Raw genomic sequence first — 57671 nt, 5'->3', positions numbered from 1 at the left:
CGTGGGCAGCGCGCGCCTGATGACCGACATGGACACCTGGGGCTACACCTACCGGCTGGGATCCACGCGCGCCTGGTTTGAGCAGGACGCGGAAAACGCCCGTAGCTGGCTGCTGGCGCGCAACCTGTTGCCGCAGTGACGCCGGACCGCCTGCCCGTGGCGTGCCTGCGGGCCAGCTGCCAGCATGCAGCCCGGGAATCGCGCCCGTAGCCAGTGCACCGCAGTGGCACTGCATTGCGTGGCACAAGCAGGGCGCAGACGACGGGGTCGTCAGCGTCCGCACGGACCATGCCGAGTGCTCGCGCGCGAAACATGCCGGCTGCCGTCTCCGTGCAGGTCGCCCATCGCCAGGCGCGGCGTTTCGTCGCACTGCAGGTCACGCCGCGCAGCATCACTGCGACGCAGACATCTCCTCAACGCCACGCCGCGTAGGCTGCAGCGCATGCACAGCCTGTTTCTCAACACGGTGCTGCTGGGCGGCACCGCAGCCCATAAGTTGTCGGCCGCGCAGGCGGCCGGCTTCGATGCGGTCGAATTGTGGGAACAGGACCTGCAGCAGTTGGCGCGATCGCCCGCGCAGGTGCGCGGCACCCTGCGCGAGCTCGGGCTTGGACTGACCGACTACCAGGTGCTGCGCGATGTGGACGGTGCCGCTGACGCGCAACGCGACCGTTGCCGCGCGCACGCGCTGCAGATGCTGGAAACCGCCGCCGCACTGGGTGCGGGCGTGGTGCAGGCACCGGCCAACACGCGTGCCGACGTCGTGCCCGCACGGATCGTCGAGGATCTGCGCTGGCTGGGCCGTGCCGCGGCCGAGCACGGCCTGCGCATCGCCTACGAACCGATGGCGTGGAGCACGGTCAATCACACCCTGCCTGCCGCGTGGGCAAGCGTGCGTGCCAGCGGCGCGGACAACATCGATCTGGTGGTGGATGCCTACCACCTGTTCGCACCAGGCCGCGGGCTGGACGACCTGGACGCCATCCCGGCCACGCGCATCGCCAATGTGCAGTTATGCGATGTGGCGCAGCCGGTGGCGCCAGGTGCGCTGGCCGCGGTGGCGCGGCATGCGCGCCTGCTGCCGGGCGAAGGCTGCTTTCCGCTGTCGGCCCTGTTGCGGCGCCTGGCCGGCATGGGCTACACAGGGCCGATCGGCATCGAGGTCTTCAACGATGTCCGCAAGGCGGCCGCTGCTCCGGCTACCGCGGCGGCGGCGATGGCCGCACTGCGCAGCTGCCTTGAGCGTGCCGGCGATTAGCTGCGCTGCGCGCCGCTGAGATCCAGCGTCACCACCGTGCCCTGCCCCGCGCTGGAATCCAGGTGCAGATACCAGCCCAGGTGCTCGCAGAGCCGTCCGATCAGCTCCAGCCCGATGCCGTTGCCCTGGCGTGCGTTGTCACGCGCCAGGCGCGCGTAAATCGCGCTGATTTCCTCCGGCGTCATGCCGTGACCCGGGTCGGCGATGCGCACCACGCCGGGGGCGCTGAGCGAGACGCGGATGATGCCGCGATCGCTGTTCTCGATCGCGTTGCGCAGCAGATTGCCGATGGCGGTCTGCACGATCGCCACCGGCGCGGTGAGGCTGCATGGCGGGAGCGGATCGGTGAGCACCTGCAGATCCTTGTCGGCGAGCAGATGCGCATGATCGGCGACGATCTCCGGCAGCAACTGATCCAGGCGCAGCGTATCGCTGCTGCGCGTCAGCCGGCCCGGGTCCTTGGCCAGCACCAGCAACAAGGTGATCAACTGCTCCACCGCAGCGCTGGTCTGCGCGATGCGCTGCAGCTGGTGGCGCACGGCCGGCGCTGTGCCGGGTTGTTCCAGCGCCAGTTCGGCGGCGTTGCCGATCACCGCCAGCGGGGTACGCAACTCGTGGCTGGCACTGTCGATGAAGGCGCGTTCGCGTTCGACGAACTGGCCGTTGCGATCGAGATAGTCGTTGAGCGCGTCGGCAATCACGTACAGCTCGGCGCTGCCCTGCGGGCCCACGGCAATGCGTTGTGCACGCCGCTCGGGACGCAACGCGCCGATATCGCGCGCCAGCTCCACCAGCGGGCGCACCAGCCGCGCCATCGCATAGGTTCCCATCAACAGGGTGATGCCGATCAGCGCGACACCTGCGGCCAGCATCCAGCGGGTAATGAACTGCTCCAGCGCTTCGAAGTCGGTGATATCCAGCACCAGCGCCAGGCGCCCGGCATGCGGCGTGTCACGCACCATCACCGCACTCTGGCGGCCGCCGATTTCCAGCTCGTCGTGCAGGCCGGGATGCAGGGTGCGCAAGACCGGCGGCACTGCCGCACTGCCGTCGAGGCGATACAGCCGCAAGGTGTCCGAGTCCTGCCAGCGGTAATCCGGATTCTGCGCACTGCGATCCAGGATGCTGTCCAGTTCCGAATTCAACAACGAGCGCCATACGCCGTGTTCTGCGCGCTCGTGCAGATACTGCGCGGTGCCGAACACTGCCAGCACCATCAGCAGCGTGTAACCGAACAGCCACACCAGCACGCGGCGGCCCAACGAGCGCTGCCTAACCATCGCTGCACTCGCCGGCGGCCGGATCGCCGGCGCCTTCCAGCGGCGCCAGGCGATAGCCCAGCCGCGGCAGGGTGTGGATCAGTTTGTGCACGAAGGGACCATCCACGCTGCGACGCAACTCGTAGATATGCGAGCGCAGCATGTCGCCGTCGGGCGGATCGTCGCCCCACAGCGATTGCTCCAGCCGCTGTCGGGTGACGGCCGCGGGGCTGGCCTGCATCAGCACTTCCAGCAACTTGCGGCAGGCCGGATACAGGTGCAGCACCTGGCCGGCGCGGGTGGCTTCCAGCGTGGACAGGTCCAGACGCAGATCGGCCACCTGCAGCAACTTGCCGCGTCGACGCCCGTGCGCACGCGCGAGCAGGGCCTCGATGCGGACTTCCAGTTCCGGGAGTGCGAACGGCTTGGTCAGATAGTCGTCGGCGCCGGCACGAAAACCGGCGATCTTGTCGGGCAACTCGTCGCGGGCGGTGAGCATGATCACCGGCAGCTCGGACTGGTGCTGCTCGCGCAGGCGGCGCAGTACTTCCGGGCCGTCCATGCGCGGCATCATCCAGTCCAGCACCAGCACGTCGTACTGCTGGGTGGTGGCCAGATGCAGGCCGGTGATGCCATCGGGCGCTGCGTCCAGGGTGTGTCCGCGTGCCTCGAAATAGTCGAACAGGTTGGCAACCATATTGCGGTTGTCTTCGATGACCAGCAGCCGCATGAGCGCGTTTCCAGGGCGGCCCGGCAGGGACGATGTGCGCATCCTAACCGAGCCTGGCCGAACACAGCCGCTCTCGGTGGTTCCGACAAAATTCCGACCTGCGTGCCGGATAGTGTGCCGCCATCGATCCGGGCGTGCGCATGTCGCCTTCCATCTCCGCCGCCACTTCCCGCCAGCGTGCGCTGCTTGTCGCCGTGCTGCTGATCGTCGTCAGCCTGCTGGCCGGCATCGGCCTGCGTCAGCCCAACCCGCCGGACGAGCCGCGCTTTGTGCTGGCCGCACGCGCCATGATCGGGACCGGTCAGTGGCTATTGCCGCACCGGGGTAGCGAGCTGTACGCCGAAAAGCCGCCGGTGTTCATGTGGTTGCAGGCCGCCAGCTACGAGCTGGTGCCGCACTGGCCGGTCGCCTTCCTGCTGCCGTCGCTGCTGGCTGCGCTGGCCACGTTGTGGCTGACCTGGGACATCGCGCGGCGGTTATGGAACCGACGCGTGGCGCGTTATGCGTTACTGGCGTTGTTTGCGGTGCTGCAGTTCGGCCTGATGGCCAAGCGTGCGCAGATCGACATGGTGCTGGTGGCGCTGACCACGCTGTCGTTGTGGGGGATGCTACGGCATCTGCTGCGCGGGCCGGACTGGCGCGCATGGACGCTGGGATTGTTCGCAGCCGGCGTCGGCACGGTGACCAAGGGCGTGGGCTTCTTGCCATTGCTGCTGTTGCTGCCGTGGATGGCGCTGCCGCGCAGGCACCGGAGCGTGCTGCCGGCGCGCGCCCAGGCCGGGCGCAGCTGGTTGCTGGTACTGCCGGCATTTCTGGCCGGGACTGCAGTGTGGCTTGGTCCGCTCGGCATCGCGTTATGGCAGGGCAACGACCCGGCGCTGCATGCCTACGCGCACGAGTTGTTGTTCAAGCAGACCGGCACCCGCTACGCGCACGCCTGGCATCACCTCAAGCCGGCCTGGTACTACCTGCAGGTGATCGCCACGCTGTGGTTGCCCGGCTGCCTGGTGTTGCCCTGGTTGCTGCCGGCCTGGTGGCGGCGGCTGCGACGCGGCGATCCGCGCTATCTGTTGCTGCTTGCCTGGAGCATGCTGGTGCTGGTGTTCTTCAGCGCCAGCCCGGGCAAGCGCGAGGTCTACATCTTTCCCATGCTGCCGGCCCTGTGCGTGGCCGCCGCACCGCTTCTGGCCGGACTGCTGCGCAAGCGTGGTGTCCGGGTGTTGCTGACCGGCTACCTGCTGCTGCTTGCGCTGGCCGCTCTTGCGTTGGGCAGCGGTATCGCACTGCATCTGCATTGGGCGCAAAACACCGCTTTGAAGCGCGGAATGGAGCTGGCCTCGCTGCAGTCGGTGGGTATCTGGTTGATCGGCCTGGGCGTGGCCGGCCTGGCGGCAGCTGCATGGTCGCGTGGCAAGCGCACCGGCACCGCGGTGGTGGTGGTGACCGCCGCACTATGGAGCGTGTACGGCCTGGGCTTGATGCCGGCATTGGACCCTTACAGTTCTGCCGCTCGCCTGATGCAGCGCGTAAGACAGCGCATCGGCCCGGAGGCCGAGCTCGGCATGCTGGCCTGGCGCGAGCAGAACATGCTGCAGGCGGACAGGGCGGTGACCGACTTCGGTTTCAAGGCGAGTTGGCAGCAGCAATGGACCAAGGCAGGTCCATGGCTTGCGCACGCACCCGAGCGCCGTTGGCTGTTCGTGCTCAAGCAGGCGGTACCGGCGTGCATCGATCCGGCGCAACGGATCGATATCGGCGAGTCCAACCGCAATCAATGGCAGTTGCTGCCGGGCACGGCATGGCATGCCGGCTGCGTCGCCACCGCGTCCGACACCGACACAGGCGTTGACGAGACAGACTGAACGCCGGATAGCGCGTTAACGGACGAGCAACTCCGGTCCGACCGCTTTCCGACATGCCACTTTCGAAGATGCCGGGCATAGACCACCGGCCGATGCTTCGATGACCACACTTCCCGTATACGCACCTGCCCTGGCGCGCACAGGTACCATTGCGCAAACCCGCTTTCTGGTTCGGCATCTTTGGCTGCCGCTGGCCGGTGTGCTGGTGCTCAGCGCGCTGTTGATGGGCGCCGGCGGCGACCAGTGGGTTGCCGATGCGTTGTATCGGCTGGAAGGTGGACACTGGCAGCTCAAGGACCAATGGTTCACCAGCGACGTGGTTCACCGCGTCGGCAAATGGTTGAGTACCGCTGCTGCTGTCAGCGTGCTGACGCTGGCGCTTGTGACCTGGTGCCGGCCGCGCTTGCGTGTGCTGCGCTGGCCTTTGACGTATCTGGCTGCATCGGTCGCGCTGTCGACCTCGCTGGTGTCCTTGCTCAAGTCCTGGACGGCGATGGATTGCCCGTGGGATCTGAGTCGTTACGGTGGCAGCCGGCCGATGATCGGGCTCTTTGAATCGCGCCATGGCATTGCCGCGTCCGGTTGTTTTCCTGCAGGCCACGCCAGCGCCGGTTATGCGTGGGTGGCACTGTATTTCTGTGCGTTGGCACTGCGTCCTGCGTGGCGTGGCCCGGCTTTGTGGGGGGGCATCGCGGCAGGGCTGTTATTCGGCATCGCGCAGCAACTACGCGGCGCGCATTTTCTGTCGCACGACCTGTGGTCGCTGGCGGTGTGTTGGGGAACCGCACTTGCACTGTACTGCGTGATGCTGGCTCGACCGCATCGCGCCAATGATGTGGTGTTGCAATCGGGGGATGCAGCATGAGCACCTATCTACCGCAATCGCGTGGGCTCAAGCGCCTGCGCGCACTGAGCTGGACGGCGCGACCGACAGTCTCGACCGAGACCTTGGTGCTGTTGGCGAGTCTGTTCTTCGCACTGGTCTGCAATCAGCTGTTCTGGCACACGGCCATGGCCACGCACCCGGGCAGTCTCGGGTTTGCCATCTCATTGATGGCGTTGCTGGTAGCCGTGCATGCCTTGCTGCTGGGCCTGCTGGTATGGCGCTGGAACGCCAAGCCGCTGCTGACGCTGCTGCTGTTCACCACAGCGCTGGCTGCGCACTACATGGACAGCTACAACGTCTATCTGGACGCAGACATGCTGCGCAACGTGCTGCATACCGACCACAAGGAATCGCGCGAACTGCTCACACCCGGCTTGATCCTGCCGCTGCTGTGCTACTTCCTGATTCCGGCCGCCTTGTTGTGGCGCACGCACCTGCACGCACGCAGCATCGGCAGATCACTGGCAATCCGCTCAGGCTTTCTGCTGATGGTGGCAGTGGCCGGCGCGGCCGGCGCGATGCTGTCCTCGCAGGACGTCTCCGCGCTGATGCGCAATCACCGCGAAATGCGTTACCTGGCCACGCCGATCAACTACATCGTGGCGCTGCGGCAGAACCTCAAATCCGACTCGCCGATCAAGCATGCGCCCAAACAACCGGTCGAACACGACGCCATGGCCACACCACGCACACCGGGGAGCCGCCCGCGCCTGCTGCTGGTGGTGCTGGGCGAAACCGCACGTGCGCAGAACTGGGGCCTCAACGGCTATGCGCGCCAGACCACGCCCGAGCTGGCGCAGGCCGGGGTGATCAATTTTCCCGACATGCATTCGTGCGGCACCAGCACCGAGGTCTCGGTACCGTGCATGTTCTCGCCGTTCGGCCGTCGCGATTACAACGAAGACATGATCCGCGGCCACCAGTCGCTGCTGCATGTGCTCGAACACGCCGGCATTTCCACGCTGTGGCGCGACAACCAATCCGGCTGCAAGGGCGTCTGCGATGGATTGGAAATCGATAAGCTGGACGATGCGACCACGCCAGGGCTGTGCGCCGATGGCCGTTGCATGGACGAGATCCTGCTCAGCGACCTGGCTGCGCAAGTGCGCGCAAAGCCCGGCGACCGCGTGGTGGTGCTGCATCAACTTGGCAGCCACGGGCCGAGTTACTTTGAGCGCTACCCGGCACAATTCGAACGTTTCAAGCCCGTGTGCAAGACCGCCGATCTGGGCAGTTGCAGCCGCCAGAGCATCGTCAACGCCTACGACAATTCCATCACCTATACCGATCACTTCCTCAACCAGGCGATCCACACACTGCGCGGGCTGCAGGACTACGACACCGCGATGATCTACCTCTCCGATCACGGCGAATCGCTCGGCGAAAAAGGGCTCTACCTGCATGGCGTACCGTATGCGATCGCGCCCAAGGAGCAGACCCACGTACCGATGGTGATGTGGTTCTCGCCGGAATTCGCCCGCGACCGCGGCCTGGACGAAACCTGCCTGCGCCACCGTGCCGGCCAGTACACCGATCAGGACGCGCTGTTTCCGTCGGTGCTCGGGCTGATGCAGGTCAAGACCAGCGCCTATGCACGCGAGCGCGATCTGTTTGCGCAATGCACGGGATAAATGCGGCTGAATTTTCAAGCATGGCTTATCAGAGGCGCGTGCCCTAGCCGCTCGCGCCACACGCCGTGAATCCGTCCGTGGAGGCTCCTTGGCGGCATCCATGCCGCCAAGAGTCCCGCAATCGGCAAGGGCACCGCACTGGCAAGTTGGTCGGTGGCCACGTGAAAAGCTACTTGTCGCTCGCCATGCATCGGAAGTCTGGCCTGTGCATCAGCATCCAGCAACGCGCATCAAACACTGCGCTTAGATGTGTACACCAACCATCCCGACTGGTCCTTGCCCGCCCACCGTCGCGGGACCTTACGCGGCATGGATGCCGCGTAAGAGCCTACAAGGATGTACTTGCGGCGTGTCCTGCGATGGTGGGCGGACAAGGACCCCGCAGCCAAGCGGCAGATCAGCCGCTCTGTAGCCGATCTATCCGCGCTGTCCAGACCTTTGGAGCACGACGCCCAAAGCAATCGGGACTTCAAACCGTGGCCGCCTTTAATCGCAATCAGATGCTTAAATCAAAAGCTCGGCTCGTCGAGTGCGCGGTGCCCTCACCGCTTGCGGGACACGCCGTGAATCCGTCCATGGAGGCTCCTTGGCGGCATCCATGCCGCCAAGGGTCCCGCAACCGGCAAGGACACCGCACCAGAAAGTTGGTCGGCTGCTTTGTTGAAGACTTGCTGTGCGGCTTGCGATGGACAGATTTTCGGACGCACGACGCTCCGAACAACGCGCATCAGGCACTGCTCTTACCGTGCACACCGACTATCTCGACGGGTCCTTGCCTGCCCACCGTCGCGGGACCTTACGCGGCATGGATGCCGCGTAAGAGCCTACAGGGACGTACTTGCGGCGTGTCCTGCGATGGTGGGCGGGCAAGGGCCCCGCTGCCAAGCCGCAGATCAACAATCAAAGCCAGGTGAGTCGAGCGCGCGGTGCCCTCACCGCTCGCGGGACACGCCGTGAACCCGTCCCTGGGGGCTCGGTGGCGGCATCCATGCCGCCACACGGTCCCGCAATCGGTGAGGGCACCGCACCAGAAAGTTTGCTGGCTGTTTTGTTAAAAGCCATGCGCACCGAGCATCTCGATTGGTCCTTGCCCGCTCACCGTCGCGGGACCTTACGCGGCATGGATGCCGCGTAAGAGCCTACATGGACGTACTTGCGGCGTGTCCCGCGATGGTGGGCGGGCAAGGGCCCTGCAGCCAGGCCGCAGATCCGTCGATCTGCAGCTGATCTATCAGCGCTATCCAGGCCCTCGGGGCACGACACCCAAAACACAGAGACTTGGCCGTGCTGGGCGGGCAAGGGGCCTGCAGCCAGGCCGTAGATCTACCGACGTCGGCTGCACCCACCTGGCGGTGGGCTGCGTCGTTTGCCAGCCGCTCAAAGAAGTAGCGCCAGCATCGAATGCATCAATCGCCCGGTCTCACCACCTGACACATCGCAGCGCTATCCTGTGCCCATGTTCAAGCCCGTCCGCCGCCTTGTCGCGCCCGCCCCGCAGGTTGTCGAACGCGATTGCCTGCGCCTGCAATTGGACGGGCGCGAGATCGCGGTGCTGCGCGTGCGCGACCCGCGTGCGCGGCGCGTCAAGCTCAGCGTGGACGAACGCGGCGCGCGGCTGACCTTGCCGCTGCGCGCAAGCCTGGTGGCCGGCGAACGCTTTCTGCAGGCGCATCTGGACTGGCTGAGCATCCAGTTGTCGCGTTATCAGCAGGTCGATGCGTTTCCGGCGCTGGAGCGTGGCGTGCCGGGGTTGTTGCCGTTACGCGGGGCCTTGTTGCCGCTCAGCTGGCACGACGGGCGCTATGCACGCATCGAGGTTACCGATGACGGCGCGCAGTTCCATGTGCCGCCCCGCCTGGGGGATGCAGGCCTGCGCCGCACGCTGAAGGAATTCTACGAAGCGCAGGCGCGCGCCGATGTTGGCCGCTGGTTGCCGAGCTATCTGCCTGGCCTGCCGCGCGCCCCGGCGCGGGTGCGGCTGAAGGTGATGTCCTCGCAGTGGGGCTCGCTGGCACCGGATGGCTCGATGGCGCTGGATCTGGCGCTGGTGCTCGGCCGCCCGTCGGCGTTCGAATACGTGCTGGTGCACGAGCTCTGCCACCTGCTGCAGGCCAACCACTCGCCCGCGTTCTGGGCCGAGGTGGAACAACGCTTCCCCGCCTGGCGCGACGAGCGCAGCTATTTCCACGAGCACGGCCGCCAGCTCAAGGCACAGTTGCGGCGGTTGTTGCAGGTGGAGTGAGGCAGGTCGTCGCGATGCAGTTGCCGTCGCTGTGGTGGCGCTCCTGCAACGATTAAGGCGCGAAGTCGGGGCGCCAATGCTCTTCGGGCTTTCGGAGAGATGCTGCGCGATGACGCGGCTAGCGAAGCGCCATAGCGTCACGCGGCTGCGCTAGCGCCATTGGTAAGACGCGGCGCGCGCAAGGTGCCGGCAGGCCAGCGGCGACAGCCACGCAAAGCGCCTGGTCAGGGCACACTCGATGGCCGCGATGCCGGCCTGCAGCTCGCGTGCCGATCCCCAATGGTCGGCGTCGCAGGCCACCGACCAGACCTCATCCAGGCGCCGGCGATTGTCCGGATCCAGTTGCGGCGACGCGTGCACCGTCTCCAGGAACGTCCCTGGCAAACTCCACTGCTCGAAGGATTCGATCGCGGCGACAAGCCGGTCTGGATGGCCCATTGCGCTAGCTCAACCGTGCCAGGATGCCGTGTGCCGCTGACGATGCCTGCTGGCACTGAGGTCTGCTGTCGCATGCAAGGCAACAAGCACGAACGTCAGCGGCGTGGCATCGCGCAGGACGCATGCACGCATTCCACGCATCACGTGTGCGGCGGCGGCAACGACGCCAGAAAACCATAGATCACCGCCGCCACCGCTTCCGGTGCTTCCATGTGCACATGATGCGTGCCCGGCAATAGATGCAGGCGTGCATCGCGCATCAGCGCCACGCGGTGATCGCGCAAGGCATCTGGGAAGTACACCTGCGCCGGCGTGGCGAAGATGGCCTGGGTCGGGCAGGCGATGGAGGCCAGCAGCACGTCGATCTGCGCTTCGGTCATGCGGATCGCAGTGGGCAAGGTCAGGCGCGGGTCGCTGCACCAGCTATAGCCGCCTTCGACCGCGCACACGCCGCGCTCCACCAGCAGCCGCGCGGCCGGTTCGCTGAGCTGGTTGGCCATCATGCGTGCGCGCACCGGCATCTCCATCGACGGAAACACCCGCAACGGCCGCTGCGCCAGCGTGCGCGCCGAGGCTACCGCGTCGCGCAGACGGGTGGCGGTGCTCTCGACCGGCTCGGCCAGCGCGCCCAGCGCCTCGATCGCGATCAGTGCCTCGATGCGTTCCGGCGCCGCAGCGGCCAGCAGGCTGGCAACGCCGCCGCCCAGCGAATGCCCGAGCACGCTGAAGCGCTCCCAGCCCAGACCATCGGCCACCTGCAGCAGGATCGCGATTGCGCTGCTGAGCGTGTACTCGGCGCCGATGGGCAGCCACGCGCTATGGCCGTGACCGGGCAGATCCAGCAACACCAGATCCAGGTCCTGCGCGTGCAGATGCGCGCTCAGCGGCAGGAAGCTGGCGGCATTGTCGAGCCAGCCATGCAGCGCCAGCACCCGGCGCGGGCCACGTTCGGGATTGCGCAGCCCGGTGACCCGGCCAATCGCCAGGTCGCACGCAAACGGCTCCAACTTCACGCGCGTCGCGCCAACGCGGCCAGTGCCTGCGCATGCGCCGGGCTGGCGTTGAGGCAGGGGATATAGCTGAGCGTGGCGCCGCGTTCGGCCAGCGTTTCGGCAAAGCCCAGCGCCACTTCTTCCAGGGTTTCCAGGCAGTCGGTGGCAAAACCCGGGCAGACCAGGTCGAAGCTGCGCACGCCGCCTTCGGCCAGTTTCCACAAGGTCGGTTCGGCGTACGGCTGCAGCCAGCGTTCCGAACCGAAGCGCGACTGGTAGCCCATCTGCCATTCGTCCGCGCCCAGGCCAAGCGCGGTGACGATGGCCTGCGCGCTGCGCTCGCATTGCTGCGGATACGGGTCGCCGGCATTGGCCACGCGCTGCGGCAGGCCGTGGAAGGAGAACATCAGCTTCTCGCTGCGCCCATGCGCCTGCCAATGCGCGCGGATCGAATCGGCGATCGCCGCGACCCAGCCGGCGTCTTCGCAATAGTCCTGGATCACCTCCACCGCGATCTCCGGCGCGCTCGGGCGCCAGGCATCAATCACGTCCTGGATCGAGGCGGTGGTGGTGGTGGAATACTGCGGATACAGCGGCAGCACCACGATGCGTCTGATACCGCGCGCGCGCAGACCATCCAGCGTCTTGCGCAGCGCCGGGGCGCCATAGCGCATGGCCCACTCCACGTGCCAGCCCGGCATGACCTCTTTCAGGCCCTCGGCCAGACGGCGCGTGTACACCGCCAGCGGCGAGCCGTCCGGCAGCCAGACCTTGGCGTACTTCTCGGCCGACTTGGGCCCGCGGATCGGCAGGATCACCCCATACAGCAGCGGCTTCCAGAACAGCGGCGGGATCGCCACCACGCGGCGGTCGCTGAGGAACTCGGCCAGGTAACGGCGCACGGCCGGGGCAGTGGGCGACTCGGGGGTGCCGAGATTGACAACCAGCAGGGCGGTATCGGGGGGGGTGTTCATGCGTCCCATTCTGGCAGAGCGCAGCGGTGCTGCCGAGGACAGCGCATCGATCGCTCCCATTGACCGCCTCTGACACCCCCGGCTGCGCTCACCACCGATTCATTGCGCCACCACTAACGTCGCGCCATTGCTATCTTTGACGATTGTCCTTTGGAGCTTGTCATGCCTCGTCTGTCGCGCCTGGCCTTGTTGTTGTCGCTGACCTTCGCCGCCGGCCATGCCGTCGCCGGCCCGGAAGAGGACCAGCGCGCGCGTAACGCGGTGCGCGTGCTCAACGAGATCATGAAGATTCCCGAGCAGGCGATCCCGGACAAGCTGCTCGACGAAGCGCGCGCCATCGTGGTCATCCCGGACACGCTCAAGGCCGGGCTGGTGATCGGCGGCCGGCGCGGGCACGGCCTGATGTCGATGAAAAACGCCGACGGCAGCTGGTCGCAGCCGGTGTTCGTCAAGCTCACCGGCGGCAGCATCGGCTTCCAGGCCGGCGTGCAGTCCTCCGACGTGGTGCTGGTGTTCCGCAACGACCGTAGCCTGGACAACATCGTCAACGGCAAGTTCACCCTCGGGGCCGATGCCGGCGTGGCCGCCGGCCCGGTCGGCCGCAATGCCGCCGCCGCCACCGACGGCCAGCTCAAGGCCGAAATCTGGTCGTGGTCGCGCGCCCGGGGCCTGTTCGCCGGCGTGGCGCTGGACGGCGCCGTGCTGCAGATCGACGATGCCGCCGACCTCAACGCCTACGGTGGCGGCGCCACCCCGCACATGATCTTCGAAGGGCGCACCAACGAGCGTGCCTCCACCGACGTGACCGCCTTCCGCGACCGCCTGGAAGAGGCGACCTACACCGCACGCGCCAATCGCGGTACCGATGGCAGTGCCGACGACGCGGCCGGCGCGCCGCGTCCGGCAACGCCGCCCCCGGCACAGGCGGCCGCCACGCCGCCGCCGGCGGTCAACGAGGCCAGCACCGTGCCGATGCAGCCCAGCACGACGCCACCGCCGCAGCAGGGCTTCGAGCCGGTGTCCGATGGCGAAATCCGCACCGAATCGCTGGACGGCAACCGCTGACGGGCTGTCATCCCCCTGCGCGGTGCGCTGGGGTATCCTGCGTGCTCCTTCTTCTTCAGCAAGCGAGCAGATCATGGGCGGTTTCAGCATTTGGCACTGGCTGATCGTGCTGGTGATCGTGTTGCTGGTGTTCGGTACCAAGCGGCTCACCAGCGGTGCCAAGGATCTCGGCAGCGCGGTCAAGGAATTCAAGAAAGGCATGCACGACGACGACAAGCCGGCCGGCAAGCTCGGTGACGACACCCGCACGGCCGAACAGGCACGGCAGGCGCAGGCCGAGCGCGATCGCGACGCGCGTTGATCCGGAGCGGCGTCGGTGTTTGACATAGGTGTTGGCGAACTGACGCTGATTGCGATCGTCGCCCTGGTGGTGCTCGGTCCCGAGCGCCTGCCCAAGGCGGCCCGGTTTGCCGGACTGTGGGTGCGCCGCGCGCGCATGCAGTGGGATTCGGTCAAGCAGGAACTGGAGCGCGAGCTGGAAGCCGAAGAGCTCAAGCGTAGCCTGCAGGATGTGCAGGCCTCGCTGCGCGAAGCCGAAGACCAGCTGCGCAACAAGCAGCAGCATCTGGAGCAGGGCGCCCGCGCGCTGCACGACGAGGTCGGGCGCGATATCGATATCCGCAGCCCGGCCACACCGGTGGCGACGCCGCTGGAGCTGGCGCATGCGGATCTGTCTGCCGGGGCGACCGCCGCGTCGGCAGGAGGTGGCGCGGACGCGCCGGAATCTGCGGCGCCGGTCATTGCCCAGGCCCAGCCGATTGCGCCGGCACCGCATCAAACGGTGGTACCGGCCCCGCACGACACCGTGGTGCCGGCCCCGCATGCCGCGCATACCACCAGCGCACAGACACCGGTGAGCGCGACGCCGATCGAGCCGGGCACCGCGACGCCGCTGGCCGCGCCGGGCAAGATCCAGGAGAAACCGCCGTGAGCCTGTTCGACGACGCACAGGCCGAAAGCAGTCTGATCGAGCATCTGGTCGAATTGCGTGCGCGCCTGGTGCGCGCCCTGATCGGCCTGGGCGTGGTGCTGCTGGCGTTGCTGCCATTTTCGCGGGCGATCTATTCGTGGCTGGCCGCGCCGCTGATTTCGCAGCTGCCGCTGGGGCAGACGATGATCGCGATGAATCCGGCCGGCGCGTTCTTCGCACCGCTCAAGCTGACCTTCTTCGTGGCGGTGTTCGTCAGTGTGCCGTGGCTGCTGTACCAGGCCTGGGCCTTCGTGGCGCCGGGCCTGTACCAGCGCGAAAAGAAACTCGCATTCCCCTTGCTGGCCTCGGCGGTGGCGCTGTTCTACATCGGCTGCGCATTCGCGTATTTCCTGGTGTTGCCGGCGGTGTTCCACTTTTTGACCACGTTCAAGCCGGACGTGATCGCCATTACCCCGGACGCCAATTCGTACCTGGATTTCGTGCTGGCGATCTTCTTCGCCTTCGGTGCGAGTTTCGAACTGCCGGTGGCGCTGGTGATCCTGGTGCTGCTGGGCTGGGTCAGCCCCAAGCAGCTGAGCGAAGGCCGCGGCTATGCCATCGTCGGCATCTTCATCCTGGCCGCGGTGCTCACCCCGCCGGACGTGGTCTCGCAGCTGATGCTGGCCATCCCGATGTGCCTGCTCTACGAGCTGGGCATCATCGCCTCGCGTGCGGTGGGGCCCAAGCCCGCCTAGCGCCTTGGCTGCAGGCGCGCGCCGACATGCATGCAGGTGCGCAACCCGGCATCGCCCCGGACGCAATCACCCACGTAGGAGCGCACCCGGGCGCGACTGGGCTTTCCCGAGGAAGGCTTCGTCGCGCCCAGGTGCGCTCCTACGGAGCGAGGGCCTGCGGCGGCAACCACATCCCCGGTCAATACGATCAGGCCGCGAACACGTCCGGGCGCGAGGGCGGGGCCGGCCGGGCGACGGCGCCGTCGTGGCTGAACATCTGCTTCCAGGCGGCGTAGACCGAGCCGGCGAACACCGGCATCAGCACCGCCATCAGCAGCAGCTGGGCCAGCCACATCGCCACGGTCTGGCCGGCCACCAGGCCGACGATCAGCGCCACGATCATCACCGCGAAATAGATCGCGAAGATGGCGATGAAGGCCAGCACGAAGAACACCAGCATCGCCGGCAGGTTGTGCAGGCTGGCGCGCAGGCTCTCGCGCAGCGCATGACCGCCGGTACTGCGGTCGAACATCACCTGCGGCGGCATCACGAACAGTGCCAGCGTCATCGCCGCGAAGGTGGCGATGGTCAGCAGCAGCCACAGCAGGATGCGGCCGGCCGGCAGGCTGGCGGCCAATTGCTCGATCTGCACCGGGTCCGGCTGCGCGCCGGACTGGCTGATCTGGTTGATCTTGATCATCACCTCGGACAACTGCTGCAGCCCGCTGGCGCCGATCATCACCAGCAACAGCACGCCCAGCAGCAGGCCGGCGATCAGCTGCGGCAGCAGCGACACCAGCAGATGCGGCGCGCGGCCGTCCTGCAGGCCGTGCAGCAGATGCGACGGCTTGGCGATGCGGCCTTCGTCGACCTCGCGGATCGCCCACAGCAGGCCGCCCATGAACAGCGGGCCGGCCAGCACCAGCAGGAACTGCAGGGCTGGGCCCAGCAGCGGCACCAGCACCGACAGCGACACCACCAGGGTGGCCGCCACGCTCCAGATCACCCCCAGCGAGCCAAGCGCCAGCGGCGCCCGCTTCAACAGCGAGAAACCGGTCAACAGCCATTCTGCGCCGGCAGACGCCGGCACCTTGCGGATTTCGCTCATTCCCATTCCGGATCGATACGCACCGGACCATCCGGCGTAGCGCGATTATCGCTGCTTTTGCGTGTGTGCGGCGGGATGAGCGTTCACTGTTTGCAGGCCGCGTGCGTGATGCACGAACCGGCGAAGCAGCTTGCGGGCGATCGGCGCGGCGGTGACCTCGCGGGCCACCGTGCGGGCGCAGTGCCCGTGGCGGGCGATGCACTCGGCGCGCGCCTGCACATAGCCGCGCATGTGGTGGGTGGCGAACTCGGGGTGGAACTGCACGCCCCAGGTGGCCTGCCCCCAGCGGAAGGCATGGCAGCGGTCCTGCCGCGAATGCGCCAGCACGATGGCCCCGTCCGGGGCGCGCACCACCGTCTGCAGATGCGTGGCATGCGCCGGGAAGTGCGCCGGCAAGCCGGCAAACAACGGGTCCTGCTCGGCTGGCGGGTGCAATTCCAGCGCGATGGTGCCGGACTCGCGCCCGGCCGGGTTGTAGTCGACTTCGCCACCCAGCGCGTGCGCCAGCAGCTGGTGCCCGTAGCAGATGCCCAGCAGTGGCATGCCCTGGTGGGCGGCATCGCGCAGCCATGCGGCACTGCGCTCGCTCCAGTCGGCACGGTCGGTGACGTAGGCGGCCGAGCCGCTGACGATGGTGCCGGCAAAGCCGCCGCGGTCGGGCAGGCGGCCGCCGTTGGCGACGTCGATGGCGACGGTCTCATGCTCGGCCAGCCCGGCCGCGACGCGGATCCAGTGCCGAAAACGGCCGTATCGCTTCATCTCCGGCACGGGATGCCCGGTTTCGATGATCAGGAACGGCAGGGCGGACATGCGGACGAAGATCCAGCAGCGACGGATGCGCCCGATTGTAGGCAGCACCGGCCGGTTTTTTTCAATTGGCGTGCCAACGCATGCAGCTAAGGTTATGCCGAATGGCTATGTGCTGATGGCTGGGGCTGGCTAGCTGCGCTGTGTAGATGTAAGAGCAGTGATGGCTGAGATGGTTTGTGCCATGTCGGTTCCCGACTCGGTTGCCGCGGTGATCGTGCGCCGCTGATCTGTACTCGGCCGTGCCGTGTAGTTGGTCAATGGTGATGCCTGGTCCCTGCCAATGGCGGCATGTGCGTGCCGACGTACCCTCATCCGCCCGTCGGGCACCTTCTCCCGGTGGGAGAAGGGAGCAAACGGTGGGAGAGCTGGGCGCCTTTCCCGCGGGGCGAGCGGGCACGGCTTGCGCGCCACTGGCGCGCGTGCCTTGGAGCGCCCGCGTCGCAGACGCGCGCCGGGGCGCGGAGCGGGGGTTGGGATGAGGGTCGCCTGTGCCGACAACCGTGCAAGCCCCAGGCGATCGGCCTAGTCCCGCGGCGGCAACACCGACAACACCTCTTCCACCGTGGTCAGCCCGGCGGCGACCTTCTCCAGGCCGGTGCGCCGCAGCGTACGCAAGCCCTCGCCACGCGCGGCGTGGCTGAAGCTGGCCAGGTCGGTGTCGGCGCGGATCAGGCTGCGCAGGCGCGGGTTCACCGGCAGCAACTCGTACAGGCCGACACGGCCCAGATAGCCGGTGCGGCGGCATTCCAGGCAGCCGACCGGCGCGTGCACATTCAGCACCTCCGGCAGCGCTTCGCCCGGCTCGCGGATCGCCGCCCACTCATCGTCGCTGAGCGTGTGCGGGCGCTTGCAGTGCACGCACAGGGTGCGTACCAGCCGCTGCGCCAGCACCCCGTTGAGCGTGGACGCCACCAGGTAATGCGGCACGCCCAGGTCCAGCAGACGGGTGATCGCCGAGGCGGCGTCGTTGGTGTGCAGCGTGGACAGCACCAGATGCCCGGTCAGCGAGGCCTGCACCGCCATCTGCGCGGTCTCCAGGTCGCGGATTTCGCCGATCATGATGATGTCCGGGTCCTGGCGCAGCAACGTGCGCACGCCGCTGGCAAAATCCAGGTCGATGTTCTGCTGCACCTGCATCTGGTTGAACTCGGGCGCGATCATTTCGATCGGGTCTTCCACGCTGCACACGTTCACATCCGGCGTGGCCAGACGCTTGAGCGTGGAATACAGCGTGGTGGTCTTGCCCGAACCGGTCGGGCCGGTGACCAGCACGATGCCGTGCGGGCGCTCGACCAGCGCGCTCCAGCCGGCGGCCTCTTCCGGGCTGAAGCCGAGCTGCTCGATGCTCTTGAACGCCGAATCCGGGTCAAAGATGCGCATCACGCACTTCTCGCCGAACGCGGTGGGCATCGTGGACAGGCGCATTTCCACCTCGCGCCCGCCCGGCGAACGGGTCTTGATGCGGCCGTCCTGCGGGCGGCGGCGTTCGGCCAGGTCCATGCGGCCGAGCACCTTGATGCGGCTGACCACCGCGGTCATCACCGATGGCGGCACTTCCAGCACCCTGTGCAGCACCCCGTCGATGCGGAAGCGCATGCGCCCGGCCTCGCGACGCGGCTCCAGATGGATGTCGCTGGCGCGCTGTTCGTAGGCGTACTGCAGCAGCCAGTCGACGATATGCACGATGTGGTGGTCGTCGGCATTGACGTCGCCGGCGCGGCCCAGTTCCACCAGCTGCTCGAAACTGGGCAGGCCGGTGCCCGGTTCGGCGCTGCGCACATCGCCGCGCGCGCCGCGCACCGACTGGGTCACCCCAAAGAACTCCATCGTGTAGCGATGCAGGTCCAGCGGGTTGATCAGTGCCAGCTCGATGCGACGCCGGCTCAGATGCTGCACGTCGGCCAGCCATTCCAGCGCCAGCGGCTCGCTGGTGGCGATCAGCACGCGCTCGGCATCCAGCGCCAGGGGCAGAATGCGGTGGCGGCGCGCATACGCATGCGAGACCACACCGGTGACCGCGGCCACATCGATGCGGGTGGGATCGATGCGCAGATAGCGCAGGCCGGTGCGGGTGGCCAGCCATTCGGTCAGCCGTTCCAGCCCGAGTTCGCCGGCCGGCGGCTGAGCGGCATGCAATTTGAGGTTGGCCAGCAGCACCAGCGGATGCACCTCGCTGGCATTGCGCACGCCGGCGGCGGAGAACTGCACGCGCTCGTGTTCGTGCGGCACCACCATGCCATCGGCGAGCAACGCGGCAGCCACCGGGTCGAACATCAACCGGCCGCGCGGCAGGATCGCTACCGTACCCTCTGGATCGGCCGTACGCCGCTGTTCCATGTTCGATGTTCCCCTGCAGCGGTGCTCCGCGGCAAAGCGCTGCGGGCCGGCCGGTATACTAGCGCACCCCTTCCGCACGGCCTTTGCTGCATGTCCGATTCCCGGCGCGTTCCAATCACTTTCCAGGGCCTGATCCAGACCCTCAACCAGTACTGGGCCGAGCAAGGCTGTGTGCTGATCCAGCCGCTGGACCTGGAAGTGGGCGCAGGCACGTTCCATCCGGCCACCTTCCTGCGCGCGCTGGGACCGGAGCCGTGGAATGCGGCCTACGTGCAGCCCTCGCGCCGCCCCACCGACGGCCGCTACGGCGAAAACCCCAACCGCCTGCAGCGCTATTACCAGTACCAGGTGGCGATGAAGCCCAACCCGGACAACATCCAGGACCTGTACCTGGGGTCGCTCAAGGCCCTGGGCATCGATCCGCTGGTGCATGACCTGCGCTTTGTCGAGGACAACTGGGAATCGCCGACGCTCGGTGCCTGGGGCCTGGGCTGGGAAGTCTGGCTCAACGGCATGGAAGTCACCCAGTTCACCTACTTCCAGCAGGCTGGCGGACTGGAATGCAAGCCGGTGCTTGGCGAGATCACCTACGGGCTGGAACGGCTGTGCATGTACCTGCAGAGCTGCGACAACGTCTACGACCTGGTGTGGACCTACGGCCCGGACGGCACGCCGGTGAGCTACGGCGATGTCTACCACCAGAACGAGGTGGAGCACAGCGCCTACAACTTCGAGCATGCCAATGTGGCCGAGCTGTTCCATCGCTTCGATGCCTGCGAAGCCGAAGCCAGGCACCTGGTCGAGGTCGGCCTGCCGCTGCCGGCCTACGAGCAGGTCACCAAGGCCAGCCATGCGTTCAACCTGCTGGATGCGCGCCGCGCGATCAGCGTGACCGAACGCCAGCGTTACATCCTGCGCGTGCGTGCGCTGGCGCAGGGCGTGGCGCAAGCGTATTACGCACAACGCGAGAAGCTGGGCTTTCCCGGAGTAAAGAAGTAACTCAAAGCCCCTCTCCCCCCTGGAGAGGAGCTGGGGTGAGGGTACGGAGGCGCAGCCCTCCTGCACCCAAACTCCACAGGCGTCGCCGGTACCCTCATCCGCCCCTTCGGGGCACCTTCCTCCCGGTGGGAGAAGGGACCCGCAAGCCCCTCTCCCCTCGGGAAAGGGATTGGGGTGAGGGGACGAGGCGCAGCCCTCCTGCACCCAGACTCCCCAGAGCTTCGCCCGTACCCTCATCCGCCCCCTCGGGGCACCTTTTCCCGACCGGAGAAGGGAACACGTAAAGGTCCACGTCTTATGAGCGAACAACTTCCCCTGCTGATCGAACTGGGTACCGAAGAGCTGCCGGTCAAGGCGCTGCCGGGTCTGGCGCAGGCTTTCTTCGATGGCGTGCTGCACGGTCTGGAAAAGCGCGGCGTCGCGGTCACCCGTGGCGATGCCAAGCCGCTGTCCACGCCGCGCCGCCTGGCGGTGCTGCTGCCGGGCGTGGCCACCGAGCAACCCGAGCAGCGCTCGGAAGTGCTGGGGCCGTATCTCAACATCGCGCTGGATGCCGAGGGCAAGCCGACCAAGGCGCTGGCCGGTTTCGCGGCCAAGGCCGGGATCGACTGGACCGCGCTGGAGCGCACCAGCGACGCCAAGGGCGAGCGCTTCGTGCACCGCGCGGTGACGCCGGGCGCGCGCACCACCGACCTGCTGCCCGACATTCTGCGCGAGGCGATCGCCGCGATGCCGATCCCCAAGCCGATGCGCTGGGGCGCGCACGAATACGCCTTTGCGCGGCCGGTGCAGTGGCTGGTGCTGCTGTTCGGCGACAGCGTGGTTCCGGCCGAGCTGCTGGGCGTGCGCGGCGATCGCCTCAGCCGCGGGCACCGTTTCATGCATCAGGGCGAGGTATCGCTGGCGGCACCGGGCGATTACGTCGAGACCTTGCGCGCGGCGCATGTGCTGGTGGATGCGGACGCACGCCGTGCGCGCATCGTTGAAGAGGTCGAAGCCGCCGCCAGGCAGGCCGGCGGCAGTGCGCGCATCAGCGACGACAACCTGGAGCAGGTGGTCAACCTGGTCGAATGGCCGTCGGCGGTGCTGTGCAGTTTCGAGCGCGACTTCCTGGCGGTGCCGCAGGAAGCGCTGATCGAAACCATGGAGATCAACCAGAAGTTCTTCCCGGTGCTGGACGACGGCGGCAAGCTGACCGAGCAGTTCATCGGCATTGCCAATATCGCCTCCAAGGACGTGGCCGAAGTCGCCAAGGGCTACGAGCGGGTGATCCGTCCGCGTTTTGCCGATGCCAAGTTCTTCTTCGACGAAGACCTCAAGCAGGGCCTGGAGGCGATGGGCGCCGGTCTGGCCAGCGTCACCTATCAGGCCAAGCTGGGCACGGTGGCCGACAAGGTCGCGCGCGTGGCGGCGCTGGCCGAGGCGATTGCGCCGCAGGTCGGTGCCGATCCGGCGCAGGCGCGTCGCGCCGCGGACTTGGCGAAGAACGACCTGCAGTCGCGCATGGTCAACGAATTCCCGGAGCTGCAGGGCATTGCCGGGCGCCATTACGCCAAGGCTGCCGACGAGCCCAGCGAGATTGCGCTGGCGATCGACGAGGCCTACCAGCCGCGCTTTGCCGGCGACGACATCGCACTGTCGCCATTGGGCAAAGTGCTGGCGATTGCCGAGCGGCTGGATACCCTGGCCGGTGGTTTTGCGGCCGGGCTGAAGCCGACCGGCAACAAGGATCCGTTTGCGTTGCGGCGTAATGCGTTGGGGTTGGCGCGGACGGTGATTGAGTCGGGGTTTGACTTATCACTACTTGATTTGATCAAGAAAGCAGTGGGTTTGGTTAATTCCGCTTTGGCCTCGTCGCAAGCTAGTAAACAGCAAACTGCGGCTGAAGCCGCCAAGACCCACGGCGTCAATGTCGCAGAGCGTCAAGGCGGCGGACTATGGGTGCCAAATGTAGAGGCGACTACAGCAGAAATTTTTGACTTCATCCTCGACCGCCTACGCGGCTACTACGCAGACAAGGGCGTGCCTGCCACGCACTTCAATGCGGTTGCCGCCTTGTTCTCGGTCGCGCCCGAAGGCGCTCCTGCAGCGCTCGGCGTAGGAGCGCACCTGGGCGCGACCCACGGCTCCCTCTACGACTTCGACCGCCGCATCGACGCGATCGGCATCTTCGCCACGCTGCCCGAAGCCGAAGCCCTGGCCGCAGCCAACAAGCGCATCCGCAACATCCTGCGCAAGGTTGAAGGCGAGATCCCCGGCGATATCGACACCAGCCTGCTGCGCGAACCGGCCGAGGAGGCCCTGGCCGAAGCGGTGGAAGCGGCCATCGGCGATACCGGCGATGCGCTGCACCGGCACGACTACGTCGCCGTGCTCGCACGCCTGGCGCGGTTGCGCCCGCAGGTGGACGCGTTCTTCGACGGGGTAATGGTCAACGCCGAGGACGCGCAACTGCGCGCCAATCGCCTGGCCCTACTGAAAAAGCTCGGCGACCGCCTCGGCAGCGTCGCCGCCATCGAGCATCTGTCCAGCTGATGGCCGCGTCCGCCGGCGCGGTGCACTGGCAGACCGCGCAGGCCGCGTTGGCACGCCGCGACCTGGGTGTGGCGGCGTCTGCGTTGCAGGCGCTGCTGGACGTGGAGCCGGCGCACGTGTCGGCCCGCGTGCTGCTGGCCGGCACCGTGCTGGCCAATGGCAGGATGCGCGAGGCGGTTGTGCAGCTGCGGCTGGCGGCAGGTGATCTGGGCGACGACGTGGCGATGCGTTGCCGCGTGGCGCAGGCCTTGTTGCGTGTCGGCGAGCATCGCGCACTGCATGCCTTGCTGCGGCATTCATCGGTGACGCAGTGCCAGGACGGCGCGACCTTGGCCTTGCTCGCGCACGTGCATCAATCGCTGGGCGAACATGTCGACGCACTGGCGATGATGCAGCGTGCGCAGGCGTGCGGATTCGATGGGCCGGATTTCCGTTTCTTTCTTGCGGTGCAGTTGCAGTTCAATGGTCGCCTCGACGAAGCGGCGCAGGCGCTGGAACATGCGCTGGCGCACACGCCCAGCTATGGCCGCGCGGCGTTGACGCGTGCGCGCCTGCGCCGGCAGAGCGCCAGCAGCAACCATGTCGCGCAACTGCGTCGGCAGTTGCAGCTCGCCAAGCCCGACAGCGAAGATCGCGCCGGGCTGGCGTTCGCGCTGTACAAGGAGCTGGAAGACCTTGGCCAGACCGAGGCCGCCTGGGACGCGCTACAGCATGGCAACGCGGTGATGCATGCACGCCTGCGTCACGATGCCGACGCCGAGGCTGCGTTGTACGCGCAGCTGGGTGCGTTGGCCGACCAGGGCCTGTTCGCCGCGCAGCAAGCCGCTGCCGCGCACGGCCCGCAACCGATCTTCGTGCTCGGTTTGCCGCGCTCGGGCACCACGGTGCTGGAGCGGATGCTGGGCAATCATTCTCAGGTGGTGTCGGCTGGCGAGTTGAGCGACTTCGGCCATCAACTGCGTTGGGGCGCCGATCAGGCCGGTCGTAGCCTGCTGGATGCGCATCTGCTGCAGGCGCTGCCGACGCTGGACTACGCGCAGATCGGCGCGCGTTACCTGGAACAGACGCAATGGCGGGCCGGATCGGCACGCTGGTACATCGACAAGTTACCGGCCAACGCAGTGGCGATCGGCGCGATCGCGCGCGCCCTGCCGGGGGCATCGATCGTGCATCTGGTACGCGAGCCGATGGCGGTGTGCTTCTCCAATTACCGCGCGCTGTTCGGCGACTCCTACGCCTACAGCTACGACCTGCACACGTTGGCGCGCCACTATCAGGCCTATCATGGCTTGATGGCGCAGTGGCGCGCGGCATTACCGGGCCGGGTGATCGATGTGGACTATGCGCAGATGGTGCGCGATCCATCCACGGTGTTGCAGCAGTTGATGGAGCGCTGTGGGCTGCAGATCGAGCCCGGGCAGAGCGATATCACCCGCAATGCGGCCGCATCGGCCACGCTGAGCAGCGTGCAGGTGCGCGAAGGCGTGCATGGGCGCAACGTGGAAGAGTGGCGGCGCTATGCCACGCAGCTGGAACCGCTGCGGCAGGCCTTGTTGCATGCCGGCCTGATCCAGACCGACGCACGCTGACAACGGCCAGCGGAACGACGCGGGCACGCCGCCGCGACGCATGCAGTGTGCCCGCAAGCGAAGTGCCTGCGTATCGCCCGCTTCGTCTGCGCATCTTTTCGGCCACTCCAAGCTCGCCTACTCGCGGCAGCGCGGACCCCGAGCGCTCGATCCAAAATCCTTGTCCTGGAAATGCCGGCGGCAGCCCCATGGCTGCCGCCGGCAGATACCGCCTGTGCTGACTCAGTGTGCGCCGAAACGCCAGTTGAGCTCCAGCATGTAGGACCGCCCGTAACCGGTGTAGTTGAAGATGTTGTAGTACGGATAGCTGGTGTAGGTGCGGTCGCGCGGTGGCCGGGTGTCGGCCAGGTTGTTGACCGTGGCGGTCAGCGAGATATCGTCGTTGACCGCATAGTCCAGCGTGGCATTGAGCGTGGTCCACGCACCGACCTTGCGTGCACCTTCCACCGCATAGCCATCGGTGCTCTGCTGTGCGGTGAAGTTGGGCGTACGTCCGTAACGCTGGCCGAACAAGGTGGTGGTCCACGCATCCTTCTGCCAGGTGATCGAGGCATTGGTGATGCTGCGGAACTCGGAAGAGAAGAATGGCTCGCTCAGCAGGTCGCGCACCGGGTCTTGCGGGAACTGCTGACTTTCATGCTTGAGCGTCAGGTTGTATTGCGCGTCGAACACAAACAGGCCCCAGGCGTCGGTAGCGAGGTTGTAGGTCGCCTTGGTCAGCACGCCGGAGATTTCCTCGTTGGAAATATTGACCGGATTGATCCGGATGTTGCTCAGGCGATTGGGTACCGGCGCATCGGCGGCCGTGCGATCGATGCGCGACAGCACGTCGACGCAGGTCGGCGAGTTGATATCCAGCGCGCCGAGCCGGCAGGCCGATTCGTTCTGCAGCAAGGCATCGGTGCTCAGGTCGCTGACCTTGTCATCGATCTTGATGTTGTAGTAATCGGCATTGACGCTGAAGCTTGCGCTCGGCGACCACACCACGCCGGCGCCCCAGGACTTTGCGGTGATCGACTTCAGATCCGCATTGCCGGACCGACGGCCCTGGATGCTGGTGCCGGCATAGGTGCAGTCGGCGATCGGCACGTTGGGTTCTTCGAGTACGCAACGGTAGTAATCGTTGACGCCCTGGAAGAAACCGCTGTCGCCGGCGAACGAGAACGCCATGTCCGGTGCCTTGAACGCGGTGGCGTAGTTGCCGCGGAACAGCAGCGAAGCGATCGGACGGAATTCCAGCGCGGCCTTGTAGGTGAACTTGGAATCGCCGCCGCCGCCCTGGTTCTTGTAGTCGTCGTAACGGCCCGACAGATTGGCGGTCAAGGTGCTCAAGATCGGCACCCGCATCTCGAAGGCCGCCGCCCAGTTCTCGCGCTTGCCGCTGCCCTGGGTGCCGGTCAGCTGGTAGAAGTCGCCGGCGATCACGCGTGGGTCGGTCGGGTTGGTCCAGTACTGATTACCGGCCTGTACCACAGCGGCGACGCCGACCGCACCGGCCGGCAGGTTGAACAACTCGGTGTTGGTCAGCTGCAGGTTGACGTTCTGGGTCCAGGTCCGGGACTTGGTGCGGATTTCGTCGTTGAAGCTGCGATACTGCGCCGGCGTCAAGGCGCGATAGAAGTTGGCATCGTTGGGCGAATAGATCGGGTAGCCGTAGTACTCGCCCTGCGGAGCGCCAAGGAACTGTTCGCGGAAGAAATCTTCGATGCGGTCGGCCAGCGGCCACTGCTGACGGCTTTCGATGCGATATTCCGAGCGTGCGTAGTAGGCATCGTAGGTCCAGTTGCTGGCACCCAGGCCGCCTTTCAGGCCAAGCGCGATGTTGTAGGAATCGGCAGTCTGGCGGTCGTTGTTGAAGTTTTGATTGCCGGTTTCTTCCGGCGCAAAGATGCGTTGATAGCTTTCGAGCTGCTGGCTGTCCTGATTGTAGAAATAACCGCCGGTATCGGACGAGGTCTGCCAGAAGCGGGGTCCACTATTGACCTCGACCTTGGTGCGATTGAGCAGCACGGTCGAGTACAGCTCGACGTTGTCGTTGAAGGCATAGCTCAGGTTGGCATAGCCGCTGGCGCTGCGTTCCTTGTTGAGGATGCTGGCGTAGCCCGGCTCGGTGCGACTGCTGCAGAAATTGCCGCGGTTGGCACGGTTGTCGTACTGCACCGAGCCATTGAACAGCGGTCCCAATGCGGCGCAGTTTTCGGCGCCCGGGTCGATATAGGTGGTTGGCAGGTTATGCAAGGCAATGCGTGAGCCGTAACGCAGGGTCGGGTCCGGATTGTCGCTGGTGGAATCGAAATCGCGGCGCTGGTAGCCGTAGATCGGATCCTGATTGTTGAGCTGCAGGCCCCACACGATGTTGGCTCCACCGATCTCGTTGCCGCCGGTGAGCTGAAAGCGCTGGTTGTTGCCGCCACCACCGTCGTAGGTGCCCATGCGGTAATTCATCTGCACGCCGTCCATGCGCTTTTTCAGAATGATGTTGACCACACCGGCGATTGCGCTGGAGCCGTAGATCGAGGACTGGTTGCCCGGCGCCACGTCGATGCGTTCGACCATGCCCACCGGCACGCTGGCCAGGTCGACGAAATTGCTCTGACCGTTGTAGAGCAGCGGGTAATCGGCCATCGGCCGGCCGTCGATCAGCACCAGGGTGAAGCCGGGATCCAGGCCGAGCAGGCTCAGCGATTTGGCGCCGGCGGTGAAGCCGCCACTGAACTGGCCATCCTGAACCGAGCCGGTGGCCATCGGTTGCGAGCGCAGCACGTCGTAGACGTCCTTGAAGCCGCGGCGCTGGATGTCCTGGGCGGTAATTGAAAACACCGGTGTCGCGGTTTCGACCTGGGACCGGGGGATTAACGACCCTGTCACCGTGACCTTGTCCAGTTGAGTCACTTCACCTGAATCCTGTGCCATCGCAAGCGATGGCATGGTCAGGGCGGTGCACACGGCGGTGACCAGCAAATGACGCTTCATGAAACGCACCTCTCTCTCCAAAGGTATGAACGGGCGCGCGGCAATTGGGGGGCCACACGCAATGGGTGTCAACGAAACGTTAACAACGTGCCGACTGTACCGAGTTCTGTCCGATGCCGTATAGGCGTGCTTCTTCAGTTTTTTTGGCCCTTCACGCCCAGGCTAGGTATCCTTGGGCGATGCTTAAAGCCGCGTTTGCTCTCTCCCTGCTGTGCACCCTGTTCGTTCCGCTGCAAGCGGTTGCCCGGGCGACCATCGACAAGATCGAAATCAAGGGCTTGGACGACGACGACGACGCCGAGATGATCGAGAACATCGAGGTCTCCCTGTCTCTGTATGAGGCCGTCGGCAAGGAGCAGGGCGAGTCGCGACTGGAGTATCTGCTGGCGCAGGCCGAACGGCAGACGCGAGAAGCACTGGAACCGTTCGGCTATTACTCGCCGACCATCGATCTGGCCGCGCCGCGCACCGGTGACAAGGTGACGGTGGTGATCACCGTGGAGCGCGGCGAGCCGGTACGCGTGCGGCAGTCGCATATCTCGATCACCGGCTGGGCCGAGCAGGATCGTTACCTGGGCCAGGATCTCAAGCAGTTCGAACCGCGCGAAGGCCAGGTCTTCAGCCACCCGCAATACGAAGCGAGCAAGGTGCGCATCACCCGCCGGCTGGCCGAGCGCGGTTACTTCGATGCCGACTTCACCCAGCGCCGCGTCGCGGTGACGCGCGCCGAGCACGCCGCCGATATCGATCTGAACTGGGACAGCGGCCGCCGCTACGACATGGGCAAGGTGCGCTTCGACTACGACTATTTCCGTCCCGGCCTGTTCGAGCCGTTGGTGTATTGGGACGAGGGCAGCTACTACCACGAAGGCAAGCTGGATCGCCTGCGCGAGTCGCTGACCAAGCTGGATTACTTCAGCACCATCGATATCCAGCCCAAGCCGGAAGAAGCCGACGACCAGGGCCGGGTGCCGGTGGATGTGAAGCTCACCCGCGCCAAGCGCACCGTCTACACCTCCGGCTTGAGCTACGGCAGCGAGAGCGGCGCCGGTGTGCGTGGCGGCGTGGAGCGGCGCTACGTCAATTCGCGCGGCCACAAGATGGACACGCAGCTGGATTACGCGCAGAACCGCAAGAGCCTGACCACCAGCTACCGCGTGCCGGCATTCCGCTGGCTGGATGGCTGGTACACCGCGTCGGCGCGGCTCTATGACGAGCAGACCGACTACATCGACCTGCGCAACGTCAAACTCACCGGCAGCCGCAGTGGCCAGATCAACGAGCGCTGGAGTGCGATCGCCTCGATCAACGCCCTGCGCGAGCGCTGGCGGTTCAGCAGCGGCAGCGATTTCACCGATGCGGTCTACGAGACTTCGACGCTCATCTATCCGCAGTTGCAGGTCAATTACGTCAATGTCGACGACCGCCTGTTCCCGCGCAGCGGCGTGTCCGGGCAGGCGTTCATCCGCGGCGGTGCCGAAGGCGCCGGCTCGGATACCAATTTCGGCCAGCTCTACGGCCAGTTGCGCTGGTTCCTGGGGGCCGGCGACAACGGCCGGGTGATCCTGCGCGGCGAAGGCGGCACCACCTGGACCAGCGACCTGGTGGCGATGCCGCCGAGCCTGCGCTTCTTTGCCGGCGGCGCCAACAGCATCCGCGGCTATGCCTTCCGCGAAGTCGGCCCGCGCACCCCCAAGCCGGACGAATTCGCCCTCGGTGCCAAGCACGTGGTCACTGCCAGCGCCGAGTACGAGCATTACCTCAAGGGCGGCCCCTGGGGCGGCGCGGTGTTCGTCGATAGCGGCAGCGCCTTCGACGACACGCCCGACTGGCACACCGGTATCGGCTTCGGCCTGCGCTGGCGCTCGCCGGTGGGCCCGGTGCGCGTGGACATCGCGCACGGCCTGAACGACCCCGACTCCCAGTTCCAGCTCTACATCGATATCGGGGCCAACCTGTGAGCACACCGACGCCGCCCCCCGCACCGCGCCGCGCGCGTTTCTACCGCCGCCGCCGCTTCTGGGTGGGCTCCGGGCTGACCGTGCTGGGCCTGGTGTTGCTGGCGCTGATCGCGGTGTACTGGCTGCTGCAGACCGTGGCCGGGCGCGACGTGTTGCTGGCGCAGGTGACCGCGCGCCTGCCGGTCGGTGCCACCTTTACCTACGGCAAGGTCGAAGGCCCGGTGGCCGGCCCGCTGACCTTGCGCGATGTCGACTTCCGCTATCAGGACATCCACTTCACCGCCGAGCGCGTGTACCTGGAACCGGACCTGCGCCCGCTGCTCGGGCGCAAGCTGCAGCTGGATGCGGTGCAGGTCAGCAATGCCACCTTGAATCTGGGCAAGAGCGAGGAGTCGTTCACGCTGCCGAGCTGGCCCGAATCGCTGCCGCAGATCAACGTGCCGCTGGCGATCCAGGCCGACAAGATCGCCGTGGAGAATCTGCGCATCACCCAGCTGCAGCAGCCGATGATCGTCCTGCACAAAGTGCAGGGCGGGCTGGAAGTGGCCACCGGCGAACTGCGCACGCGCAATCTGGCGATCGATACCGACATGGGCGACTTCCGCCTGCACGGCGACTACGTGCCCAACGACGATTACCGCGCCGACCTCACCGCCACCGCGGTGCTGCCGGCCGCACGCGGGCGCACCCCGGCCAGCCTGGGGCTGGTGGCACGCGGCGATCTGGACAAGATGGAAGTGGCCATCGCCGGCCGCGCGCCGGCACCGCTGCAGGCCAGCCTGGTGTTCACCGGGCGCGACGATCCCACATGGGCCTTCAAGGCCGTCACCGACGCGCTGGATACCTCGCTGCTGATGCCGGCCACCGACGGGCAGTACGCCGCGCCGGCCACACCGATCGCGCTGAACCTGCAGGCCTCTGGCAAGGGCGGCAACGCCGACCTGCAAGGCAGCGTCAGGCAGGGCGAGTTGAGCGCCACCTTGCAGCCTTCGCACATCAGCCTGCTGGACCAGGTCATCACCGTCGCGCCGTTGGTGATCGATGCCTTCGAAGGCCGCGCGCAGTTGCGTGGGACTGCCGATTTTCGCGATGCGCAGAATCCGAGCTTCCGTTTTGCGGTCAACGCCAGCGGCCTGCGCTTCACCCCGACGCCGGACCCGGCCACCCCCGATGCGCCGGTGGTGCCGGTGCAGTTGGTCGACGCGCGTCTGGGCGTGGCCGGTAACCTGAAGGCGTGGGCGGCGATCGGTCGCGCCACGCTGGAGCGCGATGGGCAGCAGGCTGCGCTGGTGTTCGACAGCCGCGGCAACGATCAACGTGCGCAGCTCAAGCAGGTGCAGGCCAAGACCCCGGGCGGCGCGCTGGATCTCACCGGCGAAGTGGGCTGGACCCCGGAGCTGCAGTGGGATGTCACTGCCCAACTGGCCAAGTTCGATCCGGGCTACTTCGCGCCGGGCTGGAACGGCAATCTCTCCGGCAAGGTCGCTTCCAAGGGCCGCCAGTTGCCGGCACCGGCTGGTGGCGTGTCGCCGGGCTTCGAGGCCACTGCGGATATCCCCAGCCTGACCGGCCGGCTGCGTCAACGCGCGCTGTCGGCCAACGGCAAGTTCGCCCTGCGTGGTGAACAGGGCGAGGGACAATTGCAGCTGTCGCTGGGCAATAGCCGCATCACTGCCAAGGGCAAGGTCGGCGACCAGCTGGATATCGCCGCGCAACTGCAGCCGCTGCAGCTGGACGATGTCTTGCCCGGCGCCACCGGTACGATGCGCGGGCAGCTGCAGGTCAGCGGCCGTCGCGACGCGCCCGACATCACCGCCGACCTCGTCGGCAACGGCTTGCGCTGGAACGACTACAGCGCGCAGAGCATCAGCTTGCGCGGGCGTCTGCCATGGCGCGGCAGCGACGGACAACTGGCCTTGCAGGGCACCGCGATCGAAGCCGGCGTGGTGCTGGACAGCGTGCGCGTGCAGGCACGCGGCGCGGTGGAAGCGCTGCGCCTGGATGCCGCTATCGCCAACAGCATGGCCAACGTCGCGCTGCAGGGCGATGTCCGTCGCACTGGCGAGCGCTGGCAGGGCCAGGTCGCCACGCTGCGGATCGCACCGGCCAAGGGCGATGCCTGGGCGCTGCGCCAGCCGGCGCAGTTCAGCACCGATGGCGCGGCATTTACCCTGTCCGATACCTGCCTGGGCGCGGCCACCGGCGGCGCGCTGTGCGCCAGCGCCAACTGGCCGCGCGACGGCATGGTGGTGCACGGCGATGCACTGCCGCTGTCGCTGGTGCAGCCGTGGCTGCCCAAGCAGCAGGGGCGGCAGATCTATCTACGCGGCGAGCTTGCGCTCGATGGCAGCTTCAAGCCGCGCGGCAATGCCTGGGAAGGCTCGTTCCGCATCGCCTCGCCCGAAGGCGGCATCCGCCTGGGCGAAACCCGCTACGCGGCGGTGGCCGGCAATCCCAATCGCGGCGAGTTGCTGCGCTACGACCAGTTCAGCGTGCAGGCCGATTTCACCCCGCAGCAGATCCAGGCCAAGCTGGGTATCGGCTTCCAGGGCGCCGGCTTTGTCGATGCCAAGTTCAACACCGGCTGGGATGCGTACGCGCCGCTCAACGGCGAGCTGTATCTCAATATGTCGCGGCTGTACTGGCTGGAGCTGGTGGTGGCCGACGTGGTGCAGCCCAAGGGCCTGGTCGAAGGCCATGTGAGCCTGCGCGGCACCCGCGACAAGCCGCTGCTGGGCGGCGACGCCACCTTGAGCAATTTCACTGCTGAATATCCGTCGATGGGTTTGACCCTGAGCGAGGGCAAGGGCCGCTTCGACGCGCTACCGGATGGCTCGGCCAAGATCACTGCTTCTGCCAAGTCGGGGCAGGGCACGCTCAACATCGATGGCGGGCTGTCGTGGTTCGGCACCAGCACGCCGCTGCTGCTGAATATCCGCGGCGAAAACGTGCTGGCCTACAACACCAGCGAGTTGCGCATCATTGCCAACCCGGACATGCAGTTCGGCATCACCGACAACACCATGCAACTGCGTGGCAAGGTTACCGTGCCCGAAGCCGACATCGACCTGGAACGCCTGGATCGCGGCACCTCGGTATCCGAGGACGTGGTGGTGCTGGACCCGGTGGATCCGGAAGAAGCGCCCGCTTCGCCGCTGGATATGGACCTGGCCATCGTGCTTGGCGACAAGGTCAACATGAGCGGCTTCGGCCTGAAGGGCGGGCTGAGCGGGCAGATGCAGATCCGCGCCCGCCCGGGCCGCGAAATGACTGCCAACGGCGGGCTGGACGTGCGCGGCCGCTACAAGGCCTACGGCCAGGACCTGACCATCAGCCGCGGCCAGCTGACCTGGAACAACAACATCGTCTCCGACCCGCGCGTGAGCCTGCGCGCCGAGCGCAAGGTCGGCGATGTCACCGCCGGCATCGACGTCAGCGGCCGTGCTGAATCACCACGTGCCGATGTGTGGTCCGAGCCGGCGATGTCGCAATCCGAAGCGCTGTCGTACCTGGTGCTCGGCCGCGGCCTGTCCACCGCCAGCAGCGACGAAACCCAGCAGGTCAGCGCCGCCTCGGCCGCCCTGTCGGCCGGCAGCAGCCTGATCGCCTCGCAGATCGGCGCCAAGCTCGGCCTGGACGAAGCGGGGGTGAGCGAATCCAGCACCGTCGGCTCGGTGGTGGGCTTCGGCAAGTACCTTTCGCCAAAACTCTACGTTGGCTACGGCGTCTCGATGGTCGGCAGCGGCTCGGTCTTGACACTGAAATACTTGCTCAGCCGCGGCTTCGATATCGAAGCCGAATCCAGCACGGTGGAGACCAAGGGCTCGGTGAACTGGCGGCGGGAGAAGTAACCGCCACTCGTGCATCGGCGCATCGACGGTGTGTGGTGTTGTATTGCGTCAGGTCAGGACATGACGCAATGCGGATGTCCGGGATGTCCGGGATGTTCGGCCGTGTGTAAGGCATGGCCAGGTCGAGCGCTGCGGTTATCTAGAACCGGCCCGCGACGTTGCGGGCAGGGCACGCCGGCATCGTGCAGGCATTACGCACTCTTTATGCGCGCACGCCAGGGTGCAGATAGCCCCTTTATGCCCGGCAGGCCTACCTTGGCACTCCCGCACTGTGGTGCGTTGAGTCGAACACGATGTGTATCCTGATTTTGCAAGGTCCGCAGGCCGATCCGGCGCCGTTGTTGCCGATGCAGTTGCCCGAGTGTGCTGGCCGAACGTTGCGCATGCTGGCGTATGCGGATGTCGATAGCTTGATCGCTGGGTTACAGGCCGCTGGTGCCGATGTCGAGGTGGAGCTGGTGTTGTTGGACTCAGGAGATCTTTCGCCGTCCGCGCATGTGCATGCGAAAACCTTGCGCGCCGCATTGGATGCGCTACCCACGCCCTATATTGAGCTGCACACCGATGCAGCGCAGGAGCTGGAGCCGTGGCTGCATCCGCAGCATGCGCCGCTGGCGGTGGTGATTACGCCGCACGATGCGCCGCGCGCCTATGCGATGTCGCTGGGTATTGCGGCGCGTTGTCTGCCGTCGCTGTGCGCGCCCTTGCGCGCCGCCGCCTGAGGAAGCCGCCATGTCGATCATGATCGTGCGTGGGCCGGAGGCGGCGATGCCGCTGGTGCGTGGGCCGCAGCCGTTGCCGCGGGCCGTCATTCGGCAGCTGGTGCAGTGTGCCGGCGACGCGGGCAAGACGGTGGCCTTGCGTGCCTGCGGGTCGGAGCAGGATCTGCTGGATGCCTTGCGCGTGGCCGGGCAGGCGCGGATGGAAATCGCGCTGATCGATCCGGGCAGCTGCGTGGACAGTGCGCGCCTGCACCATGTGCTCAGCGCGTTGCCGTATCCGTTCGTGGAGGCTCACGACGATAGCGTAGACCGTCCGGAGCGTTGCCTGCCGGAGGGGTTCGGGCAACGCATTGCGACGGTGCGCGGTTACTGCGCGCAGAGCTATCTACTCGGGCTGGAAATCGCGTTGGAACATCTGGGCTGCACGGAGATCCAGGGCGATGTCCACGTCGGTACCTGAGTTGCGCCAGCTGCATTACTTCGCCGACTACGAAGGTTACTGCGACGGTCGGCCGGTGCTGTGGGGGGCAACTGGCCCACAGCGTGGACGTGCCTGCCGATGGCGTGCTGGATGCAGCGGGGCTGGTCACTGCGTTGCGCCGCCGTGCGGCCGAGGCGCACGGGCTGGAAGCGGGGCAGATCCGCTTGTGCCAAGTCACGCGCCTGTAGCCGCGTTACACACAACGACGCCACCCGAAGGTGGCGCCGTCGTTCTGCCGTGATTGCGCGTCGCTCGACGCAGATCACATGGGTTGACGCTTACTTGGCGGGGCTGGCCTCCGGCACGAACTTGGTCAGCTGGTTGGCCGTTGCGGCAGTACCGAAGTTGAAGCGGCCGTAGCCGGCGCCCCAGTACAGCGCACCGTCCACGATGGCCGGCGAGCTGATCACCGAGCCGGTGGCGTCGTGGTTCCACAGCGTGGCGCCGGTGTCGGTGTCGAGGGCGACCATGTTGCCGGCCATCGAACCGGCGTAGAGCAGGTTCGGCGACACCGTCAGCGAGCCCTGGCCGCCGGCCGGCACGTTCGGATTCACGCGGTTGATGCCGGGCACCTTGACCTGCCACTTGATCTTGCCGGTGGCGGCATCCAGCGCCGCCCACGAGCCGCCGTTGTGGCTCTGGGTATTCTCAGGCCCCAGCGTATAGGTGGCGTTGGTGCTGTTGTTGATGGCCACATAGACCTGCGACTTGTACGGGTCGAACGCAGTGCCCCACTCGACGCCGCCAGTGGTGCCGCCGGGGCCGACCTGGGTCGACCAGACCTTGGCACCGGTCTTGGCGTCGAAGGCCCAGTAGATGCCGCTCTTCTGCCCTGCGCCGACCAGCTGCTGCGCCTTGCCATCGCGCCACACGGTGAACAGCTGCACGCCAGCGCCACCGAAGTCGTAATCAGGTCCGGTCAGGTTGGTTGCCTGGGTGTTCGGGCACAGGCCATTGGTGGGCGCCACGATGCACGACAGGTTCCAGGCGTCGTAGCCTTGTGCACGGTCGGCCCAGACCAGCTTGCCGGTGTCCAGATTCAGCGAGATCACCGAGTCGACGTAGTTGTCCGGCGCCATGCACGCCAGTTCGTCCTGCACGGTGAGTTCACTGCCGCGGTAGGAGCGCGCGTTGGAGACGCAGTTACCCACGCTGGCGGGAATGTTGTAGTTGTTGCCGGTGCCGAAATACAGACGGCGGCTGATCGGGTCGATCGCCACCTGGCCCCACACCGATGCGCCGGTATAGCCCTCGGGCACGTTGTAGAACTGCCATACCTTCTTGCCGGTGTTCAGATCCAGCGCCACCACGCTGCCGCGGAAACTGAAGGTGTGGGTCGGATCGAGATTGCCCCAGTCGCCGGAGGACACGGGCACGTAAACGCGGTTGCCGTAGATGACCGGCGAAGAGGTGATGCGCGCCTGCGGGTTGGCTTCGGCGGTGGTCTTCCACAGCAGCTTGCCGGTCTTCTTGTCGATGGCCAGCACGGTGCCGGCGGCCTGGTCGCCGACGATGATGCTGTTGGCGCTGATGGCCGGGGTGTTGCGCGTCACCGAGTTGGCATTGCCGGTGTAGTCGGACAGCTTGGCCTGCCAGTTCGGCTTGCCGGTCTGGGTGTCGACGCTATACAGCGTGCCGCCCCAGTCGGGCACGTACAGCGTTCCACCTTCCACGCTCGGCGTGGCCGAGATGTCGCCGGTGGTGGTCAGGGTCCAGGCCGGCTTGAGGGTGCTGGCAGTGGTGCGATTGATCTTCCACTCGCCCGGCGCGAAGCGCTGGTTCAAGTAGCCGCCACCGGCGGTGGTCCAGCTGCTGGGGCTGGCGAACGGCAGTTGATTGCCGAAGCTGCGCCAGATCTGGCCGGAGCGTGCGAAAGCCTGGGTATCCAGCGACGATACCGACTGTTGTGCGGCTGCGGGGCCGGCCTGGGCAAAGGCCACTGCGCTGGCAAGCAGGCAGGGAACGAGCGTCAAACTGCGAAATCGCAAGCGGCGAATTGAATGTGTCATCACGGCATGTCCATAGATGGAAGGAAGCGCTGGATCCCCCCAGATCTGCCGAGTGAAGATGGCCGATTGTGGCGACCGTGCAACACAACAAGGTCGCCGCATTCATTCAGCGGTCGGGTCCGCTCGCATCTGGTGCCACCAGCTCGAAAAAATTGCGTTCAGCACGCTCGTTATTCGCACAAATGGTGAGGATTCATCGTTGATGGCGCCATTGCGATAGAAAAAATGATTGGTCGCGGCGTGTGTGTATTTGCCAGCAAATCAATGGTCTGCAAAAAGTAACCAGGAAATGTTGCGCTACCTTGTGAGGCTGGCCACTGTGTTGAACAGAGCGCCTCACCCCGCGGGGCGAGAAGGCACGGTTTGCGCGCCACTGGCGCGCCTGCCTTGGAGCGCCCGCGTCGCAAACGCGGGCCGGGGCGCGGAGCGGGGCGTGGGGTGGGGTGGGGGTACGGGGCGAAGCTTCTGTGTCGTCAAAATGCACGAGGCTTCGCACGTCCCCTCATCCGCCCCTTCGGGGCATCTTCTCCCGCTGGGAGAAGGGAACAGCCCTGTTGCTGCGTTATCCGGCGCGTTATGCGCTTTGAGGCGAGGGCACGGCGGTGTGCACTGCAGCGGGAGCGATCAGCGCCAACTGCGCGATCGCATCCTGCACCACCTCCGCCACCGTGGCGTCCACATCCACCGACACCACATCGGCTTCGTCCAGCGGCAATTCCAGGGTCTGCAACTGGCTGTCCAGCAGGCTGGCCGGCATGAAGTGGCCGGCGCGTGCGCTCAGGCGTGCGGCGATCACGTGCGGGGCCGCGTGCAGGAACACGAAGCGGATCGGAATGCCGCTGCGGCGCAGCAATTGACGGTGCGTGCCGCGCAAGCCCGAGAACGCGAGCACCACCGACTCGCCGGCCTGTACGCAGTCACGCAAGGTGGCCGCCAGCAACTCCACCCACGGCAGACGCATCGCATCGGTGAGTGGCTGGCCGGCGGCCATCTGCGCGCGTGCGGCCACGCTGTGGTAGTCGTCGGCATCCAGAAAACGGTAGCCGTAATGCGCTGCCAGGGCCTGCGCGATGGTGGTCTTGCCGCTGCCGGAAACGCCCATCACCACGATGGCCAGGGGCGAAGCGGACGCGGGTGTAGCGGGGGCGGCGGTGTCCATCACGTCAGGTTATATCTCCGGATCGATTCGGCATTTTGCCGGATTTCACGTTGGCGGCAGTCGATGCGTGGTGTAGCGTCGGCGCTCCTCGCCAGGTGCGCGGGCCGCCCAGCGTAACGGCGCGCTCGGCCGGGTTCAACGCACCCCAAGGTCTGCCGATGACGTCATCGCCTGCAACGTCTCCTGCATCGGCGCGCCTGCGCTGGCGCGAAAAGCTGGGCTACGGTGCCGGCGATCTGGGCCTGAATCTGTACTGGGCCAACATCTCCGCATTCCTGTTGATCTTCTACACCGACACCATGCATCTGCCGGCAGCAGCGGTGGGCACGATGATCCTGTTGACCAAGATCGCCGATGCGATCGCCGATCCGGCGATGGGTGCACTAGCCGATCGCACGCGCAGCCGCTGGGGTAAATTCCGCCCGTATCTGTTGTGGGGCGCCGTGCCGATGGCGGTGACCGGCGTGCTCGCCTACACCACGCCCGCGCTGGATCAGAACGGGCGCATGTGGTGGGCCACGATCAGCTTCCTGGTGATGATGCTGGCCTACACGGTGGTGAGCATTCCGTACTCGGCATTGTCCGGCGTGATCACCGCCGACAGCAGCCAGCGCACCAGCTTGATCAGCCTGCGCTTCATCGCCGCGTTCGCCGGCACCACGTTGGTGAATTACTGCACCCTGGATCTGGTGGCCTGGTTCGGCGCCGGCAACGATGCGCTGGGCTGGCAGCGCACCATGATGCTGTACGGCGCGGTGGCGGTGGCGCTGTTCGTCACCGTGGCGCTGACCACGCGCGAGCGCGTACAGCCACCGCCGCAACAGCGCACGCCGATCCGCCGGGATATCGCCGACCTGCTGCAGAACAAGCCGTGGTGCGTGCTGTTCGTGCTGTCGCTGATCATCATGATCACCATTGTCATGCGCGGTGGGGCGGGCGTGTATTACCTCAAGTACTACGTGCAGCGGACGGATCTGACCGGGCTGTTTCTGGGCGGCTATTCGGTGTCGCTGGCAGTGGGCGCGGCGATCACGCCGTTGCTGACACGGCATTGGGACAAGCGCCAGTTGATGACCGCGCTGATGGCGGTGGTGGGCGTGTTGAGTTGCCTGATGTTTTTCATTCCTGCCGATGCGGTGTGGGCGATCTTTGCGCTGAACATGCTGATCGGGCTGGCATTGGGGCCGAAGTCGCCGCTGGCATTTTCGATGTATGCCGACAGCGCCGACTACACCGAATGGCGCACCGGCCGGCGCGCCACCGCGATGACCTTCGCCGCCGCGACCTTCTCGCAAAAGCTCGGTGGCGCGCTGGCGTCGGCCGGCATTGCCTGGGTGCTGGCGGGCATGGGCTATGTGGCCAACAGTGCGCAGTCGGCGGGGTCGTTGACCGGCATCGTGCTGCTGCTGACGGTGATCCCGGGCGCGGTGGCGCTGCTGGCAGCCTGGACCATGCGTTTCTATCCGCTCGATGATGGCTTGTTGCGCCGCATCCAACACGAACTGGCCGCGCGCAAGCGCGACGAACCGGAGCACCGTTGACCGTGTCTGCACTCTCCCACGCCGATTCCTGTTCCACGTCCAACGACGATCTTTCCGCGTTGCTCGCGCCCAGCGCCGACGGCACGCGCTATGCGCTCTACAGCCCCACCGCGATGCCGAACGCGGGCGGGTTCTTGTGGAACCGCCGCATGATGCTGCAGCTGACCTGCCGTGGTTACGCCACCGGGCAGTTCATGCAGCCGGAACCGGCCAAATACGCGCATGCGCCGCTGCTGGAAGCGCGCAACTTCATGATGCCCGAGCAGCCGTACTACGCGCATCATCCCGGGCGCTTCTTCTATCTCAAGGACGAAGACAGCGGCGCGTTGTATTCGGTGCCGCACGAGCCGGTGCGCGCAACGCCGGAACAGTTCGAGTTCTCGGCGGGCAAGCACGACGTGCGCTGGCGGGTGCGCCACGACGGCATCGTGGTGGACCTGTGCGTGGCGTTGCCCACCGACGATGCGGTGGAACTGTGGGAATGCCGCGTGCATAACCAGTCCGGGCGTACCCGCCGGCTCAGTCTGTATCCGTATTTCCCGATCGGCTACATGTCGTGGATGCATCAGGGTGGCGCTTACGAGCCGGCGCTGGGCGGCATCGTCTGCCGTAGCGTGGCGCCGTACCAGAAGGTGGACGATTATTTCCGTCAACGCGATTTCAAGGACTGCACCTTCCTGCTGCACGAGCAGCCGCCGGTGGCCTGGGATGCGCAGCAGATGGCCTTCGAAGGCGAGGGCGGCCTGCATGTGCCCTCGGCCATCCAGGCCGAGCAGCTGGGCAACAGCGATGCGCACTACGAGAACCCGGCCGCCGCGTTGCAGTATCGGCTGACGCTGGAGGCCGATGCGGCACGCGTCTATCGCTTCGCGTTCGGGCCGGCCCGGGACGACGCAGAAATCGCCGCGCTGCGTGCGCGTTATCTGTCCGAAGCCGGCTTTGCCGCCGCCGCGCGCGATTACGTGCAGTATCTGCAGGGCGGGCAGGGCTGCGTGCAGGTCGCCACGCCCGATCCGGCCCTGGACAACCTGGTCAATCATTGGTTGCCGCGGCAGGTGTTCTATCACGGCGATGTCAATCGCCTGACCACCGATCCGCAGACGCGCAACTATCTGCAGGACCACATGGGCATGGCCTACCTGCAGCCTGCCACCGCACGCGCGGCGTTGTTGCACGCGCTCTCGCAGCAGGAACCCAGCGGTGCGATGCCGGACGGCATCCTGCTGGTGGAAGGCGCCGAGCTGAAATACATCAACCAGGTGCCGCATACCGATCACTGCGTGTGGTTGCCGATCTTCCTGAGCGCCTATCTGGCCGAAACCGGCGATGCCAGCGTGCTCGATGCGGTGGTCCGCACGCACGATGGACAGGCGCTCAGCGTGGCCGAGCGACTGGATGCGGCGATGCAGTGGCTGCTGGACGCGCGCGATGCACGTGGATTGAGTTTCATCGCGCAGGGCGATTGGTGCGACCCGATGAACATGGTCGGCTGGCGCGGCAAGGGTGTGTCCGGCTGGCTTACCGTGGCCACCGCGTATGCGCTGCGGCTGTGGTCGGGCATCTGTGCAGCGCATGGGCGAAGCGCGCAGGCGGACACGTTTGCGCAGGCCGTACAGGCGATCAACGCCGATGCCAACCGCGAACTGTGGGACGGCAACTGGTATGCGCGCGGCATCACCGACGATGGCATGCGTTTCGGTATCGCCGAGGATGTGGAGGGACGCATCTATCTCAATCCGCAGAGCTTTGCGCTGCTGGCCGGCACCGCCGATAGCGCGCAGCGCGAAGCCTTGCTGGAGGCGGTGCGCGAGCAGCTGCATACGCCGTACGGCCCGGTGATGCTGGCCCCGGCCTACACGCGGATGCGCGATGACGTGGGCCGGTTGACGCAGAAGTGGCCGGGCGCCGCGGAAAATGGCGCGGTCTACAACCACGCGGCGGCGTTCTACCTGTACAGCCTGTACCAGATCGGCGAAGCCGACCGCGCCTGGGAGATCCTGCGCGCGCTGCTGCCCGGCCCCACCCGCGAGGACGTGCTGCAGCGTGGTCACCTGCCGGTGTCGTTGCCCAACTACTACCGCGGTGCCTGGCACCAGTACCCGCGCACGGCCGGGCGTTCCAGCCAGCTGTTCAACACCGGCACGGTGGCCTGGGTGTATCGCTGCGTGCTGGAAGGTCTGTTCGGCCTGGTCGGCGAAGGCGATGCATTGGCGATCCGTCCGCAGCTGCCCTCGCACTGGCCGCAGGCGCGGGCGACGCGCCAGTTCCGCGGTGCGCAGTTCGAGGTGACGCTGACGCGTGAACCGGGGCGTCGCGACATCGAGGTACTGGTGGACGGCGAAGCCAGCCCGGATCAGCGCGTTCACGACATCGCGGCTGGCCGCACCTATCAGGTGCAGGTGCGCCTGCCTGGCTAGGGGAGGCTAACGAAACTCGGCGTCCGCCCGCGTGATGGAGCGCCGTAGTTTTGATGGTGCCGCATGTTTGTTGGATGAATCCGAACAGATAAGGCTCCTTGGCGGCATCCATGCCGCCAAGGGTCCCGCAATCGGCGAGGACACGGCACCAGGAAGTTGGTCGGCCGTTTGGTGAAAACTGCTTGTTGCAAAGCCTTGCGTTGGTTCGCCGTAAGTTTTGTAGGTTGCCTGCTGAAAATCTGTCTTTTGTCAGGCGCGACGGATGATTCGGACGCATCACGACTCGAACAACGGTGCGTCACGCTCTGCTTGCAACCACATACCGATCATCTCGACCGGTCCTTGCCCGCCCACCGTCGCGGGACCTTACGCGGCATGGATGCCGCGTAAGAGCCTACATGGACGTACTTGCGGCGTGTCCTGCGATGGTGGGCGGGCAAGGGCCCTGCAATCAGGCCCCAGATCAGCCGCTCTGCAGCCCAGCCGCAGCCCAGCCGCCCAGCAGCGAAGGCCCAGATCATCCGCTCTGCATAGACAGCCCGAAGGCGTTTTATCAGCCGCTCCAAGAGCGACACACAAAACGGCTGGGCGCACTATCAGGCGGGCACAGCCGTCGTCCGGCGCGGCATCCACCACACGCTCTACGCCACCTACGCCACTGACCGCACAGAACCCCCGCGTTTTCGATGCACCTTTTCCCACTCGAGCTGCGCCAAGGGTCAAGCCGTGTCCCGCTGTTGCGATTCCCGACTCCCGACTCCCGACTCCCGACTCCCGATTCCCCAATCCCCAATCCCCAATCCCCACTGCGTAAACTCCCAGGCTCGCAAAGCGCCGCCTAGGAACGCCCCTTGGTATCAAGCTGGATCCTGCTGCTGGTTTCCGTCGGCTATGCCGCGCTGCTGTTCGGCGTGGCGTGGTGGGGCGACCGCCGCCCGCTGTATCCGGAGCGGCCTTGGCTGCGGCCGGCGGTCTACAGCCTGGCGCTGGCGGTGTACTGCTCGTCGTGGACCTTCTACGGCGCGGTCGGCTCGGCGGTGCGCAACGGCATCGGCTATCTGCCGATCTACCTGGGCCCGCTGCTGTTGCTGCTGTTCGGCTGGCGCATCATCGAGCGGCTGGCGCTGATCGCACGTGCCGAAAACACCGTCTCCATCGCCGATTTCATTTCTTCGCGCTATGGCCGCTCGCGGCGGCTGGCGGCGTTGGTGGCGGTGATCGCGCTGGTCGGCATCGTTCCGTATCTGGCGCTGCAGTACAAGGCAGTGGCAATGAGCCTGGAGGTGCTGACCGGGCATAGCAGCGCCGGGCGCGGCATCTTTGCCGATCCGGCGTTGTACGTGGCGCTGCTGATGGCCTTGTTTGCGACCTTGTTCGGCACCCGCCAGGTCGATGCCACCGAACATCACCGCGGCATGATGCTGGCGATCGCGCTGGAGTCGGTGATCAAGTTGGTCGCCATCGTCGCAGTGGGCCTGTTCGCCTGGGTGTGGCTGAGCGATCACCAGATGCCCATCGCCGACTCGGCGCGCACCTTGTTCGAGCACACCCCGTCGATGGGGTTCATTTCGCAAACCTTGCTGAGCTTTCTGGCGGTTATCTGCCTGCCGCGCCAGTTCCATGTGGCGGTGGTGGAATGCAGCGACGTGGGCGACATCCGTCGCGCGCGCTGGTGGTTCGGCGCCTATCTGGTGATCATCTCGGCGATGGTCGTGCCGATCGCATCGGCCGGCATGGCCCTGTTCGGCAAGGGCAGCACGGTGGTCGACGACGCGGTGGTGCTGGCGCTGCCGCTGAGTCAGGGCAATACCGTGCTGGCATTGGTGGCCTATGTGGGCGGGTTTTCCGCCGCCACCGGCATGGTGATCGTGGCCAGCATCGCGTTGGCCACCATGATCAGCAACGACCTGGTGATGCCGGTGCTGCTGCGCCGCCGTGGCAGCGCCGATGCGCGCGCGGCAGTGGCGTCGCGGGTGTTGTGGATCCGTCGCGTCGCCATCCTGTTGCTGGCGTTGATCGCCTACGGCTACCACCGCAGCGTGGCCAACGACACCACCTTGGCGGCCTACGGCCTGATGGCCTTTGCGGCAGTGGCGCAGTTCGCCCCCGGCGTGATCGGCGGGCTGTACTGGCGCGGGGCCAGCCGCAGGGGCGTGGAGACCGGCATGGTGCTGGGCTTCATGACCTGGATCTACACGCTGCTGCTGCCGGCTGCCACGCGCGCAGGATGGATGCAGCCGGACTGGCTGGTGGACGGGCCGTTCGGCATCGCCTGGTTGCAGCCGCAGCAGCTGTTCGGCATGCGTGGCTGGGACCCGCTGGCGCACGGCACGTTCTGGTCGCTGCTGATCAATGTCGGCGCAATGATGCTGGTTTCCGCACGCTGGCGCCCCGGGGTGGACGAACGCCTGCGCGCCGCCCCATTCCTGGACCCGTACGCACAGCGTCCGGCGGTGGCCGGCGACTGGCCCGGGCATGTGCGCGTTGCCGACCTGCAGGCCCTGGCCGAGCGCGTGGTGGGCGAGCGGCATGCGCACCGCGCCTTCGTCGACCAGGCGGCGCTGCTGGAGCGCGAGCTGCAACCCAGCGTGGTAGCCGATCGCGCCTGGGTGCAGTTCACCGAACGCCTGCTGGCCGCCTCGATCGGTGCGGCCTCCGCACGCCTGGTGCTGACCAGCCTGTTGCGCGGCTCGGGCATGGACCTGGGCGAGGTGGTGGCGGTGCTGGACGAGGCCGGCCAGGAGCTGCGCTTCAATCGCGAAATCCTGTCCACCACGCTGGAAAACATCAGCGCGGCGGTCAGCGTGGTCGACCCGGAAATGCGCCTGACCGCCTGGAACCGCCGCTATCAGCAGCTGTTCGGCTATCCGGACGGGATGCTGTATGTCGGCCGCCCGGTGGCGGATCTGATCCGCTACAACGCCGAGCGCGGCGAGCTGGGCGAGGGCGATATCGAAGATCAGATCGATCGCCGTATCCGTCACATGCGCGCCGGCTCGCCGCATGTGTTCGAGCGCACCCGCAGCGACGGCAAGGTGATCGAGATGCGCGGCCAGGCGCTGCCCGGCGGCGGTTATGTCACCAGCTACAACGACATCACCGACTACAAGCGCGCCGAACGCGCGCTGCTGGACGCCAACGAGAACCTGGAACAGCGCGTGGCCGACCGCTCGCGCGAGGCCGAGCTGGCGCAGCAATCCAAGACGCGCTTTCTGGCTGCGATCAGCCACGACGTGTTGCAGCCGCTCAATGCCGCGCGGCTGTTCGCCTCGGCCCTGCGCGAGAGCCATCAGAACAACGAGGAGCAACGCCACCTGGCCGAGCGCGTGGATGCCTCGCTGCGCGCGGCCGAGGAGTTGCTCGATGGCCTGCTCGACGTCTCGCGGCTGGACGCCGGCGGCCTGCGGCCCACGGTCGAGGATTTCGATGCCAGCGCGTTGATGCACGAACTGGCCGCGCAATATGCGCCGGTGGCGTCCAGCCGCGGCCTGCAGCTGCAGGTGCATTGCCGCCCGTTGTGGGTGCGCAGCGACCGCCGCCTGCTGCGCAGGGTGATGCAGAACTTCCTCGCCAATGCGCTGCGCTACACGCGCCAGGGCCGCATCGTGCTGGGCATGCGCGGCCGCGGCGACCAGGTGGAGCTGCAGGTATGGGATACCGGCCCGGGCATTCCCGAGCACCACATGCGGCAGATCTTCGAAGAATTCCGCCGCTATCAGCAGCCGTTCGACTGGGGCGAGCAGGGCCTGGGGCTGGGCCTGTCGATCTGCCAGCGCATCTCGCGCCTGCTCGACCACGACCTGAGCGCGCGCAGCCAGGTCGGCCGCGGCAGCATGTTTTCGATCCTGCTGCCACGTGTGGCGGCAGTCCCGCTGCCGCCGGCAAGGCCGGTGGCCGTTGCGCGCGCGCTGCCCAGCGGCGATTCGCTGGCGGGCCTGCGCGTGCTGTGCGTGGACAACGACCGCGAAATCCTCGACGGCATGCGCGCGCTGCTCGGTCGCTGGCAGGTGGAGGTGATCACCGCCAGCACGGTGGATCAGGCGCTGGAACGCGCGCGCGAACAACCGGACCTGATGCTGGTCGATTACCACCTGCACGACCGGCTCGATGGCCTGGACACGCTGGATGCGCTGCAGGCCGTCGCCACCGCACCGATTGCCGGCGCCCTGCTCACCGCCGATGGTCGCGACGAACTCAAGCAACTGGCGCGTGCGCGTGGCTATCGCCTGCTGACCAAACCGGTGAAGCCGGCCTCGCTACGCGCGTTCCTGAGTGCGCATCACGATGCGAAAACGCGCTGACGGGTGCGACTGCAGCGTAGGAGCGTGCCTGCGCGCGATTGGGCGTTACCGATAACGCTCCGTCGCGCGCAGGCACGCTCCTACGAGGGGAGGTGCTTACGCTGCGCCGCTCAGGTGTTCGTAGAGGATGACGCTGCCGACGATCACCAGGATCAAGCCGCCGAGGATCTCGGCGCGCTTGCCGATCAGGTTGCCGAGCACGCGGCCCAGCATGACGCCTGCAGTGACCATGCTGAAGGTGCACAGCCCGACCACCACCGCCACCACGCCGATATGCACGTCCAGAAACGCCAGGCTCACGCCGACCGCCATCGCATCGATGCTGGTGGCAAAACCGGTGGTGGCCAGGGCCAGCAAACCATGCCGTTTCGGCGTCTCGGACGTTGCTTCTTCAGCGTCGTCCGCATCGTGTCGCAGCCCGGCCACGATCATGTGCGTGCCCAGCGCACCGAGCAGCACGAACGCGATCCAGTGGTCGTAGTCGGAGACGTAGCTGGACGCGGCGCGCCCCAGCAGCCAGCCGATCACCGGGGTGATCGCCTCGATGCAGCCGAAGATCAAGCCGGCGCGTAGCGCATCGCGCCACTGCGGCTTGCGCATCGCCGCGCCCTTGCCGATCGCCGCGGCAAACGCATCGGTCGACATCGCGAAACCGATCAAAACAATGGAAAAAGGGGACATCGGCATTCTCGGGTTGGGCACGGTCACAACGACATGCGCCCGCGCCAACCGTCGTCGTGCACGCATGCCGTTGGTCTCGCCAAACCGGAACTGGTTGCCTGCACCACGGCGCAACGGCCGAGTATGTTGATGCAGGCGCTTCCGACGATGCGAAAGCAGGCTACTCCCCAAGGGGCGCGCAGTGTACCAACGCATGGCCGCTTCCGGTGCGTCTGCGCTGCACGCGAAGGTCGGCCTGATCTTTATAGCCATGGCTATTGCGACCAGGGGTGAGGCGGTTTTTTGCCTTGTTTTCAGGCGTGAAAGCCAGGAAGGCATGTCCACGCAACGGCGCGATGCGGCGCCCGATAGCCTTGGCTATAGCGACGAACGGTCTGCATGCCGGTGAAGCAGGCAGCGGAAAATGCGGGGAAAGCCGCTGATGTGGGGTGTGCTGCAAGCAGCGCGAGAGGGGAACGTCATGTCTGGATGCGCGTGCATGCGCCAGCGCCTGCTTCGTGCTGTCTTTCAGGACGTCGTGCCGGAGTGCAGCGATCGGCAACCATGCCGCGATCTCCATGGCGTCTCGATTTGCACGGCTTGCGATGCTGCAGGGGTACTGGCGAAGCGGTTGGGATGGAGTGCGATGGCCAGGCTGCCATCGCAGCACTGCGGAAACAGCGCGTAGCGCCCCACGCACGGGGTCGGCCGCGCTGCGGGAGGAACGCAGAAGTCAGCCTTTGGACGCGCGCGACAGCAGACACCGGCACCAACGCAGATTCCCGGCGCGTGCCGCGGCTACATCAACGCGGCGGAGATCTCCGCCGTCGCCGCACACAGGGCCTGCAAGGCCGCGTGCGGGCCGACCAGCTCCGGGCGACGTGCGATGAACGGCACGGTGAGCGTATAGCTCGCACTGCCGCGTTGCAGGATCGGTGCGGTCAGGTCGACCACGCCCACCACCGCTTCGCTGGGCTGCATGGCGTAGCCATCGTTGCGCGCCTGCGCCGCGGCCGCCAGGAACTGCGCACGCTCGAACGGCACCTCGCCGGCGTCGAGCATGTCCAGCCAGCGCGCCTGCACCTCCGGCTGCTGGAACGCGAACAGCACCAGCCCGGAGCTGGAATGGGTCAGCGGCCGGCGATGGCCCGGGCGCACCACCAGGCCCAGGTCGCTGGGCACGTCCATCTGCGCGATCACCACGATCTGGTCGCCGGACGGCGCCACCAGGTGGCAGGGCTGATAGATCGCATCGGCCAGCCGCCGCATCACCGGCAATGCCGCTTCGCTGATGCTTTGCACCTGCGGCTGCTGCATGCCGAGCATGAACAGCCGATTGGTCAGCACGTAGTCGCCCTCGCCGTCGCGGGTGAGATAGCCGCGCTCCTCCAGCACCTGCAGCATGCGGAAGATCTCCCCGCGCGAGCGCCCGATGCCCTGCGAGATCGCGCCCATGCTCATCGGCTGCGCCTGGCGGGCAAGCAGCTCGAGAATGTCCAGACCCTTGTCAAGGGCAGGGGCGCGGTACTTGGCGGGTTCGGTGCTCATCCGTTTGCGGCTCCAGGCAAGGCTGCGGCGCGCCAGCGTACAGGCATCGCGGGCAGGGGTGAGATATGGCGCTTGCGTGCAAATATAAACAAAGATTTTATATTTGCATGGCGCTGGCGTGCGCAGTACGCTCGCCGCACAGCAACGCAAGCGCCACAGCCTTGGGAGGGGATCGGTCGCATGCATCACAGTGACATTGCCGCGTCACCGCGCGGCAACCTGGCGCGTACCGCCATGGTTCCCCTGTTGTTGATCGTCAGCCTGTTCTTTTTGTGGGGCATGGCCAACAACCTCAACGACATCCTGATCAAGCAGTTCAAGAAGGCCTTCGAGCTGACAGACCTGCAGGCAGGTCTTGTCCAGAGCGCGTTCTATCTGGGCTACTTCGTGTTCGCGATGCCGGCGGCGATGTTCATGCGCCGCTACAGCTACAAGGCGGCGGTGGTGCTGGGCCTGCTGCTGTATGCCTGCGGCGCGTTCCTGTTCTATCCGGCCGCGCAGGTGCACACCTACTGGCTGTTCCTGCTGGCCTTGTTCGTCATCGCCAGCGGCCTGGCGTTCCTGGAAACCACCGCCAACCCGCTGGTGACCGTACTCGGCCCGGCAGAAGGCGCGGCGCGGCGGTTGAACCTGGCCCAGGCATTCAACCCGTTGGGCTCGATCACCGGCGTGCTGGTGGGCCAGCACTTCATTTTCTCCGGGGTGGAGCACAGCCCGGCCGAGCTGGCGGCGATGACGCCGGCCGCGCGCACTGCGTTCTTCGCCACCGAATCGGCGGCAGTGCAGACGCCGTACCTGGTGATCGGCGTGGTGGTGGTGCTGTGGGCGATCCTGATCGCGCTGGTGCGCTTTCCCACCGGTGATGCCGGCGTGGGCGAGGCCGCGCCCAGGCGCGCACGCTTCGGCGAGTTGCTGCGCAACCGGCTGTTCGTGTTTTCGGTGGTGGCGCAGTTTTTCTACGTGGGCGCGCAGGTCGGCATCTGGAGCTATCTGATCCGTTACCTGCAGGACGCGGTGCCGGGCACGCCGGAAAAAAGCGCGGCCACCTATCTGACCATTTCGCTGGTGCTGTTCATGGCCGGCCGTTTCATCGGCACCGCGCTGTTGCGCTACCTGGCGCCGGCCAGGTTGCTGGCGAGTTTTGCCACGATCAATCTGGCGCTGTGCGCCGTTGCCATCGCGTTGCCGGGTTGGACCGGGTTGTACGCGCTGGTGGCTGCAAGCGTGTTCATGTCGGTGATGTTCCCGACCATCTTTGCGCTGGGCCTGGATGGCATGCACGACGATGCGCGCAAGCTGGGCTCGTCGTTGCTGGTGATGTCCATCATCGGTGGCGCGCTGCTCACGGCGGTGATGGGCGCGGTGTCGGACATGGCCGGTATCCACTGGGCGATGGTGGTGCCGGGCGGCTGCTTTGCGGTGATCCTGCTGTTCGCGTTGCGTGCGCGCCGCGCTGCGCCGGTAGTTGCAGGAGCGGGCGCATGAGCACGTGGCGTCTGTGCTACGTGCTGGATCTGCACGACGACCCGCAGTTGATCGCCGAGTACGAGCGTTGGCATCGGCCCAGCGAGGTCTGGCCGGAAGTGGTGGCCTCGTTGCAGCAGGCCGGCATCGAGGAGCTGGAGATCTTTCGCAGCGGCGACCGCCTGGTGATGCTGATGCAGGTCGGCGACGACTACGATCCGGCGGCCAAGGCGGCGCGGGATGCGAGCGATCCGCGCATCCAGGCGTGGGAAGACTTGATGTGGCGGTTTCAAAAGCCGTTGCCTGGCAGTGCGCCGGGAGAAAAGTGGCGCGAGGCCGGGCGGATTTTTGCCTTGAGTGCAGCGGTTGAAGCGGCGCAGGGTTAGGGTGCTGCCCTGAGTTTTGCGGATGTGGTGGCTCCGCAGTGAGGCGTTGGTCTTGAGTATCTTTGCTGCTGCGCTGGCGCCGAGCGTCGAGACCGGGCGTTTCTTGCAGGCACATCGTGAGTGGCGCTGCGTTGTGCTGCGTAGCGAAGGCGTGACAGTTGCATCGCATATGTCCCAACCAGAAGCTGCCTCGGTCGCGATCAGGCATCGGGAAAGCCCGTCGCGGCTTGAGCCACTCCTACAGATTCTGCGATCAGGTGATGCAGCGCGTTGGGTCACGCCTTCGCCGCGGCCAGGTCTTTGATCCATAGGCGGCCGTCAGGGTGGCGGAATTGTGCGATCTGGAGCCGTCGTATGCGTGCTCCATGCAAAAGCGGCCTCAGTCGCGATCAGGCAATCGGGAAAGCCCGTCGCGGCTGGAGCCGCCCCTACAGATTCTGCGATCCAGGTGATGCGGTGCGTTGGATTACGCCTTCGCTGCAGCCAGGTCGTCGACCCAGAAGCGGCCGTCGGGGTAGCTGAATTCCGCGATGGAGGCCGGGTGCATCTCGGCGGAGAAGCCGGCGGCTTGCGGGGCCAGGTAGCGGCCTTGCCGGATGCGCACCGGGTCGAGGAAGTGCTGGTGCAGGTGGTCGACGAATTCGATCGCGCGGTCTTCCATCTTGCCGGTGATGGCGACGAAGTCGGCCATGGCCAGGTGTTGCACCAGCTCGCACAGGCCGACGCCGCCGGCATGCGGAAACACGCGGATGTTGAACTTGGCGGCCAGCAGCAGGATGGCGAGGTTTTCGTTGACGCCGCCCACGCGCGCGGCGTCGATCTGGATCAGGTCCACCGCGCCGGCCTGCAGCAGCTGCTTGAACACCACGCGGTTCTGGGTGTGTTCGCCGGTGGAGACCGGCACCGGGGTGATGCCCTGGCGGATCGCGGCGTGGCCGAGAACGTCGTCCGGGCTGGTCGGTTCCTCGATCCAGGCGATGTCGAATTCGGCCAGCTGGCGCATCCAGTCGATCGCCGGGCTCACGTCCCAGCGCTGGTTGGCATCCACCGCCATCGCGATATCCGGGCCGATCGCCTCACGCGCCAGGCGGCAGCGGCGGATGTCGTCCTGCACGTTGGCACCGACCTTGAGCTTGATGGTGCGGAAGCCGTCGGCGACGGCTTCTTTGGCCAGCCGCACCAGCTTTTCGTCGGAGTAGCCGAGCCAGCCGGGCGAGGTGGTGTAGGCGGGATAGCCCTGTTCGATCAGCGTGGCGATGCGTTGCGCACGCTGCGGTTGCGCAGCGCGCAGGATTGCCAGCGCTTCGTCGCGGGTGAGCGCGTCGGTGAGGTAGCGGAAGTCGATGGTGGCGACCAGCTGTTCCGGGCTGAGCTCGGCGATGTAGCGCCACAGCGGCTTTTTCGCCGCGCGCGCGGCCAGGTCCCAGGCGGCGTTGATCACCGCGCCGATCGCCATGTGCATCACGCCCTTTTCCGGGCCCAGCCAGCGCAGCTGCGAGTCGTTGGTGAGCCGGCGCGCGAACGCGCCCAGATCTTCAATGACTTCCTCGACCGACAGGCCGACCACGTGCTCGGCCAGTGCGGCCACCGCGGCGGTCTGCACATCGTTGCCGCGGCCGATGGTGAACACCAGGCCGTAGCCGGCCAGGTCATCCGGCGCATCGGTGCGCAGCACGACGTAGGCGGCCGAGTAATCCGGGTCCGGATTCATCGCATCCGACCCATCCAGCTCGCGCGAGGTGGGGAAGCGGACGTCGTGGGTGTCGAGGGCGATGATGGTACTCATGGAAGTCCTGGGCGATGGAAGGTGGGAGTAAAACGCACGAAATAAAACTGAAACGGGGAATGGAAACGGAGACGGGCGCCAGAGCCCTTCTCCCTCGGGGAGAGGGGTCGGGGTGAGGGTACGGACGCGAAGCGCCGACTATGTTGAAGCGCTGCGGGTACTCATGCGTTTGCAACGCAGATCAACGAACAACACAGATCAACGCATCACTGCACAACCAACTGCGTGTAGACACCAACGCGCGACAGCGCCTGGAAGTTCAACGCTCTCGCACGTCGCTTAAAAAATTTGCGCATGACACATCAACACACATGCCGACATGTCACGCCTAACGGCAAACGCACATCGCGACGAACTGTTTGGATATGTCGCTACGTACCCTCACCCCAACCCCCGCTACGCGCCGCGGCCCACGCTTGTGGCGCGGGCGCACCAACGCACGCGCGCCAGTGGCGCGCAAGCCGTGCCTTAGTGCCCCGGTGGGAGAGGGGCTTTAGGCAGCATCACGCGGATGCGCCACCACCGGCTGGCGCTGGCGGCCCAGGCCTTCGATCTCCAGCTCCATCACGTCGCCCGGCTTCAGGTACACCGGCGGCTTCTGGCCCAGGCCCACGCCCGGCGGGGTGCCGGTGCTGATCACATCGCCCGGCATCAGCGTCATGTAGCGGCTGATGTGGCTGACCAGCTCGGCCACGCCGAATACCATCGTGCGGGTGCTGCCGTTCTGGTAGCGGTGGCCGTTGACTTCCAGCCACATCGACAGGTTCTGCGGGTCGGCGATTTCATCGCGGGTGACCAACCACGGGCCGATCGGGCCGAAGGTGTCGGCGCTCTTGCCCTTGACCCACTGGCCGCCATGTTCGAGCTGGAATTCGCGCTCGGACAGATCGTTGATGACCGCGTAGCCGGCGACGTGGTTCAGCGCGTCGTCCACCGAGACATCGCGTGCCACATCGCCGATCACCACGCCCAGCTCCACTTCCCAGTCGCTCTTGACCGAGCCGCGCGGGATGATCACGGTGTCGTTGGGGCCGGTCACCGCGGTGGTGGCCTTCATGAACAGGATCGGCATCTTGGGCACGTCCATGCCCGATTCGGCAGCGTGGTCGGCGTAGTTCAAACCCACGCAGATGAACTTGCCGATCTGCCCCACGGCCGCGCCATAGCGCAGTTCGCCGTCGAGCAGCGGCAGCGTGGACACATCCAGCGCACGCAGTGTGTCCAGGCCGGCATTGGTGATGTGCGCGCCGGCCACATCGTCGATCACGCCGCTCAAATCGCGGATGCGGCCTTCGCCATCGATCAGGCCGGGACGTTCCTGGCCGGGGGCGCCAACGCGTACGAGTTTCATGCAGTCTTCCTTTGCAGGTGAGGAATGGAGCGGCCAGCAACGCTGGCGCGCGTGCATCAGGTGGATAAGGGCGGCGTGCTCAGATCGAGGCGGACGAGCGATAGAGATCGCATGTGCCGCTGGCCACGTTGCAATGAGCCGCAGCGCGGTTCGTTGCCGTTCTCAGTTTGACCAGCCGCCATCGATGATGTGGGTCTGGCCGGTGGTGAACGACGATTCGTCCGAGGCCAGATACACCACCAGCTGCGCGATCTCGCGCGCCTCGCCCAGGCGGCCCATCGGCTGGCGGTCGGTGAAGCTCTTCCACACCGCCTGTTCGTCGCCGCCCAGTGCCTTGACGCGCTGGCCCAGCGACGGCGTCTTGATGGTGCCGGGGCAGATTGCGTTGCAACGCACGCCCTGGGCCACGTAATCGGCGGCGATGGCCTTGCTCAGGCCGATCACGGCGGCCTTGCTGACGCCGTAGACGAAGCGGTTTGGCACGCCCTTGATGCTGGAGGCCACCGAGGACATGTTGATGATGCTGCCGCGGCCGCGTTCGAGCATGCCCGGCAGCACCGCCTTGCAGGTGTAGTACATCGCATCGACGTTGATCGAGAACGAGCGGCGCCAGGCCGGCTCGTCGCAATCCAGAATGCTGCCCTGGTGCACGAAACCGGCGCAGTTGAACAACACGTCGAACGGGCCGTGCGCCGCGACCAGCGCCGCAACCGCCGCCGCGTCGGTGACATCCAGCAGCTGGGTGGTAATGGCCTGAGATTCGGCCGCCAGCGCCTGCAGGGCAGCGGCGTCGATATCGGTGGCAATCACCTGCGCACCGGCGCGTTCGCAGGCCAGCGCGCTTTCGCGGCCGATGCCGGCGCCGGCGGCGGTAATCAGGCAGCGCTTGCCATGCAGGCGGTCGTTGGGAGTTGCGGGGATCGAGACAGTCATACCGAAGAGGTTCCGTGGGTGGGGGCCGCCGGCCGTGGCAGACGATAGAACGTGCGTGCGTTGTCGCCGAACACCGCTTCGGCATGGCCGTCGGCGTAGGTGGCGACCAGGTGCTGTGCGATGTCGAGCCACTGCGCGTAATCGGCACGCTGGGTCAGCACCGGCCAGTCGCTGCCCCACAGCACACGCTGCGGGCCGAAGCGTGCGAACAGATGCGCGACATACGGTGCCAGCGCCTCCACGCCGGCGCCGCGCGCCGCTTCGGTGAGCAGGCCGGAGAGCTTGCAATGCACGTTGGGATGCTGCGCCAGCGCGGCCATGCCGGCGGCCCATGCGACGAATTCGCCTGCGGCGATCTGCGGCTTGCCGCCGTGATCGACGACCACGCGCAGCTGCGGATGACGCTTCAGGCGCGCCTGCAGTGCCGGCACATGCACGCTGCGGATCAGGGCGTCGAAGGCCAGGTCGTGCGCGAGCAGCGCGTCGAAGGCGGCATCCAGTTCGGGTTGGGCCAGCCATTGCACATCGGCGATGTCCTGCACCATCGGGCGCAGGCCCTTGAGCACGCCGTCGCCGGCTTGCACCAGCGCGTCGATGCGCGCGGCCGCGTCCGGCGCGGCGAAATCGACCCAACCCACCACGCCGGCAACGCGCGTATCGGCGCGCGCCAGCTCGAACAGGTAACGGGTTTCGGCCTCGGTCGCGGCGGCCTGCACCACCACCACGCGGTCGACATCGGCAGCGTCCAGCGCCTGGCCGATATCGGCCGGGCCGAAGTCGCGATACAGCGGCGCCAGCTCGGGCGTCAGCCAGTGGTAATCGCCACGGGCCAGCTGCCAGAAATGCAGGTGTGCGTCGATGCGGCTCATGGCGTGGGCAGGTCCGCATCGAGCAGGCCGTCATCGCGCAGGCGCTGCCACAGTGCCGGTGCGATCGCCGCCTGCAGGCGCATGGCGGCCGATTGCACCTCGGCCACCGTCCGCATGCCGGCCACCACCGTGGTCACCGCCGGGTGTGCCAGCGGAAACTGCAACGCCGCCGCGCCGATATCCACCTCGAACGCTGCGCAGGCTGCGTACAGGCGCTGCGCATGCTGCAGGGTAGCGACGTCGACCGGGGCATAGTTGTAGGTAGCGCCGGGGCCGCGCGCGTCGCTGAGCAGGCCGGAGCTGTAGGGCCCGGCCGACAGGATCGCCACGTTGCGCTGCTGCGCCTGCTCGAGCAGGGCGCGGGCGCCGTGCTGTTCCAGCAGCGTGTAGCGGCCGGCCAGCATCACGCAGTCGAGCGGAAAGCGTGGCAGCACCTCCAGTGCCACGTCCTGCTCGTTGACGCCCAGCCCGATCGCCCCGCAGACACCGGCCGCCTTCAGCTCCGCCATCGCCGGCAAGGCCTCCTCCAAGGCCTGGCGCAGCACGTTGGCGTGGTTGTCGCCGTGGGTCAGCGCACCGATGTCGTGCAACAGCAGCACGTCGATGTAGTCGGTGCCCAGGCGCTCCAGGCTGGAGGCGAACGCGCGCCGCACGCCATCGGCGCTGTAGTCGAACTCGGCGCGGCGGCCCGCCACCGCAAAGCCGTCGCGCCCGGCCGCGGCCTGCGCATCGTCGTAGATGCAGCGGCCGACCTTGGTCGACAGCGTGTACGCGCCGCGCGGCACGCCGGCCAGGCCACGGCCCAGGCGGGTCTCGCTCAGCCCGTAGCCGTAGTACGGCGCGGTATCGAAATGGCGGATGCCGGCCTCGCACGCAGCCGCCACGGCGGCCAGGGCCTGACCTTCGTCGACCTCGGCATACAGATTGCCGATCGGCGCGGCGCCAAAACCCAATGCCGAGAGCTGCACGTCGGTGCCGCCCAGCCGCTGCCGCGCAGTGGTCACGCCGCACGCTCCGCGCGCCTGGCGGTCGCGAGGCAGGTGCTTACGCAATCGTTGAAGCAGTCACTGGGCATCGCAACGTCCACCAGCCGGCCGGTGCCGACTGTTCGCATATGAATATCGCAATCATAAGTGAACAGATCACGCTGCAGTGCAGCATCGCAGCGGGTGGCGGTTCAGCACGCGTGGGTGCAACGCACGAACCAGTTGCTCACGCCGGCCTGTTCCGGCAGCTCGCCGGCGACCTGAGGCGTACCCGATCGCGCCTACGTCACCGAGGTCTCGCTGAAGCTCACCGGCAATGCCGATGGCGGCCTGTGCTGTTCTACGACCACAAGGCCTTCGTGTGCATCGGCGTTACACCCGGCACCATCAGGACCTGCGCGTACCCGGAAGAACTGCGAGGGGCACGCGCGCGCAACACGCACCGACGCATCCGCCTGCGTCTGAGCAACGATGCGCATGTGGTGACCTTCGACTGTTCGCTTGACGAGGGCCGTAGGGGATCCACCACCCCACGCGCATGGAAATGTCCGGCCTTCACCACAACGTGTTCGGCGCCTTCCTGAGCCTGCAGCTCGACATCCACGCCGCGCAGCAGGGCGCAGCGGTGTTGCGCGATTTCAGATGTCGCGCGTTGCGCTGAGCGCGGTCCTGCCGCACGCAACGCTTCCGGCAAACGGCGGGGCCCGGGGGGACCCCGCCGTCAGACCTAGAGCGGCCGAAAAAACCTAACTGCGCAGTAGGTGTGATGGCCGCTGTCAGCCGCAGCAGTAGCAGACGTTGCCCTGTCCCAGGTCGCCGCCGAACTCCGGACATTCGGCTTTGCAGGCCCACGCACTACACGACTCGGTTTTCGGCTGTGCGTTATCGACCGCCATCACCTGGAACGCACCGAAACCGGTACTGGCCAGGAACGTGGCCGCCATCAACGCAGTCCGCAAGGTACCCCAACGCTTCTTCATGGATTACTCCTTCACCGTTGCCAAAGCCGCTGGCGCATCCGTGCGGCGCAAGGCGGCGACCAGGTCCTGCACCTGCTCCGTGGTATCGAAGACGCCAAGACGGGAATGGCGCACGCGCCCCTGCCCGTCGATGGCCATCAGCAGTGGCACGTTGCGCGCGCGAAACAGCATCAACGCGCGACGGTCGGTCAACGTGACCACCGGAAAATCGAAGCCATGCACATGCGCATAGCGCGCAGCCTGCGCCGCGTCGCACTGGCACACGCCGAGCAGCTGCGGGCGGCCGGGCAGATTGGCCTGTAACTGCTGCGCTGCATGCAGCACGGTGGGTGCCGAGCGCTGGCAATACGGGCAGGTGGTGGTGAAGAAGAACAGCACCTGCGCCTGTCCCTGCGGCACGCCGAGCAGATGACGCTGGCCTTCGGTATCGGTGACTTCGATGCGCGGCACGTACATGCCGTCATACGGCGCGCTGATGCGGGCCTGCAACAATTGCTGCTGCGCGCGCAGCTGCTTGTTCTGCCATGCCAGCACGGCGATCAATGCACAGGCAATCAGCAGCCCGATCCAGAGCCAGGGAAAACGTCGCGCCATGCCAGCTCCAGTAGCGTCACCAAGTCCGAGCCTTGCCCAGGCATGAGCTAATGGTCAATGGTGATATCGACAACTGGGATGCCGCGCGGTGCACGGCTGTGGAGGCGGTCACGCCGCTGCGCTTGGGCCTGCCAGTCCCGCAGCAGTTGGCGGGGAATCGATTGCGCAACTGCGACGCGGCGTGCCGATCAGCGGCATACGCCGGGTCACGGGAGGGGCGCGTCCATGCGCGAAACGATAGACGCGTGGCCTGCCGCCGCCGAGCGAACGCAAGCAACGCCGGCGTCGCTCGATGCTGACATGCAGCGTGGCCCCGACGCGCCTGCAGCAGCAGGCAGAT

General features: G+C 66.5%; 43 protein-coding genes, 2 pseudogenes and 1 riboswitch (1 of these 46 cut by a window edge). Of the genes and pseudogenes, 24 read left to right on the top strand and 21 right to left on the bottom strand.

Annotation, left to right across the window (positions count from 1 at the left end; genetic code table 11):
* Together FHT09_RS12945 and FHT09_RS12940 are read left to right on the top strand one after the other, a co-directional pair.
* Nucleotides 1-139 carry the 3' end of a hypothetical protein gene (locus FHT09_RS12945; protein ID WP_104538268.1) on the top strand. It extends 359 nt beyond the left edge of the window, so the window shows 139 of its 498 coding nt (coding positions 360-498); the start codon falls outside the window, past its left edge; the stop codon is at nt 137-139.
* 303 nt (nt 140-442) lie between these two features.
* Nucleotides 443-1258, top strand: a complete 816-nt coding sequence (locus tag FHT09_RS12940) for a sugar phosphate isomerase/epimerase family protein (protein ID WP_104607556.1) — start codon at nt 443-445, stop codon at nt 1256-1258.
* Here the strand turns inward: FHT09_RS12940 and FHT09_RS12935 are convergent.
* Together FHT09_RS12935 and FHT09_RS12930 are read right to left on the bottom strand one after the other, a co-directional pair.
* Nucleotides 1255-2538 (bottom strand): HAMP domain-containing sensor histidine kinase, encoded by a 1284-nt coding sequence (locus FHT09_RS12935; RefSeq protein WP_104607557.1) that lies wholly within the window; start codon nt 2536-2538, stop codon nt 1255-1257. The two genes, FHT09_RS12940 and FHT09_RS12935, sit on opposite strands and share 4 nt — an antisense overlap.
* Entirely contained in the window at nt 2531-3247 is a 717-nt protein-coding gene (locus FHT09_RS12930; RefSeq protein WP_104538271.1) for a response regulator transcription factor, read from the bottom strand. Before FHT09_RS12930 ends, FHT09_RS12935 begins: the two co-directional genes overlap by 8 nt.
* 134 nt (nt 3248-3381) lie before the next feature.
* On the opposite strand from FHT09_RS12930, the gene FHT09_RS12925 reads away from it, so the two are divergent.
* The 4 genes from FHT09_RS12925 (at nt 3382) to FHT09_RS12910 (ending at nt 9868) form a co-directional block, all read left to right on the top strand.
* Complete coding sequence (locus FHT09_RS12925; protein ID WP_104607559.1) at nt 3382-5109, top strand: glycosyltransferase family 39 protein; 1728 nt, start codon at nt 3382-3384, stop codon at nt 5107-5109.
* A gap of 100 nt (nt 5110-5209) precedes the next feature.
* Entirely contained in the window at nt 5210-5974 is a 765-nt protein-coding gene (locus tag FHT09_RS12920) for a phosphatase PAP2 family protein (protein WP_104607560.1), read from the top strand.
* Nucleotides 5971-7626 carry a phosphoethanolamine--lipid A transferase gene (locus FHT09_RS12915; RefSeq protein ID WP_104607561.1) on the top strand — a complete coding sequence of 552 codons (1656 nt, stop codon included), beginning with the start codon at nt 5971-5973 and terminating at the stop codon, nt 7624-7626. Before FHT09_RS12920 ends, FHT09_RS12915 begins: the two co-directional genes overlap by 4 nt.
* A 1456-nt stretch (nt 7627-9082) precedes the next feature.
* Nucleotides 9083-9868 (top strand): SprT family zinc-dependent metalloprotease, encoded by a 786-nt coding sequence (locus FHT09_RS12910; protein WP_047130543.1) that lies wholly within the window; start codon nt 9083-9085, stop codon nt 9866-9868.
* 150 nt (nt 9869-10018) lie between these two features.
* On the opposite strand, the gene FHT09_RS12905 is transcribed toward FHT09_RS12910, so the two are convergent.
* The 3 genes from FHT09_RS12905 to hemH all read right to left on the bottom strand — a co-directional run bounded on the left by FHT09_RS12905 (nt 10019) and on the right by hemH (nt 12281).
* Nucleotides 10019-10306 carry a hypothetical protein gene (locus FHT09_RS12905; protein ID WP_104607326.1) on the bottom strand — a complete coding sequence of 96 codons (288 nt, stop codon included), beginning with the start codon at nt 10304-10306 and terminating at the stop codon, nt 10019-10021.
* A gap of 140 nt (nt 10307-10446) precedes the next feature.
* Nucleotides 10447-11313 carry an alpha/beta hydrolase gene (locus FHT09_RS12900; protein WP_184417001.1) on the bottom strand — a complete coding sequence of 289 codons (867 nt, stop codon included), beginning with the start codon at nt 11311-11313 and terminating at the stop codon, nt 10447-10449.
* Nucleotides 11314-11315: 2 nt separating this feature from the next.
* Complete coding sequence (hemH, locus tag FHT09_RS12895) at nt 11316-12281, bottom strand: ferrochelatase (RefSeq protein WP_047130578.1); 966 nt, start codon at nt 12279-12281, stop codon at nt 11316-11318.
* Nucleotides 12282-12434: 153 nt separating this feature from the next.
* Here hemH and FHT09_RS12890 point away from each other — a divergent pair, with 153 nt between their 5' ends.
* From FHT09_RS12890 to tatC, 4 genes are all read left to right on the top strand, one after another.
* Nucleotides 12435-13337, top strand: coding sequence for a YSC84-related protein (locus FHT09_RS12890; protein ID WP_184416987.1), 903 nt, complete (start codon nt 12435-12437; stop codon nt 13335-13337).
* Nucleotides 13338-13410: 73 nt separating this feature from the next.
* Nucleotides 13411-13638, top strand: a complete 228-nt coding sequence (gene tatA / locus FHT09_RS12885; RefSeq protein ID WP_047130545.1) for a Sec-independent protein translocase subunit TatA — start codon at nt 13411-13413, stop codon at nt 13636-13638.
* Between the two features lie 15 nt (nt 13639-13653).
* Nucleotides 13654-14268, top strand: coding sequence for a Sec-independent protein translocase protein TatB (gene tatB / locus FHT09_RS12880; RefSeq protein WP_047130546.1), 615 nt, complete (start codon nt 13654-13656; stop codon nt 14266-14268).
* Entirely contained in the window at nt 14265-15002 is a 738-nt protein-coding gene (tatC, locus tag FHT09_RS12875; protein WP_016904254.1) for a twin-arginine translocase subunit TatC, read from the top strand. Before tatB ends, tatC begins: the two co-directional genes overlap by 4 nt.
* A gap of 187 nt (nt 15003-15189) precedes the next feature.
* On the opposite strand, the gene FHT09_RS12870 is transcribed toward tatC, so the two are convergent.
* The 3 genes from FHT09_RS12870 to FHT09_RS12860 form a co-directional block, all read right to left on the bottom strand.
* Nucleotides 15190-16089 carry a BPSS1780 family membrane protein gene (locus tag FHT09_RS12870; protein ID WP_047130547.1) on the bottom strand — a complete coding sequence of 300 codons (900 nt, stop codon included), beginning with the start codon at nt 16087-16089 and terminating at the stop codon, nt 15190-15192.
* A gap of 45 nt (nt 16090-16134) precedes the next feature.
* Nucleotides 16135-16899 (bottom strand): glutamine amidotransferase, encoded by a 765-nt coding sequence (locus FHT09_RS12865; protein ID WP_047130548.1) that lies wholly within the window; start codon nt 16897-16899, stop codon nt 16135-16137.
* Between the two features lie 522 nt (nt 16900-17421).
* Nucleotides 17422-19236, bottom strand: a complete 1815-nt coding sequence (locus FHT09_RS12860) for a GspE/PulE family protein (protein WP_104607329.1) — start codon at nt 19234-19236, stop codon at nt 17422-17424.
* Nucleotides 19237-19326: 90 nt separating this feature from the next.
* Here FHT09_RS12860 and glyQ point away from each other — a divergent pair, with 90 nt between their 5' ends.
* From glyQ to FHT09_RS12845, 3 genes are all read left to right on the top strand, one after another.
* The gene (glyQ, locus tag FHT09_RS12855; protein ID WP_047130550.1) at nt 19327-20235 is read left to right on the top strand and encodes a glycine--tRNA ligase subunit alpha; all 909 of its coding nucleotides are present in this window, start codon (nt 19327-19329) and stop codon (nt 20233-20235) included.
* 297 nt (nt 20236-20532) lie between these two features.
* Nucleotides 20533-22770, top strand: coding sequence for a glycine--tRNA ligase subunit beta (gene glyS, locus FHT09_RS12850; RefSeq protein ID WP_104607330.1), 2238 nt, complete (start codon nt 20533-20535; stop codon nt 22768-22770).
* A complete protein-coding gene (locus tag FHT09_RS12845) occupies nt 22770-24359 on the top strand; it encodes a sulfotransferase (RefSeq protein WP_104607331.1) in 1590 nt (529 codons plus the stop codon). Before glyS ends, FHT09_RS12845 begins: the two co-directional genes overlap by 1 nt.
* Before the next feature lie 222 nt (nt 24360-24581).
* Here the strand turns inward: FHT09_RS12845 and FHT09_RS12840 are convergent, their stop codons facing one another.
* The gene (locus FHT09_RS12840; protein WP_181141460.1) at nt 24582-27272 is read right to left on the bottom strand and encodes a TonB-dependent receptor; all 2691 of its coding nucleotides are present in this window, start codon (nt 27270-27272) and stop codon (nt 24582-24584) included.
* Between the two features lie 239 nt (nt 27273-27511).
* Between FHT09_RS12840 and FHT09_RS12835 the strand changes: the two genes are divergently transcribed.
* The 5 genes and pseudogenes from FHT09_RS12835 (at nt 27512) to FHT09_RS12815 (ending at nt 34535) form a co-directional block, all read left to right on the top strand.
* Entirely contained in the window at nt 27512-29293 is a 1782-nt protein-coding gene (locus FHT09_RS12835) for an autotransporter assembly complex family protein (protein WP_104607333.1), read from the top strand.
* On the top strand, nt 29290-33144 hold the full coding sequence (locus FHT09_RS12830; RefSeq protein WP_104607334.1) for a translocation/assembly module TamB domain-containing protein: 3855 nt from the start codon (nt 29290-29292) through the stop codon (nt 33142-33144). Before FHT09_RS12835 ends, FHT09_RS12830 begins: the two co-directional genes overlap by 4 nt.
* Nucleotides 33145-33437: 293 nt before the next feature.
* Nucleotides 33438-33866, top strand: coding sequence for a hypothetical protein (locus FHT09_RS12825; RefSeq protein WP_104537592.1), 429 nt, complete (start codon nt 33438-33440; stop codon nt 33864-33866).
* 10 nt (nt 33867-33876) lie between these two features.
* Nucleotides 33877-34326: a 3-dehydroquinate dehydratase gene (locus FHT09_RS12820; RefSeq protein ID WP_181141458.1), complete on the top strand. Its 450-nt coding sequence runs from the start codon at nt 33877-33879 to the stop codon at nt 34324-34326.
* Nucleotides 34307-34535, top strand: a pseudogene (locus FHT09_RS12815) (hypothetical protein). Before FHT09_RS12820 ends, FHT09_RS12815 begins: the two are co-directional and overlap by 20 nt.
* 90 nt (nt 34536-34625) lie before the next feature.
* Here the strand turns inward: FHT09_RS12815 and FHT09_RS12810 are convergent.
* Both FHT09_RS12810 and FHT09_RS12805 read right to left on the bottom strand, forming a co-directional pair.
* Nucleotides 34626-36356 (bottom strand): PQQ-binding-like beta-propeller repeat protein, encoded by a 1731-nt coding sequence (locus FHT09_RS12810; RefSeq protein WP_104607335.1) that lies wholly within the window; start codon nt 36354-36356, stop codon nt 34626-34628.
* Between the two features lie 574 nt (nt 36357-36930).
* Entirely contained in the window at nt 36931-37515 is a 585-nt protein-coding gene (locus tag FHT09_RS12805) for a gluconokinase (protein WP_065049481.1), read from the bottom strand.
* Between the two features lie 158 nt (nt 37516-37673).
* On the opposite strand from FHT09_RS12805, the gene FHT09_RS12800 reads away from it, so the two are divergent.
* The 3 genes from FHT09_RS12800 to FHT09_RS12790 all read left to right on the top strand — a co-directional run bounded on the left by FHT09_RS12800 (nt 37674) and on the right by FHT09_RS12790 (nt 45774).
* Nucleotides 37674-39056: an MFS transporter gene (locus tag FHT09_RS12800; RefSeq protein WP_104607337.1), complete on the top strand. Its 1383-nt coding sequence runs from the start codon at nt 37674-37676 to the stop codon at nt 39054-39056.
* 113 nt (nt 39057-39169) lie between these two features.
* A complete protein-coding gene (locus FHT09_RS12795) occupies nt 39170-41473 on the top strand; it encodes an NdvB protein (RefSeq protein ID WP_260283682.1) in 2304 nt (767 codons plus the stop codon).
* 851 nt (nt 41474-42324) lie between these two features.
* Nucleotides 42325-45774 (top strand): PAS domain-containing hybrid sensor histidine kinase/response regulator, encoded by a 3450-nt coding sequence (locus FHT09_RS12790; protein WP_166776017.1) that lies wholly within the window; start codon nt 42325-42327, stop codon nt 45772-45774.
* A 96-nt stretch (nt 45775-45870) separates the two neighbouring features.
* Here the strand turns inward: FHT09_RS12790 and FHT09_RS12785 are convergent, their stop codons facing one another.
* From FHT09_RS12785 to FHT09_RS12775, 3 genes are all read right to left on the bottom strand, one after another.
* Entirely contained in the window at nt 45871-46455 is a 585-nt protein-coding gene (locus FHT09_RS12785; protein ID WP_104537915.1) for a manganese efflux pump MntP family protein, read from the bottom strand.
* A 12-nt stretch (nt 46456-46467) separates the two neighbouring features.
* Nucleotides 46468-46630, bottom strand: a riboswitch (yybP-ykoY riboswitch).
* Nucleotides 46616-47014 (bottom strand): hypothetical protein, encoded by a 399-nt coding sequence (locus FHT09_RS12780; protein WP_104607231.1) that lies wholly within the window; start codon nt 47012-47014, stop codon nt 46616-46618. (Overlaps the previous riboswitch by 15 nt.)
* Before the next feature lie 218 nt (nt 47015-47232).
* Nucleotides 47233-47982, bottom strand: a complete 750-nt coding sequence (locus FHT09_RS12775) for a helix-turn-helix domain-containing protein (protein ID WP_104537598.1) — start codon at nt 47980-47982, stop codon at nt 47233-47235.
* A 180-nt stretch (nt 47983-48162) separates the two neighbouring features.
* On the opposite strand from FHT09_RS12775, the gene fucP reads away from it, so the two are divergent.
* Entirely contained in the window at nt 48163-49467 is a 1305-nt protein-coding gene (fucP, locus tag FHT09_RS12770) for an L-fucose:H+ symporter permease (RefSeq protein ID WP_104607230.1), read from the top strand.
* Nucleotides 49464-49832, top strand: a complete 369-nt coding sequence (locus tag FHT09_RS12765; RefSeq protein ID WP_104607229.1) for an L-fucose mutarotase — start codon at nt 49464-49466, stop codon at nt 49830-49832. Before fucP ends, FHT09_RS12765 begins: the two co-directional genes overlap by 4 nt.
* A gap of 466 nt (nt 49833-50298) precedes the next feature.
* Here FHT09_RS12765 and FHT09_RS12760 read toward each other — a convergent pair whose 3' ends face one another.
* From FHT09_RS12760 to FHT09_RS12740, 5 genes are all read right to left on the bottom strand, one after another.
* Nucleotides 50299-51618: an L-fuconate dehydratase gene (locus FHT09_RS12760; protein ID WP_104607228.1), complete on the bottom strand. Its 1320-nt coding sequence runs from the start codon at nt 51616-51618 to the stop codon at nt 50299-50301.
* Between the two features lie 493 nt (nt 51619-52111).
* Nucleotides 52112-52969, bottom strand: a complete 858-nt coding sequence (locus FHT09_RS12755) for a fumarylacetoacetate hydrolase family protein (RefSeq protein WP_104607227.1) — start codon at nt 52967-52969, stop codon at nt 52112-52114.
* A 162-nt stretch (nt 52970-53131) separates the two neighbouring features.
* Nucleotides 53132-53902: an SDR family oxidoreductase gene (locus tag FHT09_RS12750; protein WP_181141445.1), complete on the bottom strand. Its 771-nt coding sequence runs from the start codon at nt 53900-53902 to the stop codon at nt 53132-53134.
* On the bottom strand, nt 53899-54771 hold the full coding sequence (locus FHT09_RS12745) for an amidohydrolase family protein (protein WP_181141444.1): 873 nt from the start codon (nt 54769-54771) through the stop codon (nt 53899-53901). The genes FHT09_RS12750 and FHT09_RS12745 overlap by 4 nt, the downstream gene beginning before the upstream one ends.
* Nucleotides 54768-55811 (bottom strand): aldo/keto reductase, encoded by a 1044-nt coding sequence (locus FHT09_RS12740; protein WP_104607236.1) that lies wholly within the window; start codon nt 55809-55811, stop codon nt 54768-54770. Before FHT09_RS12740 ends, FHT09_RS12745 begins: the two co-directional genes overlap by 4 nt.
* Before the next feature lie 138 nt (nt 55812-55949).
* Between FHT09_RS12740 and FHT09_RS20310 the strand changes: the two are divergent.
* A pseudogene (locus FHT09_RS20310) lies at nt 55950-56418 on the top strand (xylan 1,4-beta-xylosidase); the annotation flags it as partial.
* A gap of 115 nt (nt 56419-56533) precedes the next feature.
* Here FHT09_RS20310 and FHT09_RS12735 read toward each other — a convergent pair.
* Nucleotides 56534-56737: a hypothetical protein gene (locus FHT09_RS12735; protein ID WP_016901788.1), complete on the bottom strand. Its 204-nt coding sequence runs from the start codon at nt 56735-56737 to the stop codon at nt 56534-56536.
* Nucleotides 56738-56740: 3 nt separating this feature from the next.
* Nucleotides 56741-57304, bottom strand: a complete 564-nt coding sequence (locus FHT09_RS12730; RefSeq protein WP_181141446.1) for a TlpA disulfide reductase family protein — start codon at nt 57302-57304, stop codon at nt 56741-56743.
* Nucleotides 57305-57671 lie beyond the last annotated feature (367 nt).

The organism is Xanthomonas sp. CFBP 8152, from assembly GCF_014199025.1.
GTDB classification, from domain to species: domain Bacteria; phylum Pseudomonadota; class Gammaproteobacteria; order Xanthomonadales; family Xanthomonadaceae; genus Xanthomonas; species Xanthomonas arboricola_B.
Note: the sequence above shows the minus strand (reverse complement) of the source record. Positions and strands in the feature narration are given on the sequence as shown.

Excerpts from the sequence above, each read along its gene's own strand:
- FHT09_RS12940 (WP_104607556.1), top strand. The coding sequence starts at position 443 with ATGCACAGCCTGTTTCTCAACACGGTGCTGCTGGGCGGCACCGCAGCC.
- FHT09_RS12935 (WP_104607557.1), bottom strand. The coding sequence starts at position 2,538 with ATGGTTAGGCAGCGCTCGTTGGGCCGCCGCGTGCTGGTGTGGCTGTTC.
- FHT09_RS12930 (WP_104538271.1), bottom strand. The coding sequence starts at position 3,247 with ATGCGGCTGCTGGTCATCGAAGACAACCGCAATATGGTTGCCAACCTG.
- FHT09_RS12920 (WP_104607560.1), top strand. The coding sequence starts at position 5,210 with ATGACCACACTTCCCGTATACGCACCTGCCCTGGCGCGCACAGGTACC.
- FHT09_RS12915 (WP_104607561.1), top strand. The coding sequence starts at position 5,971 with ATGAGCACCTATCTACCGCAATCGCGTGGGCTCAAGCGCCTGCGCGCA.
- FHT09_RS12910 (WP_047130543.1), top strand. The coding sequence starts at position 9,083 with ATGTTCAAGCCCGTCCGCCGCCTTGTCGCGCCCGCCCCGCAGGTTGTC.
- FHT09_RS12905 (WP_104607326.1), bottom strand. The coding sequence starts at position 10,306 with ATGGGCCATCCAGACCGGCTTGTCGCCGCGATCGAATCCTTCGAGCAG.
- hemH (WP_047130578.1), bottom strand. The coding sequence starts at position 12,281 with ATGGGACGCATGAACACCCCCCCCGATACCGCCCTGCTGGTTGTCAAT.
- FHT09_RS12890 (WP_184416987.1), top strand. The coding sequence starts at position 12,435 with ATGCCTCGTCTGTCGCGCCTGGCCTTGTTGTTGTCGCTGACCTTCGCC.
- tatA (WP_047130545.1), top strand. The coding sequence starts at position 13,411 with ATGGGCGGTTTCAGCATTTGGCACTGGCTGATCGTGCTGGTGATCGTG.
- FHT09_RS12870 (WP_047130547.1), bottom strand. The coding sequence starts at position 16,089 with ATGAGCGAAATCCGCAAGGTGCCGGCGTCTGCCGGCGCAGAATGGCTG.
- FHT09_RS12865 (WP_047130548.1), bottom strand. The coding sequence starts at position 16,899 with ATGTCCGCCCTGCCGTTCCTGATCATCGAAACCGGGCATCCCGTGCCG.
- FHT09_RS12860 (WP_104607329.1), bottom strand. The coding sequence starts at position 19,236 with ATGGAACAGCGGCGTACGGCCGATCCAGAGGGTACGGTAGCGATCCTG.
- glyQ (WP_047130550.1), top strand. The coding sequence starts at position 19,327 with ATGTCCGATTCCCGGCGCGTTCCAATCACTTTCCAGGGCCTGATCCAG.
- glyS (WP_104607330.1), top strand. The coding sequence starts at position 20,533 with ATGAGCGAACAACTTCCCCTGCTGATCGAACTGGGTACCGAAGAGCTG.
- FHT09_RS12845 (WP_104607331.1), top strand. The coding sequence starts at position 22,770 with ATGGCCGCGTCCGCCGGCGCGGTGCACTGGCAGACCGCGCAGGCCGCG.
- FHT09_RS12840 (WP_181141460.1), bottom strand. The coding sequence starts at position 27,272 with ATGGCACAGGATTCAGGTGAAGTGACTCAACTGGACAAGGTCACGGTG.
- FHT09_RS12835 (WP_104607333.1), top strand. The coding sequence starts at position 27,512 with ATGCTTAAAGCCGCGTTTGCTCTCTCCCTGCTGTGCACCCTGTTCGTT.
- FHT09_RS12825 (WP_104537592.1), top strand. The coding sequence starts at position 33,438 with ATGTGTATCCTGATTTTGCAAGGTCCGCAGGCCGATCCGGCGCCGTTG.
- FHT09_RS12820 (WP_181141458.1), top strand. The coding sequence starts at position 33,877 with ATGTCGATCATGATCGTGCGTGGGCCGGAGGCGGCGATGCCGCTGGTG.
- FHT09_RS12810 (WP_104607335.1), bottom strand. The coding sequence starts at position 36,356 with ATGACACATTCAATTCGCCGCTTGCGATTTCGCAGTTTGACGCTCGTT.
- FHT09_RS12805 (WP_065049481.1), bottom strand. The coding sequence starts at position 37,515 with ATGGACACCGCCGCCCCCGCTACACCCGCGTCCGCTTCGCCCCTGGCC.
- FHT09_RS12800 (WP_104607337.1), top strand. The coding sequence starts at position 37,674 with ATGACGTCATCGCCTGCAACGTCTCCTGCATCGGCGCGCCTGCGCTGG.
- FHT09_RS12795 (WP_260283682.1), top strand. The coding sequence starts at position 39,170 with ATGCCGAACGCGGGCGGGTTCTTGTGGAACCGCCGCATGATGCTGCAG.
- FHT09_RS12785 (WP_104537915.1), bottom strand. The coding sequence starts at position 46,455 with ATGTCCCCTTTTTCCATTGTTTTGATCGGTTTCGCGATGTCGACCGAT.
- FHT09_RS12780 (WP_104607231.1), bottom strand. The coding sequence starts at position 47,014 with ATGGAGATCGCGGCATGGTTGCCGATCGCTGCACTCCGGCACGACGTC.
- FHT09_RS12775 (WP_104537598.1), bottom strand. The coding sequence starts at position 47,982 with ATGAGCACCGAACCCGCCAAGTACCGCGCCCCTGCCCTTGACAAGGGT.
- fucP (WP_104607230.1), top strand. The coding sequence starts at position 48,163 with ATGCATCACAGTGACATTGCCGCGTCACCGCGCGGCAACCTGGCGCGT.
- FHT09_RS12765 (WP_104607229.1), top strand. The coding sequence starts at position 49,464 with ATGAGCACGTGGCGTCTGTGCTACGTGCTGGATCTGCACGACGACCCG.
- FHT09_RS12760 (WP_104607228.1), bottom strand. The coding sequence starts at position 51,618 with ATGAGTACCATCATCGCCCTCGACACCCACGACGTCCGCTTCCCCACC.
- FHT09_RS12755 (WP_104607227.1), bottom strand. The coding sequence starts at position 52,969 with ATGAAACTCGTACGCGTTGGCGCCCCCGGCCAGGAACGTCCCGGCCTG.
- FHT09_RS12750 (WP_181141445.1), bottom strand. The coding sequence starts at position 53,902 with ATGACTGTCTCGATCCCCGCAACTCCCAACGACCGCCTGCATGGCAAG.
- FHT09_RS12745 (WP_181141444.1), bottom strand. The coding sequence starts at position 54,771 with ATGAGCCGCATCGACGCACACCTGCATTTCTGGCAGCTGGCCCGTGGC.
- FHT09_RS12735 (WP_016901788.1), bottom strand. The coding sequence starts at position 56,737 with ATGAAGAAGCGTTGGGGTACCTTGCGGACTGCGTTGATGGCGGCCACG.